The sequence below is a fragment of the Chitinophaga sp. W2I13 genome, from assembly GCF_050434005.1.
Classification (GTDB): domain Bacteria; phylum Bacteroidota; class Bacteroidia; order Chitinophagales; family Chitinophagaceae; genus Chitinophaga.
In genome coordinates, this window is the sequence record NZ_JBNPWD010000001.1 from 4,941,962 (window position 1) to 4,999,632 (window position 57,671).

Genomic DNA, 57,671 nt, shown 5'->3' on the forward strand with positions numbered 1-57,671 from the left:
CGATCAGGATCGCTATTTCTTTGGGCAGGAAACCAACCGGGTCGATAAAATAGGAATGATTGAACCGGAGAAGCGCGCCATTTTCGGAAGAAGTTATGCGGCGGAGCCGGATCAACTCATAAAGGAGTTAGCGGAGGATGAGGCAATTCAGGAGGCAGATACGATTCTGTTGACAATACCCAATACATTAGGAGTTGATTACAATGTACATGTACTGTCCTCTATTTTAAAGCATGTGGCTCCCGGATTGGGGTGGCGTTAAATTTTAATCGACGGAGAATACCGGGAGTGTCTGTCAGATACTCCCGGTATATATCACCCTTCGGCATCCAGTAACTCGCTTTGCCTGTCTTTTACAAGCTGTGAGTGCTTCAGTCCCCATTCATCCATCACTACTAAAACAGGAAGAATACTTTCGCCGAAAGCCGTCAATTTATATTCCGATTTTTTAGGATAAACTTTTTCCGAACACTTTTCAACAACACCATAAAAAAGCAATTCGGCTATTTGCATTTCGATAACCCGTAGTGATGCTTCCCCTATATACCTGTTGATGTCAGCGGGCCGGTTGATGCCCTTACTGATCGCATCTAAAATGCAACACTTCCATTTACCACCAAACACCTTACCCGCAATCCGTAATCCGCAGTCCAAATCTTCTTCTATCTTTTTTGTATACATAAGTATTGTGTTTCGAGTTACAAATTTACGCCCTTAATTACTTAAAAAGGAGATCATGTATACCGAATCTTTTTTCGGTTATTGTTTAGAAAACGTTTGTCAGGGAAATTTGCCATGAAGATAAAACGTTTAAAATGAATAAGAATAAAAATACATCCACAGCAGACAGGACTTTTCAACTTAATAAAACAGATTTTTTACCGGTACTGATTTTCGCTGCTATATTTTTTATGACCTGGTTGTTTATGCATGGAGTTAACCATTTTTTAGCATTAACCCCCGAAGCATTAGGAAAATATTATGATTTCAAATGGATAATCATTGCGCATATTACCGCAGGTGGAGGTACATTGATTTTTGGGATAATACAATTTTGGAAAAAACTCAGAACATTCAGTTGGCAACTGCACCGTATTGTCGGTTTCATATACCTGTTGGCAGTATTAGTGAGCAGTACCTGTGCCTTAATATTAGCATTTACTACAACGTACGAGGTAAGTTGGGCAGTTGCATTTACCTTACAAATTTGGGCAGGTGTCTGGTTATCCGCTACCATCATAGCTTATTACATGGTTGTAAAAAAACGGTTTAAGCTACATCACGAGTGGATGGTAAGAAGCTATATCATTACCTTGGGGTTTCTGATATCAGGATTTGCCTTGAAAATCCATTTCATACAAGAGCTCGGAAAAATAGAAGACATACAAAGTCCCCTATTTTGGATGGGCTGGTCGGTACCTTTATTCATTTATGAAATTATAAAAAGCAGCAAAACAAGCCATTAATAATCCATTTTTTAAGACCCGATTTTTGCCACTTCTAGCCCACGAAATTTTCTTTTAGCCCCGAGATGCCACGAAGATTTAGCATATGTCCCGATTTATTTTTTCCCGACGAGCAGGAATTATGATAAATTATTTTTAAATTTCGTGTTAACCGTAACACTTATTGATATAGATGATACATCCCAGGGTGACAGGACTTTTATGACAGATTTCGCCATCAATTGTCTTGAGACACTAAACCCTGATCCCAGCCTGCCCGTAAGTGTTCTCGAATTTATAAAGACGATGATCCTGTTTCTATCCGGGGTAGATGATTACGTAAAGGACCGTTACCTGTAGATCATGATTGATTTCTTCAAAGGATGCCAGGTGGAGCATGCGATCGACCGGTGGTTATTACCCTACGATCAATATCTCGAGAACAGAAGGAACGTGATTTTTTTGAGAATGTATACGTATGCACTATGGATAGTGGAGGACAGGTTTGGGCGTAAGGAATTCGATTTGACATTCGATATACTGCGTGATATTGATGAATGTGGCGTATTAATGAATGATCACCTTTCTGTCTGGAAAGAAATAGAAGACGAAGATCCGGGAAACTGGATTATTATAAGATGCCGGAAAACCGGGGAAGCATTCAGAGATGTTTATGCAGCGCAATTTGGGCAAACGCTGGACAAAACATATGATTTAATCAATAAGCTTCATATAATCGACCTGGTACATCGCACGGATATCGGGAAAAACCTGCTCCATTTCGTTGCCGGGATATATATTTGGAACAAGTACAGCAAACGGTATCAGGTCAGATACAGTTAAGCTTATTCAATAAAAGAACCTAAGTATGAACCACAAAGAAAGAATGCTGGCCGGCCTGCCTTACAAGGCATGGATGGACGGACTGGCAGAAGAGCAGCTGGAGAATAAAATGAAGATCTATCACTTCAATCAATGCCCGCCGCATGAAACCAAAAAAATAGAACAATACATCAGAAGTATTCTTGGAAAGGCTGGTAAAAACATATTGGTGCTGGCTCCATTTCACTGCGACTATGGTAAGCATATTGAGGTAGGGGATAACTTTGTAGCCAACTATAACTGCGTGATCCTGGATGTGGCAAAAGTGCGTATTGGCGATAACGTTATGTTTGGTCCCAATGTTTCCCTGTTCACTGCAGGGCATCCTGTACATCCCGATTCAAGAAACTCCGGTTATGAATATGGAATCGGTATCACGATTGGCAACAACGTGTGGATTGGCGGGCATACCGTCGTGAATCCCGGTGTTAATATCGGCAACAATGCGGTAATAGGATCGGGTAGTGTTGTTACCAAAGATATTCCCGATAACGTTGTTGCAGTGGGAAACCCCTGCCGGGTGGTGCGCACCATTACAGAAGAAGACAGGCACTTTTATTATAAAGACAGGAAATTTGATGTGGCGGATTATTGACTGAAACCTGCCGGCCACCTGGAAAAAACAGGTGGCCGGCAGGAATATGATCAATAGCTTACTTTGTAATGATTTCTATCTTCCCTCCTTGTTTAAACAGGTCGTGCGGCACAATGTATCCTTTGTGCTCTCTGCCATTTACTTTAATGGCAGTTAAGTTCCGGCCTTTGCCCGGTTTGGATATAGTCAGCAACTTGCCGTTGCTGGTTCTCCACTTTACTTCATCAAACAGCGGAACGGTAACAAGGTATTCCGGATCGGTAGCGGAAAAGGTGTAGAGCCCTAATGCACTGAATACATACCACGACGACATTTCACCGGCATCATCCATTCCACAAAGCGCAAGTCCCTCATCGCCGATGCCGTATAAAGTATTTAAAATAGTGTCGATGATCTTTTGTGATTTTTCAGGTTTTCCGATAAAATAGTATGCAAACGGCGCTTCATGATCGGGCTGATTGCCGTGGCAATACTGGCCTATCATCGTTTCTACATTTCTTGCAATGTAACTGGGGTTCCAGGGCACGGTAAACAGGGAATCCAGTTTGGATTCAAATCCTTTGGCGCCGCCATACAGGGCTATCAGGCCGGGCATATCATGCGGTGCAAAGAAAGACACCTGCCATGCGTTGGCCTCGCGGTACATGTATTCATAATAAGGGTACTGTGGATTGAAATTTTTAATCCATTCTCCATTTTCCAGTTTCCCCCTCATAAAGCGGGTAGACGGATCAAACATGTTTTTGTAGTTCTTTGACCTTGCCATCAGCATGTTGTAGTTAGCCGTGTCGCCGAGTTTTTTGGCAATCTGCGCTACTGAGTAGTCGTCGTAGGAGTATTCCAGCGTTTTGGATACGCCTGCTTTTCCTTTCGTTTCTACGTGCGGGTTAGTTACATCAGGATCGCTGATGAATCCCTTTTCCATATATTCTTTGATGAATGGCCGCGCTCCGCCTTCAACGGTGGCGTTTTTCAGCAGTATCTGGTAGGCGCCTTTGATATCGAAATCATCGATGCCTCTCAGGTAAGCCCCTGCAATAGAGGAGGAGCCGTGATCGCCGTGAAAAAAGGTAGGTATAAACCCGGTTTTATCTCCCACATCTTTCATAGATTTAATAACATCCAGCGTTACCTGCGGGGAGATCAATCCCAGCAGCACATCTTTATTCCGGTAAGTATCCCACAACGAAGGCTCGGTATAATAGTTGAAATCAGCTTTGGCCACCTGCTGTTTTGCATCAGTATACTGCCCGTTTACATCGCTGCGCAGGGCGGGCCACAGAAAGGAGCGGTACAGGCAGGAGTACAACATTTCCTTTTGTTTGGTGGTGCCGCCTTTTACCTGGATAGACGATAGGAGCGTTTCCCACTTTTGGGTAGCTTCTTTCCGGATATCATTATAAGATTTGTGGCCGATTTCTTTCTCCAGGTTTTCCCTGGCGTTTTCCGTACTTACAAACGATATTCCTATTTTCAGTTCCACCGGACCTGTGCTGCCGTTGGCTAAATGAACCATGGCAAAGCCATTGCTTTTGCCTTCTTCCTTCTTTTCCAGTTGCTCAATATTGGTGTTGAGGACTGCATAGAAGTAGATCCTGCCGCCTGCCTGCTGGTAGCCCTGCAACGCGGAAGCCCCTACCTGCTCAATGTTCCAGCCGTTTACTTTATTATTGGCCCTGGCAAGGTCAAAAAGGATTTGCCGGTTCGTGTTATTTTTATATTCATACCGGTGGTATCCGCATCTTAGGGTGGAAGTAAGACTTACATTCACATCATAATCATCCAGGTACACCTGGTAGAATCCGGGTGCAGCACTTTCCTTTTTATGGGAGAAGTGAGAGCCGAATTTCTCACCGGGATTTGAAACCGGCAGCACGGGTATATTACAGAGGTTCCAGTGACCTTTATTGGTATGGGCAAAACCGTAAATCACGGAGTCTTCATACTCATAGCCCGCGCCGGAGCCATATTCCGTCATAGGACTTAACTGCACCATTGCGTTGGGCAAAGAGCTGCCAGGAAAGGTGAGTCCGGCCCATGATCTCCAGCCGTCCGGCAATTTATAGCCAAGGATTTTAGGGTCCGTCATGGGTGCAGTGCCGATGAAAGTATTTACATATTTTGTATAGGTTTGACTGCTACCTGTAAAGGAAGTAAAAAGTATTAACAGTAAGCTGCTTAAATGATGGATCGTGTGTTTTCTCATTCGGATGTGTTTATTATTATTGTTCGCCGGTGTACCTGATATCAAAGAAGCTGAATGCAGCATTTTCATCCGGGGTGCCCTGGAAGTTCAGTCCCGGCCGCGGGCTGCGGTCCCACGGTGGGAGAAACCCTATAGGGTATGCTGTTTTACCCGGCGTAAGCTCTTCCCAGTTTGCCTGTTGTTTCCAATAAACCTTACAGGTAAAATCAGGTAGCATCGCCATTTTCAGGTGTACCGGCTTACCGGTATCCGTGATTTTTTGTTCGCCCAGCACATTTCTTTTTCCATCCTTCACTACCCAGAACTCCACTTTATCCTGGCGAACAGCAATGCCAACAGCGGCAGATACATCTCCATAAATAATTAATCCTTTGCTGGCCTTATTACTATTCAATACGGCGGTACTGATTTCATAAGCGGCTGCATAAGGCCTGAGGGTGAGCGCTATGCCGGCCGTATGGTGGCTGTTGTATAACCCCGACACCTGCAATTGCGCTCCTGTTTGCCGGAATACCGGCTTCATATTTCTAAAATCCCACTGCCAGAAAATTTTCCCTGTTGGTTTGGCAAAGTTATAATGAAGATGAATGTTCTCTTTGCTTTTCGGTTCTACCGGAACGGGCTTCAGCTCCGGCCATTGGTTTGGTTTCCACGACAATGCTGAAATTAATGCTTCCCTGCCGGTAAACACATTGCTCGCTTTGTTATAGGCATGGTAGATATAGAAGTCGTTGCCGGCGGTATCCTTTACAAAGGTGCCATGTCCGGGGCATTTCCAGGCGCCATTGTCAGACAGCACAGGATTGTTGGTATCTTCTTCATATGGTCCGGTGATAGCGGTTGCGCGGGCTACATTCACCAGGTAGCTGCAGGATACGCCACAACAGTTACCTGCGGAGTAAAAGAGGTAATAGTAGTTACCTTTTTTTATAATGCTTTGTCCTTCCATGCCTGAACGGGCATTATCTTTCAACAGGCTGAAGGGATTGCCCGTCAGCGAAAGCCCGTCGTCGGAGAGTTTACTTCCGAGGATCTCAATCGGTCTGTCATCCAGGCCGTAGGCTTTCCAGGTGATGTATAATTGGCCGTTGTCGTTGTACACAAATGCGTCAATTGCCTCTTTGCCGTATTCGATGATGATACCATGATCTTTGAAGCCATGATCGGGGTATGCGGAGGTGGCCACGCCTATGCAGGAAACGCCATCCGTTTTTCTTTTAGCCGTATAATAAACGTAATAGGTATTGTGGTGATAGAAGTATTCGGGCGCCCAGAAGGACGAGGAGGTCCAGGAGGGAGCTTTGTCAAATAAGAAACCTGTTTGTTCCCATTGCTGCAGGTTATTTGACCGGAAGATGGGAAAATGCGGTCCCCATTCGCTGGAGGTGCCGATAGCATAAAAGCTGTTGCCCTTCCGGATAATGGAAGGATCTGCAAAGTCGCCCGGGATGTTTGCCCGCACCTGCTGGGCCATTGAAGGACGAACACCCCCCAGAAGGATGGAAATAGCCAGTGCAAGAAGTTTAAATCTCATCTGTATGATCATTTATGGATAGCCGGATAAGGTGGATTGGAAACCCGGTGGGAACAAAAATAGAAGGTTATGTGGATGTTTTTTCGTTAAAACATCTCATTCCTTCCTTGTAAAGTCTCATTGTAGGGTTAAAACTTATCCTGGGTATGCCTGAAAACGGGCGGACAGTTAAAAAAAACGTGTGAGTATTTCAAACCAGGCGGCAGTGGTCAAAAAGCCCACCAGGATGCTGATACCGATAATTAAGTTTATCACCCTGGTGTTCAGCCTGAACTGTTCGGCTATTACGCCGGAGGTGACCAATGTAGGCATCGCCGCCTCAAAAATACTGATCCGGGCGATGTCGCTCCGTTCTTTAAACAACAGGGCTGCTACCAGGACCAACGCAGGGGCCAGCAAAAGCTTGTACAACAGCACCACCGATACCTGGGAAATCTCTTTTCTCCAGCCATTAAATTTTAACTGGAGGCCGATGGAAAATAATGCCAGCGGCGCTACGGTGGCCGCCAGTTTATCGAAGAATGGCTCCGCTATAGAAAGGTCGGTTAACCTGCTGAGTAAAAGTGCCAGCACACAACCAAGGAATGGAGGAAAGGTCAGGAGCTTTTTAAGGAGAAAGCGGGCGCTCACGGAAGTGTTATTGGCGCCGCCTTTCAGGGCAGTAATAATACCGAAGGTAGATAAGATCAGGAACGTCATCTGGTCACAGATGATAGCGATGCTTATAAATTGCTCGCCAAAATAGGCGATAATCAACGGAAAGCCAATGAAGGAGGTATTACTGTACCCACCTGCCAGTTCCAGTGTAGCACGGGTGCGTTTTGAATACTGTTTATGACGGCAGTAAATATGCATGAAGCACCAGCTCCCCGCCACCACCACCACGGCGCTTACCACCGGCAGGATCATGGCGGGCGACCAGACTACCTTGGGCAGGTATTTGAAAGATACTGCGGGTAAGGCGATGTATAATATCCAGGTGTTGATTCCTTTATGCGCATCCGGATGAATGATGCGGGCAGCCTTCATGATCATACCAGCCGTGATACAGACTGCTATCATTATAAAATTCATCATAATACCAGCAAAGCTAGTAATCAGAAAGAAGGGTTAATTGTACTTTCTGGTAGTACCATAGTACTTTTTTGCAGCCGGATTAAACGCCTTTTGCTCTGAAGGCAGCGGGGGTAACATGGGTGTTCTTTTTAAAAAAGCGGTTAAAATAGGAAGGATCTGCAAAACCAAGACTATAACTGATCTCTTTAATAGTAAGGGGGGAAGATGTCAGCAGGATTTTACTTTCCGTGAGAAGTCTTTCCTGCAGCAGGTCGTGGACGGTATAGCCTAATTTGGTTTTCACTATCCGGTTGAGATTCCTGGATTGCAGGTTCAGCGCATCTGCATAAAATGAAACCGGCTTTCCTTTTTTAAAGTGTTGCTCAATCAGCAGGGTGAGGTTACGTATCAACTGTTTGGAGCTGTTTTTATTTTTTAGTTCCAGCGTATGCTTTTGTTCGTGCAGTTTATTTCCTGCCAGCAGCAACAGGGATACAAAGTGAATAAGCATATGAAAGTTTTTCGGCGACTTTAACAGCTCTTTTTGAATCATTGCGGTGATATGTTCATAAAGTACCGCGGTGTCCTCATCCAGGTCCACAAAGGGTTCGTGGCCGCCTTGCTGCATCATGCCGTTTAATTCTTCCTGCGGATGAAAACGGGTGAACAGTTTATAGATTGGTTCATCAAAGATGAGCATCCAGCCGTCGCGCTCAAAATCATTCATTTTATGCACCTGCCCGGGATGAAAGAAAAACACCCTGTTGGTCAGCATCTGGTGTTCCTGTCCGTCGATCATTTGGGTGCCATGCCCTTTAGTGATCCACATGATCATGTAATGATCGTGCCGGTGCGCTACCGTAGATAGCTCATGTACATATTGGTTCATGCTGATCAGGTGAACCGGATTGGTTTCCAGCAATTCCTGCCGCGGAATAAAATCTTTCATAGTCCGGTTCAAATTTACAATATACCCGCATTTTTATTTGCGGTAATGATAAAAGATGCCGGTATCGAAGATAGTCCACCTGCAGGCTTTTTGCCCGCAGCTTTTCAGGCCGTTATTGGCCCAGGTATTACAGGTATAGAAGAGATGATAGCTGCCTTTGGCTTCATAAAAGGCATCGTTCCTGTCGTAGTTGGCATTGGTGGCAATGTACACCGGCATTTCGCCGGCAGGGGTGCGGAAGCTGTTGCTGATGTAGTGAACCAGCCGTGCATACTGCTCTTTGTTCACCATGATCCTGCGGCAACTTTCATCTTCGCTGATGTTGCGGTAGTAGGTGGCATGGATCGCGGCGGTGCTAAGACTAAATGCTGCCTTAAAAGCGGTGCTGGCTTTGAGGTCAGCCCACGTAGGGGTTTCCAGGTAAAAGCCTTTGTCGCCCCAGCCAAAGGCCAGCCATTGTGCGGTGGTGTCTTTGCCAGTGGTATTGCTGAAGGGGATGCGTGTGCTCCAGTCTATTTGTGCGGTGCGTACCGGTAATACCAGGTCGGTGTGTACTCCGTTGGTAAGGATATAAATAGCGATATCCGCATCGGACACTATTTCCCTGTTGGTGCTCATGCGTGAAAGCGTATAGGCGGCCAACAGGTAAATGCTGATTAGCAGCACCAGGGCTGAAAGGGAATAACCGGTAATTTTTAACATCTTCTTCAATAATATCCATTTAGTTCAGGGTTACAAATTAGCTTATTTTATTATTTTTGCCGGGAATCAGTTTTTTTAACCCTGGTTGTTGATATTGCTATGTTCCCATTTTGGAGTGACTATTATTATCTAGTTATTATTCTGCAGATTATATGTGTGGTGCATGTGCTGAAATCGGGGAGGAGCAGGGAGTGGTTATTTTTTATCCTGTTTATCCCGGTGATAGGCGTGGTGGTTTATTTTATCCGCGAAATATTGCCGGATATTACCAATGGCAGTTTCGGGGAGAACCTGTTACGTACTTTATGGCCAAACGGACGTATCCGGGAGTGGGAGAAGCGGGTACGTATATCCGATACAGTTACCAACAAAATGCAGCTGGCAGATGCTTATGCGCAGCAAAAGCAATACGATAAAGCCATTGCGCTGACGCAGGAGTGTGCCAACACTTTTACCAAAGATCCTGGTATTATCCTGCAACTGGCGCGGCTTCAATTCCTGAACGGGCAGTATGCGGCAAGTATTGTAAGCTTTGATAAAATGAATACTTTCAAGGGCGTACGGATGAGCAAGGCGGAAGATGAGCTGATGTATGCGCGGGCGCTGGAGCAAACAATGGAAACCGCCAGGGCCGAAGAGGAGTACCAGAAAATAATCCGGGTGCATCATTCACTGGAGGCGATGTATTATTATGGGTTGCTGCTGAAGAAACAGGGCCGGACAAGCGAAGCACGGGCACAATTTCAAAAAACGGGACAGGAAATAGATCTGCATCCCCGCTATGTGAGGCGAACGATCCGCAAGTGGGTATGGTTATCAAAAAAAGAATTGGCTACATTATAAAGAAAAGGCTCCGGTGGATACCGGAGCCTTTGTCTTAACGCTATAAATTACGGCCCTTTAGGAGAGGGCACCTTAAACACAAATCAGTTTTAAAGTACGTAGTAAGCGGGTGTTTCCTCCTGCTCTTCCGGTGTGTTGTCCTGTTCGTGCAACATCTGCCGGAGATCTTTTTCAATTTTCCGGGCAATGGTAGTTACCGGTGTATCTGTAGGTTTATTTTCAAACGGATCCTGCAGGTTGATCGCCATTTTTTCGATCAGCAGGAACGATGACGCAATGGCTACCACGAGTGGTATTTCCATAAAGCCGAGGACATCTATTAAGGCAAACGGCAATAACAGTATAAAGAAGATCACGGTGAAATGGGTGTAAAGACTGTAGGTAGCCGGAAACACGGTATTTTTAATACGTTCACATTTACCCATTGCGTCGCAGAGCCTGGTCAGCGTCTGGTCCAGGGCAATTTGCTGGTATTGGTTTATCCAACCCTGTTCCATTGCATGTTTCAGGTCTTTTGCATGTAAAAGCAACAAGGCAGCCGGCACATTATCATATCTCATCACATAGTTTAATTCCCTTCTTGATAATAATCTGTCTACACCTTTGAGCGGATCAGTCTTACGTAACGATTGTCCCAAACTATAGCACCATGCTGCCTGTCGCTTTATAAAGCGCTCCTGGAAAAGCGTGAGGTCGTCCGATTGATACGTAGTATCCATCAGGCTTAGTACCTGTCTTGTCAGTGAGCGTGAATCATTTACAATCGCGCCCCATATGGTTCTGGCTTCCCACCAGCGGTCGTAAGCCTGGTTGGAGCGGAATGCGAGTAATAATGACAACACCGTTCCCAGCACCATTGGTACAGCTATAGGAATAACCAGGTTGGTGAAATCATATTGGTAGTAAAGAATATTAATAGCCAGCGAATAAACGGTTACCAGCAGGATCTCTATCTTTATCTTACCAAAAACATAATTTAAGGGGATATTATTTTTCAGTAACATAACCTTGCTTTTTTATTCTGTTGCCAGCAATAGTGCTGAGATGGTAGACTTGTCTGCCACATATTTCCGTTTCTGGAGTTGAATTTTCATCTTTGGATAATTGCATTTGCTGATCAGTTTCTGCGGATCATAGCTTCTTTTGGAAGGCGCATTAAATTCATGATCGGCAGGTTGAATGATCAGGTCGATGTTTTGGGCCAGCAGGAAATTGCGTAATGCCGCACGGGTGTTGCCATGGAAGAATTCAATCTTCAACTGGTTAATGGCAGATGAATATTTGTTACGGATTATTTCACACCCATCCTGGAAGTCGGACGAGATGAGTTCCAGATGCCTGCTGTTGCGGGTGTAAGTCATCAGGTCAAACAAAGAGTCCGGCATTTCCAGTGCGTGCATTAATATGATGTTTACCTGCTCGCCTGGGTGTTGCGCTACAATGTTATGGACATAACTGAGTGAGCGGATAGAGAAATCTGTGGGTATGAGTATATTTTTCATATCTGGTAGCTTTTATAACAACAAAATTATTGTTGTGAAATAAGTAACCAGTAAGAGCAGCGTTAAAAGATAGTAAGAATGTGGTAAGAATTTGGTAAGAAAAGCAGTCGCTACAGTGGGAGTTCAACCCTGATCTCGGTTCCGTGGTTTACACGGCTGTTTACAATGATGTCTCCTTTATGCATCCGGATAATATTCATGGCTAATGGCAGGCCGATACCATATCCTTTGAAACGGCCGGTATTAGAGGCGCGGAAGAAGGGAGAGAAGATATATGGCAGATCCTCCGGGGGAATGCCGATGCCCTGGTCTTTCACGATAATAATATTTTTCTTTTCTGTGGCGGCGAGTGCAATGGACACCGGTTCGTTGTTGGAATATTTCACAGCATTCATCACAATGTTGCTGAGTGCCAGTTCCAGCAGTTGTTCGTTGCCGGGGATGATTAATTTTTCTTCTTCTTCGGGGAACAGGCTGTAATCTATTTCCACTTTATTACCGGGGTGCAGTTTATCGATCGTGTTTTTTACGGTGAACAACAGTTCATCGCTGCGGATCTGTCCCCATTCCTGTTTCTTGCCATCAAAGCCGGTTTGGGCGAGGTGCAGCAGGCTTTTGGTGATATGTTCCAGTCGCCCTGCTTCATGAAGGATATTTTTCAGGGAGTACACATATTTATCCTGGGTACGGTCCTTATTAAGCGCCAGTTCTGCCTCACCGATAATAGCGGTGAGCGGGGTGCTCAGTTCATGAGAAGCGTTGCTGACAAAGTTATTTTGTGTTTCAAAGGCAGTTTCCAGCCGGTCCAGCATATTGTTGAAGGTATTGGCCAGGTCGTTGATCTCATCGCCACTGTCGTCTACATTTAGCCGCAGGTGCAGGTTACGGGAACTGATGCTTTTTACCTGCAGCATCATGTGCCGGATGGGTTTTAGAATATACCTGGAGAAGAAAATTCCGGCGCCTACCAGGATGACGCTGGAGGCCACGGCGCAGATGATGAGGATTTTGCGCAGCCAGCCCAGGTATTCCACGCTGTATTGATTAATAGCGGATACGATCACGATATACAATCCCTGTTTGCTTTTATACAACACCCCTTCATAGAAGCGGTCGCCTTCTCGGTAGGTGGCTTTGCTTTCGCGGTGTACCTGTTCGTAGAAGGAGTTGGGGAGGGTGAGTTGTTCATCTTTATGAACGGTACCATCGCTGGCTACCTGCAGGAAATATTCTTTTTCAGCAGGCAGTTTTTCGAGGTGTTCTTCCCGGATTTCGTTGTAGATCACCGAGTCGGATTCGTAATAGGGCAGGGTAGCTTTTGCAGTAAGATAGGCGCGTATTTCCAGGCGTTTGTAGAAGTCTTCGAACGAGTGCTGGTTGGCAAAATAATACACCAGTCCGGTCATCACGAGGATGGTAGAAATCGTTAATCCGGCAAACAACAGCAATATCTTAGTGCGTATCTTCATCGGCCTTATTTTCTTTGATCATATAACCCAGTCCCACTACGGTATGTATCAGTTCTGTAGGGTTATATTTATTAATTTTTTTCCGGAGATAGTTGATATAAACATCCACCACTTTGGTGTTCATATTAAAGTCGATGCCCCATACCTGTTCCAGTATTTCCAGCCTGGACAGTACTTTCCTCGGATTTTTCAGTAAATATTCCAGCAGCCGGTATTCTGTGGCGGTGAGCTGGATATTTCTTCCGTTCCTGCTGGCGGATTTGGTGTCGGTATCCAGTTCCAGGTCGGCCATGCTGAGTACAGCGGGGGAGGTAACGGGAACGGGTGTATCTACGGGCGCTTTTCTCCGCATAAGGCTGCGGATGCGGGCTTCCAGTTCCTGTAGTTTAAATGGTTTCACCAGGTAATCGTCGGCGCCGCTGTCGAGGCCCATTACAATATTTTCTGTTGTCCCCAGGGCGGTGAGCATGAGTATGGGCACTTCCAGCTTTGCGTTGCGGAGGGAGCGGCATACTTCTATGCCGTTCATACCGGGCAGCATTACATCCAGTATAATCAGCCGGAATGATGGGTTATTGAGCGCCATTTGTAGTCCGCTGGTACCATCGGGGGCCACGCTTACTTCGTAGCCTGCTTCCGAGAGGCCGCGGGTAATAACAGATACTACAGCAGGTTCATCTTCTATCAGTAATAGTTTCATGAACAACAAATATAATTCTATTCGAGGTGGCTCACGCAATTAAACAGTTCGCAGTTCCAGTTTTCGTCGGAGAACTGGAGCCTTGTGATGGAAGTATTTTTCATGGCGGGGGTAGGATGCATTTGTGGCAGGAGGGCATCCAGCATTTGCCGGATAAAGCTGCCATGACTTACCAGCAGTATTTTTTTACCGGTATTTTCAGAGAGGAGGTCCTGCATAAAGGAGAGGCCTCTAGTTACTACAGACTCATTGCTTTCCATGCCGAGGTCCATCAGTTTCCAGCTTGGACCCCACCGGAGGATGCGTTCTTCCTCAGTAGTACCTTCAATGAGGCCGCCGCCGGCTTCCCCGATACGTTTATCTTCAATTACACTATCCAGGTTAAGCTCTTGTGCAATGATGGCCGCTGTTTGCCGGGCGCGGAGCAGGTGACTGGAATAAATGAGGTCCCAGGTTTCGCCGGCGAGCCGTTGTCCCAGTTTCAGGGCCTGCGTGATGCCTTCTTCATCCAGCGGGATGTCTGAATGGCCTTGCAGTTTGCCAGCTTTATTCCAGGAAGTGGTACCGTGACGGATAATAGCGATCTGGGTCATATTGGGTCTTTTAATCATTCCGGGGGACAAATATATATAAAAGGCCTCGGGGTTAATAGTTAAAATTCCCGGCGCAGATAGAATTCAGCGGGTTTTTGTATATTAAAAGTATAATATATTTGTTCGGAGTGTCGCCCAATACTACTTTCATCCCTGGCTGTTTATTCCTGTGATATCAACATGCCCTATAACCGGATCCAATTAATACAGTTTCCTTATTTCTTACTCAAAAATTAACATTTATGAAACACAATGTTCAGATGCTGGCTCATGCCAGTATGCAAAAAATGCAAAAAGAATATGCTGTTATGATGAGGGAGGGTGTAGCACCTTTTTCTTTATTTCAATTATTTAACCAGGAGGAATTCAGACTGGATGAATTTTGCCAGTCATTCAGGCCTCACCCATATTCCCGTCAGCTTAAACGGGGAGCCCAGGAATTTTGCGAGCGGTATGGTATCTGGCATGAAAATGCGGAGCATTATGTCACTTGCGCCATATACCTGTTCCCTACCGCCAATTTGTACCGCATGAATAATATTCTTAAGAACTGTACTGTAGATTTTTTTCTGAATGATACAATGGGGCGCGAGGTTTTCACCCACCTGAGTGTCAATGAACAGGAACACAGCAATGCGGTCAGGCAACGTATCGGAAGCATGGATTATCCTTTTGAAAACGTGCCGGAAGCCCATGGCGTGGAAATGGCGAACGCAGAAATGCTGCTGGATATTTACCATACTTCGCCGGCTCATTGGTTCAGGGAATTTAGAAAAATGTACAACTATCATATTGATGTAACGCACCTGGATTGCAACACCCATTCCCTTGGGCATATTCCTACCGTGGAAGAATATATTGACATGAGGGGGCATATTTCCGGGATGCATCATACCATCCAGCTGATAGAGTATAGCGACGGACAGTTTCTTGACTGGAAATGGATGGAAGCAGCAGGTCTTAAAACTGATATGCAGCGCCTGCAGTATGTTACGGCTGCTATTGGCTGTTTGATGAATGATCTTTTTTCTTTTGAGAAAGAGGTGATCGACAATAGTTCAGATTCGAATCTGCTGATGATCCTGGCATTAAATGACCCCGGTCTTCCACTGGAGGAAATTATTATCAAGGCTGCCACCATTGTACAACAACTGCTATTGGAATTTGGATTGCTGGTGAACAGGGTGAGGAACAGGAGTTATCAGCAATTACCTGCCAACTCAGAAATGGTAGATAAGTTGGATGCACATATTGCAGGTTTGGAACGATGTGTACAAGCCAGTTGGGTGTGGCAGATTTATACCAAACGTTATAAACGGCCAAATTCTATCTGGAAGGAAACGCAATTAGTGCCAGCTATTGCTGAGGCAGTTTAAACGCATTAAATTATTATTGTAATTCGCCACTGAGTGGATGCAGTTGCTGACTAAGTACTTTTATCAGAAATTTATAATCAATTGGTTTTTCAATAAAGGCACTGGCGCCAGCTGCCATCATTAGCTCGCGCGACTCTAAAAAGGCATCCCCGGTGGCGATAATAACAGGTATATGTTTCAATATTGGATCCTTTTTCAGGCTGACTAAGGTATCTTTCCCATCCATTATGTCCATATGGTAATCCATGATGATGATATCCGGTATACGTTTCCTGCTTTCCTCCAATACTTCAGCCCCATTGGCCGTCAGGCAAATAGAGCAGCCGGTTTGGGTAAGAAACCTGGATATCAGCAGGCACTCATTTCATTATCCTCGGCAACTACTACATGAATGTCACTCAGGTCCGTCATCTCCTCTTCATCATTGTTGTCTGGTCTGATATCATCAGATTGGCCCGGTACCAGCGGAAGCACTACTTTGAAACTGTTTATCCCGGTAGGGCTGCTTTCTGCAGTAATAATGCCGTTCATGGAATTAACCTTATTCTGTACAATATAAAGCCCCAGGCCCGCACCTTCTGTATACTTTCTTTTATCGGTAATAAATGGATCAAATATCGTTTTCAATTTATCATCCGTGATGTGGTCGCCCATATTAACAATATGGATAGACCAGGAATTTTTGCTGGCAGCAATGTAACAGTTAATGGTAGTTCCCTTGTTAGAGTATTTAATGGCATTCCCTAACAAATTTGTTATAATCTGATTGAGTTTCAAGGTGTCCGCAATAATCACAGGAGGTATTTCACCGATACTGAGTTTAATCTTGATATTCCTGGTTTTTGCTATTATCCTGTTGATGTCCACTAATTTTTCAATAAATGGTTTTATTTCAAAAGCTTCGCTGTTCAGTACATCTGAATTTCCTGATTCTATCTGTGCCATATCCAGCACATCATTTACAATGTTACGGGTATGGTTGCTTGCCAGTAATAATTGATCAACCAATGGCTCTATCCCCCTGAGCTGATCATTTAGTTTTATCTCCCGCTTTAATAACTGTCCCACACCAAAGATTGCATTCAGCGGCGTTCTCAGCTCATGTGATACCTGGTATACAAATATCTTTTTAAAGTGATTACTCCTCTTTAACTGTTTATTGACATCATTACTGTGAACATAAGGTTTGCTTACCACAATGATAAGTGTTAAAACGCCTGCCATCGCCGAGATGCGGAAAATAAATGCTACATCTTTCTGAAGGTGTATCGCTTCTGTAAAATGATAATGGTAATAGGTTTCCAGTAGCAGAAGAATGCCTACGGCCACTACCAGTGATATTCTTCTCGATGTTCTGTCAGGAAATATCAGGTATATAATGGAGATCAGGAAGATGATCATTGCCTGCAGTTCAATAATATTACTGAGTAGTATTCCAAAGTAGATGGAGGCAAAACATTGTACCAGAAAAGTGCTGGCACCTGCCATTCTGTGATATCCCCTGTGGTTCAGATAGATCGCTGAAATCGTAAGGATAAATTCTATGGAAGCAGGTATAAGAATAGATAATTCTCTTGTAAATACTATAAATATGGATCCTACAACCAGGATTAAAGAGGCAAGCACCAGGCTTAGTGTATTAACAAGTATCATCCTGGATATCAATTCATCATCTGTTTGCCCCTGTGTACCTGCTCTTGTAATTGATTTTACTACTTGTTGAATCCGTTTAATAATTTTAATAGTCATGTTAAGCATCGTAGGGTTTAAGTAAAGTTAAGCTCGGGATGACCCTAAACAACAGGGCGATAACAGTTTGTGTTGCAGGCAAAAAATCTTTTCATAGAAACCTAATGATCTTCTGAGGGTATTATCCTATTGATAATTCTTCCGGTGTCCTCTTTATGGGGTATGAACGCCGGCAACCAAAGTTATAGTATTTATTCCTAAACTTAAATTCATTTCATTTTTTTCATGCCATACTCAAATAACGATTTATAAGTAATCAGTACATTTGTTATTATGGAAATGAGTATCAATCCCAACGAAGAAAAACCAGTCAAAAAGGAAGACGAAGTAAAGCCGGAACCCGTTATTCACGATGGTTCCGGAGGCGCATTTGAAGGCACGGAGATGGTAACCGAAGAGCGGGAAGAACAACCCCGCCCGAATGGGCCAACTCCTTACTGAATAATGCCGCATGCCGGTGCGGTATTAAATCCTTAAATTAGGTGTATCAAAAAAGTCATGCTTATGTTATCCTTGGAAAAAATCAGCGAATTATTAGGCAAAGAAAGCGATACCCTGTTGCAGCACGAAAGCAAAACTATCAGTAAAGACCTGCTGCATCTACCCGGACCGGATACCGTCAATAAAATTTACCAACCTTCCAGCCGTAACCCGCAGGTATTGCGCAGTTTGGGCCAGTTATTTCAGCACGGGCGTCTCGGAGGCACGGGCTACATGTCTATACTCCCTGTAGATCAGGGCGTGGAACACAGTGCTGGTGCTTCTTTCGCCAAATACCCGGCTTATTTTGATCCTGAAAATATTGTGAAGCTGGCTATTGAAGGCGGCTGTAATGCCGTCGCTTCTACTTTTGGCGTATTGTCGTCGGTATCGCGCAGTTATGCACACCGTATTCCTTTTATTGTCAAGCTTAATCATAACGAACTGCTTACTTATCCCAACAGGGCGGACCAGGTGATGTATGGTACCGTGGAAGAAGCCTGGAACCTCGGAGCAGTGGCCGTTGGAGCCACCATCTACTTTGGCTCTGAGCAGTCCGACCGGCAAATTGTGGAAGTGTCGCGTGCCTTTGCAAGGGCGCATGAACTGGGCATGGCTACTATTCTCTGGTGCTACCTGCGGAACGATGCGTTTAAGAAAGATGTGGATTACCATCTCTCAGCGGATCTTACCGGGCAGGCTAATCACCTCGGGGTAACTATCCAGGCGGATATTATCAAGCAGAAATTACCGGTCGTGAACGGCGGTTATAAGGCTTTGAATACAGGAGCGTCTTCCTATGGTAAACTGGATGAACGTATTTATACTACACTCACGTCTGATAATCCCATTGACCTGTGCCGCTACCAGGTTGCTAATTGCTATATGGGGCGCATGGGACTGATCAATTCCGGCGGCGCCTCCGAAGGCGAGGCTGATCTGGCAGAAGCCGTACGCACGGCGGTTATTAATAAAAGGGCCGGCGGCGTAGGACTGATCTCCGGGCGCAAAGCCTTTCAGCGCCCGATGGTGGAAGGAGCGGCGTTACTGAATGCGATCCAGGATGTATACCTGAACGAACAGATAACGATAGCGTAGCAGTGGGAGCGGAGGAAAGTTCCTCTGCTCACCTCACCTGGCCATTGCCACGTACAAACCATTTTTCCGTTACCAGTTTTTCCAATGCAAAGGGGCCGCGTGCATGCAGTTTCTGCGTGGAGATCCCTATTTCCGCACCCAGGCCAAATACGCCTCCGTCTGTGAACCGCGTTGAGGCGTTCACATATACAGCTGCGGCGTCTACTTCATTGAGGAAACGCTCGCTGATGGCGGTATCGCCTGAAATAATTGCTTCTGAATGGCGCGAAGAATATTTTTGAATATGCGACAATGCAGCGTTCGTGTCGGGCACTACTTTAACGGAACACTTGAGCGAAAGGAATTCCCTGCCGAAATCTTCCGGCTGCGCCGCGAAGAGATGCGGATAATTATTCTTTTGCAGGATATCGAAGGCTAACGGGTCCGCATATATGTCGACTGCATAATGCTGCAGCTGCGGCGCCAGTAATGCCAGGAAACCGGCAGCCACGGCTTCGTCCACCAGCACGGTGTCCAATGAATTGCATACCGACGGGCGGGAGACTTTCGCATTGGTAACAATGGCGGCGGCCTGTTGCAGATCGGCAGTTTTTTCCACGTAGGTGTGACATACACCGGCGCCGGTTTCAATTACCGGTACCCTGGAGTTGGTGCGGACAAATTCGATCAGTTGTTCGGAGCCACGCGGGATGATGATATCGATATACTTTACGGCAGTAAGCATTTCCATCACGAAGCTGCGGTCAACAGGCAGTAGTTGCACTGCATGTTCATCTACCTCAAACTGCTTTAATACATCCTGGATCAGCGCTACGAGAATAGTGTTGGTATAAAAGGCATCGGTGCCGCCACGCAGCACGCATACGTTGCCCGAGCGGATACAGAGGGCGGCTACATCCACGGTTACATTTGGCCTCGATTCATAGATCACGCCCACTACGCCGAGCGGCACGGTTTTCTTTTGCACGAGCAGGCCGTTGTCGAGGGTTCTTTCGAGCACCAGTACATTGGCGGGATCAGGCAAGCCGGCAATATCTTCCAGGCTGGAGGCGAGGTCGCGGATGCGCGCATCCGTCAGCAGCAGCCGGTCTTTTTTCGGATCGTCGTCCGGCATGCGGTCGAGGTCTTTCTTATTTTCTGTGATAATGTCTTCCGACCGGATCAGGATCACGGATGCCAGTTTGAGCAGCAATGCCTGTTTCTGTGCATCAGGGAGGGTACGTATAGAAACGCCCGCCTGCTGCGCTTTTTCCAGTAATGGTTGTATCGTTTGCATGATTGTTTTTCTTTATAACAGCACGATGTCATCGGCATGGGCCACTTCTATGTTCTGTGCTTTGTGTTGGGTATCGAGTGTGTCTGAAGCAATTTTAGCCCTGCCCACGGCGATGGCGATATTGTCTTCGTTCACAATTTCAATGACTTCCCCGCATTCAAACTTCTCCAGTACGGCCTGCACGCCTACGGCGAGGAGGCTGTGACGCTTTTCCAGTGCTTGTTGTGCGCCGGCGTCAATCCGGATCCTGCCGGTAACCAGGCTGCCGCTGGCCAGCCATTTCTTGCGGGCAGGCATGCTGCAGGGCTGTGGCAGGCACAAGGTACCTGTTTTGCCGGCAATAGCATTGAGAATGCCATCTTCTGTCCGGATCCCAAAAATAACGACCCTGATGCCCATCCGGGTGGCGAGGCGGGCGAAGGTGAGCTTGGATACCATGCCACCTAAGCCGAGACTGGATTTTTCTTTATCGGCCAGCCCCAGGGCTGCCTTGTCAATAACATCTATTTGTGGTACTACCTGCCCGGACCTGTCCAATACGCCGGCTACAGAGGTGCTGAACAACAGCAACGATGCGCCAAAACCCACGGCTATCAACGTGGCCAGCTCGTCGTTATCAGAAAATTTCAGTTCCAGGCTGCTCACCACATCGTTTTCATTGGCAATGGGGATGATGTTGCTCGCCCATAGTTCCTCATAGGTACGCTTTAACTGGAGGAACTGGTTCCTGTCGGAAAAATGCTGGCGTTCACAAAGGCTCTGCGCTACCGCAATACTATAAGGGGCAAAATAACGGCTGTATTTATTCAATAATAACGGATTACCCACGGCTGCCGCGGCTTTGCGCTCACTGATGGTGCCGTTGTAATGACGTAAGAACTGTTTGCCCGCGGCCACAGCCCCGGATGAAACCAGTACAATATGATAATCTGCATGTAACTCTGCTACCTGCCGCGCTATACCGGCAATTACGGTTTCGTCGAGGTCACCATTCTGATGGGTGATCGACGCTGTTCCAAATTTTATAACTAATATCGGTTTACTCAATTTCTGCTCTATTTGGAGCCTAAAATAATATTAAGGTGGCGAAATTCTAAATGCATAATTTATTCCGGATACCGGAAAAGCCTTAATTTGACTCCTTACATTGATTTAACTCGCTATATGATAAAGTTTGTCGCCATGTTTATAACAGCCACTATGGCTGTTTCTGTTATTTATCTCCCAGCGGCCAACGGCCAGCAAACACTCCGTCAGCAAATTGCCGGTATCGCCGGAAATATCTCTGGAAAAGTTGGCGTATATGCGGAAATCCTGGAAACCGGGGACACTGTTTCCTTTAACCGTGATCAGCATTTCCCTATGCAGAGTGTGTATAAATTTCCGATCGCCATGGCGATGCTCCACCAGGTTGACCAGCACAAATTCCGCTTGGATCAGCCTATACACGTAACAAAAGACGACCTGATTGGACCGAGAGGAGTAAGCCCGGTGCGGGATCAGCATCCGGAAGGGAATTTTGATATGCCGCTGGCAGAACTGATCGATTATAATATCCGCGCCAGCGACGGCAGCGCCTGTGATGTGCTGCTGCGCTTATTGGGCGGCACCGGCAAAGCAAACGCATATGTGCACAACCTTGGCGTAAAACAGATCGCGATTGCCACCACGGAAAAAGTGCAGGTGCCCAGTGAAATGATACAGTATAAGAACTGGTCCACACCCATGGCCATGACACAGTTGCTGAAAATATTTTACCGGGATACTGTGTTGTCCGACAGCAGCAGGAACTACCTGATGCACCTGATGGTGACCTCCAGACCCGGTGCTAAAAGATTAAAAGGGCTGCTGCCTGCGGGCACGGTGGTGGCGCATAAAACCGGTACTTCGTGGACTACAAACGGGTTAACCCGCGCCACTAATGATGCAGGTATTATTACCCTGCCAAACGGGCATCATCTGGCTATTACAGTATTTGTGTCTGATGCAAAAGCCAGCGAAGAAGGGCGGGAGGGCACCATTGCTAAAATTGCAAAGGCGGCATACGATCATTGGAACAAATAAAAGGAAACAGGCAGTTTCAAAAACGAAACTGCCTGCCGGAAATTATTTCATGTATTTCTTGTATTCGTTTTCAATATCCATGACATCTATTTTGTGGAGTTGATCGCCATCAAATAACCACATTTCCCAATTGTATTTAACATCACTTAAATTGAGCGTAGCCGGATTTCCTTTGGCAGAATGAAAACTGATTTTGCCGCCGGCAGGTTCAATAATTTTTACACCTTTTCCTTCCAGGAAAGCGCGTGCATCGGTCATGTAATTCTGGTAATCTTCATTGATGGTATAAAATGCTTCTTCCCCGTTATCTTTTTTCAGATGTTCCAGTTGAATGCTATCTGGCGTATGAAGTATAGCGCAGGGGCGTGTAATCTGACTGTCACTTTCTGTTACGGTTTGCACGGGTGGCGCCGCATCTGTTGAAACTTTTTCTTCCGGTATTTTACTTTCCTGGCAGGCATAAAAAATAAAAAACGCTGCAGACAAGATAAAGTAGTTTTTCATGGTTTTCATAGCAATAGTTGTTTGGCATATTTGTTACACCTTACAGCAGTGTAATGGCATAAAGATAGTATAAAATATACCCCGTGCAACTACTGCGATATGTTCATACATGGATAATCTATCAGTCCTTCTGCTCCACCTTGATAGAAAGTGCTTTTATCGCCTGGCGCCAGTGGATGCTGATGTTTGAAACGTTCTGGCAGATCAGGATTAGAGATAAATGGCCGTCCGAATGCAATAAGATCTGCTTCATTTCGCTGCAGTGCTTTTTCTGCACTGTCTGCTGTAAAACCACCTGCCAGGATCAGCCAGTTTTTAAACTGCTGGCGTAGTAAACCGATATAATTTGAAGGTATTGGTAAACTACCGTTGGTAGATTGATCAGAGAGATGAATATAGCGTATATCCATCTGGTTTAGTTTCGGGATCAGGTACAAATGAGTAGCTGTTTCTTCATCGTATAATGGTAAGTTATTGTGTGCCGCAAAAGGAGAGAAGCGGATACCTACCCGGTGTGCTCCGGCAATATCAATGGTACCTTGAACGATCTCCAGTAAAAAGCGATTTCTGTTTTCAATGCTGCCGCCATATTTATCCGTGCGTCTGTTGGTATGTGGATGCATAAATTGCTCAATGAGATAACCATGTGCAGCATGCACTTCTATGCCGTCGAAGCCTGCAGCGATGGTATTTTCTGCTGCTTTGAGGTGCAACCTGATCATTTCTTCTACCGCTGTAGTGCTCATGGCTTCAGGAACGGGCATGGGCATGGGGCCTTGTACGGTGGTTATACTGCCATTGGCAGCTATTGCTGATGGCGCCAGCAAAGGCCCGCCACCGGGGAGATTCAGCGGATGACCAATTCTTCCGCTATGTACAAGCTGGAGGAATATGGTACCGCCTTTTTCATGAACGGCATCCGTTACTTTTTTCCATGCAGCTATTTGCTCGTTGTTGTAAATGCCAGGCAAGCGGTAGTAGCCCACCCCATTGGGGCTTATAGCGGTACTTTCTGCTATGATAAGTCCTGCGCCTGCACGCTGGCTGTAATACGTGGCCACCATATCATCGGGTACGCTGTTGGTAGCTCTTCTTCTGCTCATAGGCGCCATCACGATTCTGTTGTTTAATGTGAATGTGTTTGAGGTAACCGGTTCCAGTAATTTCATTGCTATCTTTTTATAGCACAAAATTAAGTGTGCGTGTAAACATGGAACAGGTAGAATCCGGGGTGATTATTGTAATTTTGCAGGTTATGGGAGAAAGAAATTTATATACGCCGTTTGAATTGTTCCAGGCAGATATGTCGGACTGGGATCCGCAGCCGAAGGTGTATTTCTTTTTTGAGCTCATTCATATCCGCGAAGGCAGCGGGTTTCGTACGGTGAACGACAACCGGTTCCCTTATCATAAAGGCAGCCTGTTTTTATTTACCCCGCGTGATTGCCGCGGATTCGAGGAAGAAACGCCTACCAAATTTGTATCGGTCCGCTTTTCCGAGATGTTTGTAGGCATGTCTCATTCCGCGCCTGAAAAAGCACGGCTGGGAGAATGGCTCCGGCAACTGGAGTACCTGTTTTTTTATCACAACCGGCAGGAGCAGTTATTGATCAGCCAGGAGGATGATTGCAAAATGATTATGGCGCTCATCTGTAATATGATGGATGAATATGAGAAGAAGCCGCCTTATTACCAGCAAAACCTGCAGCATTATGTAAGTTTGTTGTTGAACATAGTAGCACGGAATGTGGCGGAAGATATAAATATAGATGGTACTGACAACGCTACTCCTTTGATCAGCCGGATGATAGGGTATATCCGGCAGCATATTTATTACCCTGATATGCTGAAGCAGGAGTACCTGGCGAAACAATTCAATCTTTCCCCACACTATATCGGGGAGTTTTTCCGGAAGCAAACGGGGGAGAGCCTGCAACAATTCATTATTCATCACAAACTCAACCTGGTGCAGCTGCGGGTGAGCTATAGCGACCTCACCATTGCGGAAATCGCCGATGAGCTGGGCTTTACAGACGAAAGCCATATGAGCCGGCTGTTTAAAAAGTATTACGGGGTTACCCCCGCAGCCTACCGGAAAGAGCAAATCCAGGCCAAAAATGAAGGAGCGGAAAAAAATATTCATCGAAATATTTCGATATTTCAAAAATAGTCTTACTTTTGTGTCATGGATTTAGCAGTTATAGAAAAAGCAGCAAATGCCATCGCCGACAAACATCGATTATCTATTATAATGGAGGTTGTTAAGAAGGGAAAGCTGGTTTGTGGTGATGTGTGTGGGTTTACGTGTTTGTCGCAGCCTACGGTGTCGCATCACGTTAAGATCCTGGTTGATAGTGGCGTACTGCATTCTGTGAAAAATGGAAGATCACTGGAGCTAACGCTCAATAAAGAGATGATGAAACAGTTGTCTATGTTCTTTTTACAATTAAGTTAGGTACAAAACGGGCTGAGGTGCTACCGGGCGGGTAACCAACAGCTTTTTTTATACTTATATATATTGATACTTTTAAATTAATGGATTGATAGAGAAAGATTTTCTCTTTTTTTTGGAGATTAAACATTGATAAACTTAAATAAATCGATAGAATGGATCAGTTACGAAATAAAACAGCTGTCATCACGGGCGGTAACAGCGGTATAGGATATGCTACAGCAGCAGATTTTTTGGCGAAAGGAGCAAAGGTATTAATAACAGGACGCAAACCGGAGGCCGTACAGCAGGCCGCCACAGCGTTAGGAGGAGAGATAGATAGTTTTATCGCGGACCAGGGCATCACCGCCGATTCACAAAAATTAGCGGAGTATGTGCGTGACCGTTATGGCAAAATAGACATCTTATTTGTAAATGCGGGCGTAGCGGCATTCGAGTCAGTTGCCGATGTATCGGAAGCTTCTTTCGACACGATCATGAACATTAACCTGAAGGGCGCCTTCTTCACCGTGCAGCATTTGCTGCCGCTGATCAACGACGGTGGCACCATCATTTTATTGTCTTCCGTAAATGCTTACTCCGGTATGCCGGGAGCATCCGTGTACAGCGCCAGCAAGGCAGGTTTAAACTCATTGGGACGCACCTTATCAAGAGAACTGGCTTCCAGGAAGATCCGGGTAAATATTGTAAACCCCGGCCCCGTGGCTACGCCTATCTTTGAAAAATCAGGTATTCCAAAAGAAGCGGTCAATGAAGAACAAATGGCCAAATCATTACCGATAGGCAGAATAGGACAACCGGAAGAAATTGCAAAACTGGTTTCCTTCCTCGCATCAGACGACGCATCATTTATCACAGGTGCAGAGTACAATATCGACGGAGGTATCAGTGTTCATCCATTAATCGGTTAACCTCAAACAAACATCATTCATGTCATCTCTGAAGGATAAAATAGTTGTTATCACTGGCGGTAACAGCGGCATAGGATACGCAACAGCAAAGGCATTTTTAGCAAAAGGAGCAAAGGTTTTGATAACAGGTCGTCAGCCTGGCGCGGTACAAAAGGCCGTACACGCATTGGGCCACCCTGCAGAAGGTTTTAAAGCGGATCAGTCAGACATGAATGATATACGGCGCCTGTATGATTACCTGCAGGGCCGTTTCGGGAAAATAGATTCCTTATTTGTAAATGCTGGCGTGGCGAAATTAGCACCGTTTGAAACGGTAACAGAGGCACTATACGATGAATTAATGAACATTAACTTCAAAGGTGCTTATTTCACCATCCAGCAATTACTTCCCCTCATCAGCGATGGTGGCTCTATCACGCTACTGTCGGCCCTGAATGCATATTCAGGAACACCCAATGCTACCGTACTATCTGCCAGTAAAGCAGCACTGAACTCATTGGGCAGAACATTATCGAGGGAGTTGGCGGCAAGGAAAATACGGGTTAACACGGTGAACCCCGGTATTATCAGCACGCCGCTATTGGAAAAAGCAGGATTACCGGATGAAGCCAGAACACACCTGAGCAGTATCACGCCGCTGGGCAGACTGGGGCAACCGGAAGATATTGCGAGCCTGGTTACTTTCCTGGCATCCGACAATGCTTCGTTTATTACAGGTGCAGAATACAATGTAGACGGCGGCCTTATGGTGCACCCGTTGATCGCTTAATAAATGATCCTGGCGTTGCAGTGTGCAGCATTGTGTAAATGCTGCACCGGCAGCAAGGACTGGCGGAATTTGTCTTGGAACACTGATTACACTGATTATACTGATTTATCATTTCTGATTTTATTTTTTAGAAAATGGAAGATAAAGAGAGGTACCAGCATATAATTTAAATCAGTATCAAAATTGAAAAAATAACATCCCGAAAATCAGCATAATCAGTGTAATCAGCGTCCCAAGACAAAATCCTCTTTTAAGACAAAATTCTTGTTGATTTACAGTTAACGGTTGTTTAGGATGTTTGCGAACCCCATTGGTTGCCTGCCGGATGCCGCTTGCTATACGGGTATCTGGCAGCAACTTTAAAAACTTTAAGTTGTAGGTTTAACAGCGGCCGGAATAATCTTATTCCGGTCTTCGCTTTTTTAGCTCATCTTCCGGATCAGTTTCCCCAGCGTTTTCAATCCGTCATCCACCTGCTTGCTCCATACCGGACCAAAACTGATACGTAAACAGTTGTTGTATTTATTCTGTAAAGAAAAGATCCTGCCGGGGCAGAAGCTGATCTTATATTTCAGCGCCTGTTGAAATAATTCAAATGTATTAATGGATTCGTCCAGTTCTACCCATAGCACACAGCCACCCTGTGGCCGGGATATACGGGTACTTTCCGGGAAGTATTCGCTGATTGCCTGGGAATACCGTAAACACTGGGTGTGCAGCACCTTCCGCAAATTGCGGAGGTGGAATTCGTACCGGCCTATCTCCAGGAAATGCCCCACCGCGGCTTGTGGCAGCGATGCGCAGGCGATAGAGTGGTTCTGTTTCATTAGCAGCACCTTTTCCTTGTATTTTCCGGGCAACGTCCAGCCAACGCGGTAGCCTGGCGCCAGCGATTTGGAAAAGGAATTGCACAGCAATACATGACCGTATTTATCAAACGTTTTGCAATTTGCAGGACGCTGTTTCGTAAAATACAGGTCGCCGTAAATATCATCTTCTATCAACGCTATATCATACTTCACCATCATGTCTACCAGCGCCTTTTTATTTTTGTCCGGCATACAGGAACCAAGGGGGTTGTTGTAGTTGGTTACAAACAGGCAGGCTTTGATTTTATGACGCGGAATGGCTTTGTCGAGATAATCCAGATCAATGCCGGAAACCGGGTGGGTAGGTACTTCCAGCACTTTTAACCCAAGGCTTTCCGCCAGCTGCATAGACCCATAGTACGCAGGGCTTTCAATGGCAATGGTGTCGCCGGGGCGTGTTACAGCCGACAGGCACAAAGTCAGCGCATCCATACAGCCACTCGTAGTGATAATATCATCTTCCGTATAGGCGCCGCCCCAGGCAAGCGACATCCGGGCTATTTGTCCGCGCAGCAGCTTATTGCCCTGTAACTCCTCGTACCCGATCCCGTTGTTAGGCAGGTTCCGCAGCGCATGCACCACTGCCTTCGCCATTTTGGCGGCCGGCATCAATCCCGGCGGAGGCGTAGCCACCGAAAAGTTCAGGATGTTCGGGTTCCGCATATGACTGAACACTTCCATCACCATATCACTCACAGTGGCTTCGCTGGCTTTTTTTACCGGCGAACAGGTGCCCGGCATAGCAGGCATGCGCCTCGAATTAAAGCGGATATAGTAACCGGATTTTGGCCTGGACTCAATCAGCCCCTTCGCCTCCAGGTGATAGTACGCCTGGAAAGCCGTGGTTAAACTGATTCCCTGCTGCTTGCTGAGCATCCGCACAGACGGGAGTTTTTCCCCGATTTTCATCACATCTTTTTCTATCAGCTGTTCAATATTATCAGCTACCTGCAGGTACAGGTGATCGGCAGTTTTTATCATGGCAATGTTGATCTGATCTGGTCAAAAGTACAAAAATTAAGTCTGTGCGGATTTTGTCTTGGCTCAGGATTACGCTGATTTTACTGATTAGCTGGATTTTTACTTTTGGATTTTATAAAGGATTAAGGGAGATAGCAGCGGATATATTCGCTTTTATCTCCCTTAATTAATATTATAAGAAAATCAAAAAATCTAAAAAAATCCAAAAAGTAAAAATCCAGCTAATCAGTAAAATCAGCGTAATCCTGAGCCAAGACAAAATCCGCGGCGATCGTGCCTTCCCATTAGCCGGCCCAATGTTTGAATAGCCCACTCCTGGTCGTCGCTCCAGGGGTTGGAGTTGGTAAGACGGAGGCAGTTCTGGTAGCGGTCCTGGCTTGAAAAGAGGGCGCCGGGCGTAAATGTGATCCCTTGCTCCACGGCCTCTTCGTGTAGCTTCCATGTGTTGATTTTGGGGGAAAGTACCACCCATAAACTGATGCCGCCGTTGGGGCGCGTCAGTTGTGTATCTTCCGGGAAATATTCCTGTATTGCTTTCGTGATCTGCATGGTTTGCATGTTCAGCGATTGCCGCAGGGATTTCAGGTGAAGGTCCAGTCGCTGCTGGTCCAGGAATTTGCTCAGTACTAATTGCGGCAACATGCTGGTGCCGCCGGAAGTAATGAACTTCAGCTGTGCTATTTTTTCCTGGTAACGGCCGCCAATCACCCAGCCTATGCGGAGGCCTGCAGCAATGGATTTTGAAAAGGATGAACAGTAAAGCACCAGCCCTTCTTCATCATAGGATTTTACGGTTCTTGGCCGCTCCGGTGCAAAATGCAGATCGCCGTACACATCATCTTCTATCAGTGGCACCTGGTATTTTTTCAGGAGTTTCGCCAGTTGTTCCTTGCTGTTGTCGGGGATACAACAGCCCATGGGGTTGTTGTAGTTGCTTACAAAAAGACAGGCCCGTACCTTCTTTTGTTTGAAAGCGTCTTCCAGTTTACTGAGGCTTACACCGGTTACCGGGTCGGTGGGTATTTCCAACGCTTTCATGCCCAGGCTTTCAATGGCCATCAGCAACCCGAAGAATGTAGGCGATTCAATGGCAATAGTGTCGCCGGCTTTGGCTACAGCGCGCAGGCAAAGACTGGCGGCTTCCATAGCGCCGTTGGTAACAATAATATCCTGCGGTGATACGGCCCGGCCCCAGTTGAGGCAATGCCTGGCAATGTGTTTCCGGAAAGGTTCATGACCATAAACATCACCGTACGGAATGTAGGAAGGATCCAATTCCCGCGCTACCAGCTGCAGCGCTTTCTTTAGCTTTACATCCGGCAGCAGCGATACATCCGGCAGGGCGCCTATCAGCGAAATGGTTTTATGCGATTCACTGGTTTTCCGGAACATGGCCAGCTTTTCATTGATCTCCACTTTCAGCGCAGTAGGTACTGGATCTGTTACCGGCGGCAGTTCAGGACGCAGCTTTTTTGAATAGTGTACAAAGTATCCTGATTTTTCCCGGGAGGCCACCCAGCCCTTTTTCTCCAGGTGGTTGTATACCTGCAGGGCAGTACTGATGCTGATGCCATGCTCCTGGTGCAGGGATCTTACAGAAGGGAGTTTGTCGCCCACCGCATATACGCCTTCACTGATCATATGCTGGATCTTTTCAGCCAGCTGAAGATATATAAACCCGTTGTTCTTTTTCATCTTTCCAAAGTTAATCTGTTATGGTTTAATATCGATAATTCTGTATCTGTTTTGGTGGTGTTTTTTGCCGTTAATTTGTAACCTTAAACTGATACGCATGACTGTTGTTAAACAAATTGCACAAACGCTGGTACAACTCTGCAGGGCATGGCAGTTTCCGGAAGCGCAGGCCACCCTGTTTCATGAAAACGCGGTGAACCTGGAGCCGGATGGCCGCACCACTACGGGGTTACCGGCTATCATGGCAAAGGAACAGGCGTTCCTCGACAGCATCACGGAAAGGCACCTGCTGGAAATCTCCGATCCGGTTGTGGCAGATGATTATTTCGCCATACAGTTACTGATGGATGTAACAGTCAATGGCGTTGGCCGCCGCATGAGAAATGAACTTTGTATCTATAAAGTACGTGACGGTAAAATTATCAGCGAGCAGTTCTTCTACTAAATCATCTTAAAAAAATATAATTATGGAAGCAAGAATGGACGTGTACAAACTCCTGCCCGGCGCATTTAACGCTATGATGGGATTACAGACATTTGTTAATGAAAGCGGTCTTGATAAAACCCTCACAGAACTGATTAAAATCCGCGCCTCACAGATCAATGGCTGCGCTTTCTGCCTGAATATGCATACCAAGGAAGCCCGGCAGATGGGAGAAACGGAGCAACGCATTTACGCGCTTCCCGCCTGGGAGGAATCGCCTTACTATACGGAGAAGGAGCGTGCAGCCCTCGCACTTACCGAAGCGGTTACGCTGATAAGTACTTCCCGTGTACCGGACGAAGTATACAAAGCTGCGCAGGCGGTTTTTACACAACAGGAAATTGCCACGATCACGATGGCTATTGTGGCCATTAATTCCTGGAACCGCATTGCGATCACTTCCAGGACATTGCCACAGGACTGACTGTACCCGTCATTACCAGGGCGCCTCCGGCTGAAGCATTAGTTGGAGGCGCCTTCGTGAATATATATTATCTTCCTGGCGGGTAATTTTATATTGGATATGTTTAATAAGATAGCGCCTGATAAGTGGAAGCATTTTTTCGTTGGTATCCCCATGGGGGCTGTGCTTGAAGTGGCTTCGGCAATGATGTTCCCGGGCAGCCCGCTACTGGCAGCCCTTGTGGCCCTGGCAGTGGTCATCGTTATCAGCTACGGCTTTGAGTTGTTTTCATTAATTACCGGCAAAGGGCACTACGACGTAATGGACGCGGTGGCCAGCATTATTGGCGGTATGATAGGTATGTTGCCGGGGGCGCTGGTGTATCTGGCTTAGTCCCACCAAATCCGCAAGAATCCGTAAATCAAAGATGCCCGCTTTCCGTATTTTCGCGACATGGCTTTGCAGAAAATAATGATCCCCATCAATGACCCGGCGCATTTCTCCTTTGAAGAATGCCTGCGTTTCCTGGGAAGATCGGATAAAGAATGTTTGCATTATATACACCAGGGAAAGGTGCGGCGTATGCTGTTGTCGGAAGGGGAGCCTGTAGTAGTGGAAATTGCGCCTGGTTCAAAGAAAGACTTCCTGGAAGCCACCATACTGGCGCCTGCCGGCGAAGCAGTGGCAGAAGCGCCCATTATCAGGTATATCACGCATTGGTGGCACCTGGATGCCAATCTGCAACCGTTTTACCAGTATACACAAACAGACCCGCTCTTAAAAGGGCTCGCAGAAAAATACAATGGCCTGCGCCTCATAGGTATGCCCGACCTTTTTGAAGCCATCACCTGGCCGGTAATAGGTCAGCAGATAAACCTCGCCTTCGCCTATACGCTGCGGCAGCGGTTTATCCGGCAGTTTGGCTATCATGTGGTAGTAGACAACACCGATTTTTATTTATACCCGCATCCAAAGGTGATAGCTGCATTAACTCCTGACCAGCTTACACCCATGCAGTTTTCGCGTAGCAAAGCATTATACCTTGTGGAAACCGCCAGGCAAATGGCCAGCGGCGCGCTCAGCGAGGCCAGGCTGGATACCATGAGCTATGAAGCCGCGCGTGAAAGCCTGGTAGCGATGAAGGGAATCGGTAACTGGTCGGCCAACTATGCGTTGATGAAGTACCGCCGTTTTCCGCAATCTGTTTTATTGGAAGATGTTGGATTGCAGAATGCAATAAAAAATAGATTAAATTTGGAAGCCAAGCCTTCTATGCCAGCGTTACAGGAGTATACAAAACCGTGGAAGGAGCATGCAGCGTATGCCACTTTTTATTTGTGGAGATCATTATTACCCCAATAGATTAATTTCATGGAAGACGGATTGTATCATCTACGTATAGACTCCCCCGTTGGACCGCTGCTGATCAGTGGTACCGCACACGTTATAACTGCTGTTTCTTTTACAGATCAACCCGCGGTGGATTTTCCCCAGGCGCCCGCACTACTGCTGGATTGCGCGCAACAGCTGTATGAGTATTTCGCGGGCGACCGTAAAGTTTTTGACCTGCCTATTGCCCAGGAAGGAACCGCGTTTCAACAAACGGTGTGGCAACAACTAATTGCTATTCCATTCGGACAAACCATTTCTTACCAGCAACTCGCCCGCAGGATACATAATCCCAAAAGCATCCGCGCAGTGGGCACTACCAACGGTAAAAACAAACTGGCCATCATTGTGCCCTGTCACCGTGTAATTGGCAGCAATGGCACACTCACGGGTTATGCCGGTGGCCTCTGGCGCAAACGCTGGCTCCTGGAGCATGAGCGCACTGATTTATTTACCGGTTTGTTCTGATAAATCTGATATGGTCGATATTTCTAAAACTGGATCTGTTTTCAGATAATAATTTATCGCAATTTTGTTCCTGCATTACCACCCGAAAATTCTCATCAACAACGAGTAATCATGGAATTGAAATTGCAGGAAGACCTTAAACATACAGATCAGTTATTGCAGTTAACCAAAGATTTCAGCAGCAGGTTTTTATCCGCAATAGATAAACTGGCAGCCGATAAAAAGGTGGACATCAACAGCCGTGTATCCGTTCCCGGTACAGGGTTAGGTGGGGCGGCTGCGTTGGAAGCTTTCCGGCAACAATATGGCAACAGCATTACCGCAGCCGCAGGGCCGCGCTACTGGGGCTTTGTAACCGGCGGCGTTACGCCTGCCGCACTGATGGGCGATTGGCTGGCCGCTGCGATGGATCTTAATTCTTCTGACAAAAGTTCAGTTGCCTATTATATTGAAACGGAAACCATTGCTTTACTGAAAGAATTATTCGGATTGCCGGAAGCATTTTTGGGATGCTTTGTTTCCGGCGCTACCATGTCCAACTTCACCGGCCTGGCTACCGGCCGGCAATGGGTGGGATTGCAGCATGGGATAGACATTGCCGCGGATGGCGTAGCCGCGCTCCCCGGATTAAAAGTAGTATCTGCCGTACCACATTCCAGTATCGGTAAAGCCATCTCCATGATCGGCATAGGACGCAATCACCTGGTGCGTGTTCCCGCATTGCCTGGTCGTGAAAGTGCAGACATTGCGGCGCTGAAAGAATATCTCGAAGCACATAAAGGAACTCCTATTATTTACGTGGCCAACGCAGGCACCGTGAATACCGTTGATTTTGATGATATCGCCGCACTGGTGCAACTGAAAAAGGAATATGGCTTCTGGCTGCATGTGGATGCCGCTTTCGGCGGATTCGCTGCCTGCAGCGATCAGTGGAAACACCTGCTGAATGGATGGGAAGAGGCAGACAGTATCACCATCGACGCGCATAAATGGCTGAATGTACCATATGATGCCGCGATGATATTTTGCAGGCACCCGCAGTTGCAATCGGCTGTGTTTCAGAACGCGGGCGCCGCTTACTTAGGCGATCCGGCAACCCAATTTAATTTCATTAATCATATTCCTGAAAACTCGCGCCGTCAGCGCGCTTTACCGGCCTGGTTTTCTTTGATGGCCTACGGAAAGGAAGGCTACCGCTGGATCGTTGAAAATAATATTTCACTGGCCAAACAATTGGGCAGCCTGCTGGAGACAGACCCCAATTTTGTGTTGTTGTCGCCGGTAAGGCTTTGCGTGGTTTGCTTCACGCTGGAAGTTGCGCCGGAAGTAGAAGCAGAAGCGGTACAGGAATTCCTGGATGCGCTGAACGACAGCGGGGTGGTATGTATGACGGCCACGTCGTATGCCGGCCGGCAGGCCATCCGCGCGGCATTGGTGAACTGGCGTACCAGCGGAAAAGATGTATTGATGGCCTATGACACCATGAAAGTACTGGCGGAGAAAATAGTGAATAAATATACTTATGCGTAAATCAAATACAAATGCTTACATCGCGCTTGCCATTGTAAGTATTTTCTGGGGAACCACTTACCTGGCATCCAGCGTGGGCGTAAGACACATGCACGGGGTGATGCTGGCAGGCATAAGACAGGCGGCAGCCGGATTCCTGATCACCGGATTTTTTTTACTGAAGGGATATAAGTTACCGGGAAAAATAGTGTTGTCGAAATTATTTGTCATTGGTACACTCATGTTATGCGGTGGTAACGGTTTACTTACCTGGGCGCTGAGGTATATTCCCAGCGGACTGGGAGCGATCATTGCGGCCACCATTCCTATCTGGATCACCATTGCCAGTTATTTCCTGGTACAACGTACCCGGCTTAGTTTGCAGCTCATCATTGGTATGATCCTGGGCTTTGGCGGTGTAGCGGGCATCTTCTATAATTATTTATCAAGTCTTATGAACCCGGATTTCCAGTTCGGAATCATCATTGGTTTCATTTCCTGTATATTCTGGGCATTGGGATCTGTACTCACTGCCAAGTGGTCGCTGGGCGTGAATTACCTGTATGGCGCAGGATTCCAGATGTTTTTCAGCGGAATCATTATGTTGCTGGTAGCAACTTTTTTCCTGGGACAGCACGTGGAAGTAGAAAGTTTTACGACTGAATTGTGGGAAAGCCTGTTGTACCTGGTACTGGTAGGTTCGGTGTTTTCGTATTCTGCTTATGTGTTTGCGTTGAATAATCTTCCGCCTGCACAGGTATCTATTTATGCTTACATCAATCCCGTGGTAGCGGTGTTGCTGGGATGGCTCATCCTGCATGAAAGCCTTACCTGGTTAACGGGTGTATGTTCCCTGATCACTATTGGCGGCGTGTACCTGGTAAACAGTGCGGTGAATAAAAGTAAGAAAAGTCTTGCAGCGACTGCAAAATAATAATAGCTATAATTTTTTAAGGTAGAAGTTAATAGACAGATGCTCACCCCGGTGTTTACCGGACGGAGCATCTTTTCTTTTGTTATGGGAAATGAATTAAATTGAGATGGATTTTTAAATCTGTTATTTTATGGATGTTATTCAGGCAACGGAGTTACATACGAATGAAGTGGCGGTACTGTTTGACGCCTACCGCAGTTATTATGATCAGGCGCCCGATTTTAAAGGGGCACTTGGTTTTATTACTGAAAGGATTGCGCAAAAAGACAGTGTAATATTTGTGGTGATGCTGGATGCCGAAATAATTGGTTTCACACAGCTGTATCCCATCTTCACTTCCCTGGGCATGAAAAGAGGCTGGCTGCTCAACGACCTATACGTATTGGAAGAACACCGGGGCATGGGCGCCGGCAAAGCCTTGCTGGATAAAGCAGCGGAATACGGTAAGTCCACCAACGCGGCGTGGCTGATGCTGCAAACTTACATTGCCAACACCGGGGCGCAGAAACTCTACGAAAAAGAAGGGTTCAGGAAAGACACGAACTCCTACTACTATTATAAAGCACTTTAAAAAACGCGCGGAGATCGCCTTCGGCGATGCGGATTTTGTCTTGAGCGCTGATTACGCTGATTATACTGATTTTTTTGATTTTGTTTTTTTTGATTTTTCTTCTGATTTTCTTGTTGACATATTTCTTAGTAAAAAAGTAAAATGTACGTTAACATACTTGCTTCCCTAATTAAGTATAAAAATCAAAAGAGAAATCAGAAGAAAAATCAAAAAAAACAAAATCAAAAAAATCAGTATAATCAGCGCTCAAGACAAAATCCGCATCGCCGAAGGCGATCTCCCCGCAGCACCACAAAGCGATGGATACAACCAAGAACCCCTGGACCATTCACTCCAGGGAAATGAGATATGACAATAACTGGATCAGCATTTGGCATCACGAGGGGTTGAACCCCGCCGGCGGCGCCGGCATTTATGGCGTGGTTCATTTTAAGAACCTCGCTGTAGGGGTGGTGGCGCTGGATGATGAGATGAATATTTACCTCGTCGGACAATACCGTTTCCCGTTAAAGCGGTTTTGCTGGGAAATCCCCGAAGGAGGTGCTCCGCTGGGAAAGGAAACGGCGCTGGACACCGCCAAAAGGGAATTGCTGGAAGAAACCGGCCTGGTGGCATCTCATTGGGAAGTGATTACGCGTATGGCGCTCTCCAATTCTGTTTCTGATGAAGAAGGGGTGGTGTTCCTGGCCCGGGGGCTGGAGCAGCGGGTGGCTGAGCCGGAAGAAACGGAGCAGCTGATCGTTAAAAAAGTGCCTTTTGAAGAAGCCTACCAGATGGTAAATAACTTTGAAATCACGGATTCCTTATCGGTAGCGGCTATACAAAAAGTAAAGCTAATGGGCTATGAAGGCTTATTAAACAAATAAACCCGTTACCTTTGCAGCAAATGGAAAGGAAATTTAACGCTTTCAAAGGTGAAAGAAAAGACGGGCAACGTGGCCCGAAAAAATATGCAACGCAGCGGCCAAAGCAATCTACTATGATTATTGGCCGTCAGCCGTTATTGGAAGCCCTGAGCACGGGGAAGTCGATTGAGCGCATCTTTATGCTGCGCACCGCTACCGGCGATATAATACCTCAAATAAGGGAGCTGGCCCAAACCAACAATATTCCCATTAATTATGTTCCGGTGGAGAAGCTCAACGGGCTTACCCAGGCCAATCACCAGGGAGTGGTAGCCATTGCCGGCAACGTTACCTACCTGGATCTGCAGGATGTGATTTCGCATGTTACGGAAAAGGGAGAAACCCCGTTGTTCCTCATACTGGATGGTATTACAGATGTGCGTAATATAGGCGCTATTGCCCGCAGTGCGGTGTGTTGCGGTGCACAGGCCATCATTATTCCTGATAAAGGCATTGCCGCATTGAACGAAGAAGCTGTGAAATCTTCTGCCGGTGCATTGGAAAGTATCGCGGTTTGCCGGGTCAACAGCCTGAACAAAGCCATTGATACCCTGCATCTCAATGGTATCAAGGTGATGGCCAGTGAAATGGAAACAGAAATAAAATTGTACGATTGCAATCTCAGGGAGCCGGTGGCAGTGATCATGGGTTCGGAAGATAAAGGCGTGTATCCTGCGCTGATAAAGGCTTCCGATGTATTGTTCCGTATTCCGATGGCTGGCAACTTCGAATCTTTTAATGTATCTGTGGCGGCCGGCATCATTTTGTATGAAGCACTGAAACAAAGAACGGTAAATATTTAAGCGGACCCGCGGGAACCCGCAAAGAAAATGGTTTACTATGCTAAAACTAGTTGAATGCCCTCGTGATGCCATGCAGGGCTGGCACAGAATGATCAGTACGGATGAAAAAGTGCAGTACCTGAATTCCCTGTTAAAAGTAGGTTTTGATACCATCGATTTTGGCAGCTTTGTATCTCCCAAAGCCATCCCACAGATGGCTGACACGAAAGATGTAATTCCCCGGCTGCAGCTGTCTGGTTCCAAAAGTAAGCTGCTGGCCATTGTGGCTAACCTGCGGGGAGCAGAAGAAGCGGTGGTATTTGATGAAATCAATTACCTGGGCTTTCCCTTCTCTATATCAGAAACTTTCCAGCTAAGAAATACCAATAAAACCATTGCGGAATCCCTGGAGCAGGTACATTCCATGCAGGAGCTGTGCATTAAGAACAGGAAAGAGCTGGTGATCTATATTTCTATGGGCTTTGGTAATCCTTATGGAGACCCTTACAGCCCGGAAATTGTATTACAGTGGGTAGAAGAAATGGTGAAGATGGAAATCGGCATTATATCCCTCGCAGATACGGTAGGTGTTGCAGATCCTGCTACTATTACCGGTCTGTTCAAACACCTCATACCGGCCTACTCCGACGTGGAATTCGGCGCACATTTTCACGCGGCGCCGCACAACTGGGAAGATAAGGTGCTGGCCGCCTATGAGCAGGGTTGCAAACGGTTCGACAGCTCCATTAAAGGAATCGGCGGTTGCCCTATGGCCAAAGATGAGCTGGTAGGCAACCTGGCAACGGAGAACCTCATCGCTTTCTGTCATCAGCGGAAAGAGCCGCTCACACTGGATATGACGGCATTGAGGGGCACACAGCGACTGGCAGATGCTGTTTTTAAAGATTAACTGTATTACATGCAATTTCATTTAAGCTTTCCGGTAGCGCCATTGTCTTCAGCCATTCAGTACGATCATGAGCTATTGCTGATGGGGTCCTGTTTTGCGGAAGAAATAGGCGAAAAGCTGCAGGAACACCGCTTTAATACCGTGGTAAACCCTCACGGCATTTTATATAATCCACTTAGCATTACAAAAGCCCTGACTTCCTATCTCGACGGGAAAGTATATACTGCCGGAGATCTTTTCCAGCACAATGATCTGTGGAACAGCTGGGATCATCACAGCCGTTTCTCCGGCCTTACGGCGGAAGCCACGCTGGAAAACATTCACCGGACGCAGGCGGCCGCCACGCATGCTATTGACAACGCCGATTGGCTCATCATTACGCTGGGGTCTGCGCATGCTTACATCTTGAAAGAAAATAACCGCCTGGTGGGTAACTGTCATAAGGTGCCGGCCGGAAACTTCTACAAACGCCTGCTCACGGTAGATGAAATAGTAACCGCGCTGGATAATGTAATGCATCGCCTGTTTTTCCGCAATAAGAAAATTAATATACTCTTCACCGTTAGCCCGGTGCGTTACATCCGTGATGGGGTGGTGGAAAATAATCTCAGCAAAGCCATACTACTACAGGCGGTTCATCACCTGGTGAACAAGTTTAACCGGCTGTTTTATTTCCCGGCATATGAGCTGGTAATAGATGATTTGCGCGATTATCGTTTTTATAAAGAAGATATGGTGCATCCCAATGAACTGGCGGTTAACTATGTTTGGGAGCAGGTGGTGAAGGCGGGTATCAGTCCTGGCAGCCAGGAATTGCTGCATAGCATTGCCGAAATAAACCGGGCGGCCAATCACCGGCCTTTTAACCCTGAAAGTGCCCAGCACCGCCAATTTCTGGCACATTACGCCGCAAAGGTACAGCAACTGATGGCGGCTCATCCGCAACTGAAGCTGGATGATCTGCTGCAGCGTTTTCAATAGTAAAGCGGAGGGAATGTCCCTCCGCTTTACCCCGTTTACAACGGAATGCCTCTTTTATCTTTCAGATAAATAATACCTACTACAAAACAGATGACGGCAATACCGATCGGGTAAATCAATCCTGCCAGGTGGTTGCCGGTATTGGTTACCAGGATGGTGGAAATGGTGGGTAACAGTCCGCCGAAAACACCGTTACCGATATGGTAGGGCAGCGACATAGAGGTGTACCGGATGCGCGTTGGGAACAGTTCCACCAGGAAAGCCGCAATAGGCGCATATACCATGGTTACAAACAGTACCTGGATGAATATGAGGATCACCAGCCACATGATATTCATACGGCTTACGGTCAGTTCCTTTTTGTCAGCTGTTTCCTTCAGGATGCTGCCATCGGTATAGCTATGCACGCGGGTGGTTTTAAGTACCAGTTCCCCGGATTCACTTTTGGAAGAATTACTTTCTATCCTGAACAGCTCTGTTTGTTCCTGTTTCAGCTGCACATTGCCGATATTATCCATCGCTTTATAGATGGGATAGTAGGCAAGAGCGGCCAGCAGCATGCCTGTGAGCATGATCTTTTTACGGCCGATGCGGTCGGACAGGGAGCCGAAGTAAATAAAGAACGGTGTAGCCAGGAGCAGTGCAATGGCAATGATGATATTGGATTGCACAAATTCTATGTTCATGGTTTTCTGGAGAAAGGAAAGCGCATAGAACTGTCCGGTGTACCAAACCACGCCCTGACCCATTGCGGCGCCAAAGAGCGCTATCATGACCAGTTTCAGGTTTTCCTTATTGGCAAAGCTTTCCTTGATGGGGTTGGAAGAGGTTTTCCCTTCTTTCTTCATCTGGGCGAACAGGGGGGATTCGTGCAGGCGTATCCGTATGTAATAGGACATAATGACCAGCAGCACCGACAGGAGGAAAGGTATCCGCCAGCCGTAGTTGTTGAAATCATCGGGTGTCATGAGCATACGGGTAACCAGGATCACGCCCAGCGATACAAACAGGCCCAGTGTGGCAGTGGTTTGTATGAAGCTGGTGTAGTAGCCGCGGCGGTTGTCGGGCGAATGCTCTGCCACGTAAGTAGCGGCGCCGCCATATTCGCCACCCAGGGCCAGGCCCTGCGCGAGGCGGAGTATCAGTACCAGTATGGGCGCCAGTATACCAATGGTATGGTAGCTGGGAATGAGGCCGATAGCGAAGGTAGAGCCGCCCATGATGAGCAGCGTGAGCAGGAACGTGTATTTACGTCCTACCATATCGCCGAGACGGCCAAATACAATGGCACCAAAGGGACGCACAATAAAGCCCACCGCGAAGGTAGCCAGCGTGGCGATGTAGGCCAGCTGCGGATTACTGGGCGGGAAAAACTTTTCAGCAATGATGGCGGATAAGCTGCCAAAGATGTAAAAGTCGTACCATTCAATGAGCGTACCAGCCGACGAGGCCATGATAACCTGCCAGATGTTTTGCGAGGGGAGCGAGTTCTTCATACGTGTTAATTGTAAACGCCAGCTTTTTGTACTGAGCTTTTTGCGGGGAATAAGATAATGAATATTTACAATGAGAGCAAATGTCCAACTAAAAATCTCTTGTGCTTAACATCCGGGAATGTTTATAAAGCCTTATCTTTAATAAGGGCCAATTATTTACAATGAAGCAGGGATCAAAAGCTCACATCACCCGGGTTCTCAGTTTATTGTTGTTAGCTTTTATTACGTGTCACTATACCGTGAAGGCTCAGCAAACGATCAGTAACAGACCTAAAATAGGATTAACGCTCAGCGGCGGCGGCGCCCGTGGCCTGGCGCATATTGGTATCCTGGAGGCAATAGACAGCGCAGGGCTGAAGGTTGATATTGTAACGGGTACCAGTATGGGAAGTATCGTAGGATCGTTGTATGCGATGGGTTATTCCGGGAACAAAATAGAAGAGGCCGCCCGTAAGCTGAACTGGAACAGCCTGTTCTCCAATCAACCCGTTCTTACTGATATTTCCTATGAAGAAAAACGGGAGTACAACAAATACATCATTGAAATTCCTTTCGAATATGGTAAGCCTAAGCTGGCTTCCGGCGTAATTTCCGGTGAAGCGCTGTGGCTGGAACTCGCAAAGCTCTGCTGGCCGGTGAAGGACATCAAGAACTTTGAAGACTTTAATATCCCTTTTAAATGTATTGCTACTGATGTATCTACTGGTGATATTGTAACACTCGACAGCGGGGAAATAGTGACCTGTTTGCGTGCCAGTATGGCCATTCCTTCTATTTTCACGGCTGTAAAAATCGGCGACCGTAAGCTGGTGGATGGAGGGGTAGTCCGTAACTTCCCCGTTATCACCGCCAAGGAAATGGGCGCAGATATTGTGATTGGCGCCAATGTAAGCGGTGGTTTGCGTAGAGCGGATCAACTGGTGACTCCTTTTGATATCCTTTACCAGCTGGGATTTTATAAAGATGCAGACGATTTCACCAAAGCCATTAAACAATGTGATATTTATGTGCCGATGAACAAGGAGCTGGAGAACTATTCCGCCGCGAGCTTCGGCAGCGTGGACTCTATTATTGAAGCAGGCCGCAGGAAAGGAAGGGAGATGTATCCTGTTTTCAAACACCTCGCAGATTCACTGAATGCTTTATACCCCCAGCCTCCTTTTGTAGCCGACCGGCTCCCGTTTGCCACGGATATAGAACTGAGCGGCGTTCAGGTGAACGGCCTCGTTCACTCTGATCAGAAATTTTTTTTACAACGGCTGCATCTCAAGCCCGGTGGCTGTTATACGCCGGCACAGCTGCGAAATGCCATCCTGAATGTTTACGGCACCCGCTTTTATAAACTGATTACGTATAACCTCGTGCCGGAAGGATATGGCAAAAGCCGGATGGATATACAGGTAGAGGAAAATCCGCTTACCTACGTGAAATTTGCGCTGAACTATAACACTTTTACCGGCGCCAATGCTATTATTAATTTAACCCAGCGGAATTTCATTGTGCCTAACTCCCGGTCGTTTGTGACAGCGGTGATCAGTGAAAATCCCCGGCTGGAGGCGGAATATTTCAAATACCTGGGCCGCAGCCGGAATTTCGGTTTTGGGCTCAGCACCTATTACGAGAACAACGGTCTTACCTTTTACGATATTGATTTTAATAAACTACAACCTTATCGCAGCAAGTATGCGAACGTGAACGTGGATATGCAGTATACCTTCAACCGGAATATGTCGGTGGGTGCAGGAACACGCTGGGAGTACATTAAATACAAGCCGCAGCTGTCCAATTTTATGGAGGTGCGGGGCAGTACCAACCAGCTGAATACCTATATTAATTTCGGTATCAATTCCCTCAACCAGAAAATATATCCTACCAGGGGATTGTTGCTGGACCTGGAAGCGGGACATATCTATAACCAGCATCCGGGCATTAAAGTGAGCTCGCAAGGGGTGGAACAGGACTATGATACGCTTGGTGTAAGCTTCCAAGATTATCAGCGCCTGGCGCTGAACCTGAAATACTATATCCCGTTGGGCCGTAAATCGGCCATAGAGCTGGATGGTAATATCGGGTATAATCTTAATTATAAAGAATCGGTGGTTAATGCATTTGTCGTTGGCGGTATGACCAATATCACCCGGAACCAGGTGCCTTTCGTGGGGATATACGAGGGAGAGGTAATTACGTCAAAAGTCAGTGCGGTGCAGGTAGCCTGGCAATACGAAGTGCTGCGCAATATCTTTGCTATTCCAAGGGTTGGCGCAGCCGTATATGACGGGGAAATTTCCGGTGGTGGAAAATACCAATATCTCGCCGGTTATGGCCTGGGCGGAGGCTACAGCAGCCGTTTGGGACCTGTAGAGGCTACGGTGATGTACAATGACCAGTCGGGCCGGCTGAAGTTTTATGTGAACCTCGGGTTTAATTTTTAATGCGGATTTTGTCTTTCTCGCTGATTACGCTGATTATACTGATTTCTTTGATTTTTACTTTTGGATTTTATAAGGATTAAGGGAGATAAAAGTGAATATATTCGCTTTTATCTCCCTTAATTATATCAATTTTTAAGAAAGTCAGAAAAAAATCCAAAAGTAAAAATCAAAGAAATCAGTATAATCAGCGTAATCAGCGAGAAAGACAAAATCCGCGCTAGTGCATCCGGTCGCCGCGGACATCGATGTTTTGCAGTATTTCCGCTTCCATTTTCAGCCACTCCTGCCAGCGGTTGCGCACTTTTTCTTCCGGGAAATATTCGTTGGCCAGGTCAATAAAGAGGCGGTAGTGTCCTGCTTCGGAGATCATGAATTTGCGGTAGAATTCGCGCATATATTCGTCTTCCAGACCCTCGCTCAGCAGGCGGAAACGCTCACAGCTGCGGGCTTCGATCAGTGCAAAGATCAATAGGGCATCGAGGAAGCTGTCGTCTGCATGACCACCTTTCACCCGGTTATCCATCAGGGCATTTACATAATCATCTTTCCGTTGCCGTCCTAAAGAGAGGCCGCGTTTTTTCATTTCAGCAAGCACCTGCCGGAAGTGTCCCCATTCTTCTGTAACAATGGGCGCCAGTTCCTCCACCATCTTTGTTCTTTCGGGATTACGCTGGATCAGCGAAATAGCGGAAGATGCCGCTTTTTGTTCGCAATAGGCGTGATCCGTAAGAATGTCCTGTAATGAAATGGCGGCCAGATTCACCCATCGTGGATCGGTAGGCAGTTTTAGTCCGAGTATTGATACTTTGCTCATATGAAAATAGCGGTTAGCCTGCGGCTTTTTTGCGAAGATAACGGCAAAGTTTAAATTGTGCATCGATAAACACAGATCATGAGTAAAGACAGTACTTCTTTTTTAGCGCAGTTGCTGGAGGAGCGCAGGGAACAGCAGTCGTTCCGCGAATTGAGCCTGCCGGGGGATAACGTGGATTTTTGTTCCAATGATTACCTCGGGCTGGCCAGGAATGCAACAGTAAGGGAGTATATACATACGTTGATGGAGGAAAGGCACCCGGCGCATGGCAGCACCGGATCAAGGCTGCTGGCGGGTAATTATGAGTGGATTGTTTCTGTGGAACGCGACCTGGCAGATTTTCATGGGGCAGCAGCAGGTCTGATCTATAACTCGGGATATGATGCCAACCTGGGCGTGTTTTCCTGTCTTGGCCGCAAGGGAGATACCATCATTTACGATCAGCTGATACATGCGTCTATCCGTGATGGTGTGCGTTTATCGGCGGCACAGTCGTTTTCATTTGTACACAACGATGTTGCTGACCTGGAAAAGAAACTGAAACATGCCACGGGAAATATTTTTGTTGCGATAGAATCGGTGTATTCCATGGATGGTGATTTGGCTCCCCTGGCTGCTATTGCAGCCATTTGCGGGCAATACAACGCCCACCTGATAGTGGATGAAGCGCATGCTACCGGCATTATCGGCAACAGAGGAGAAGGGCTGGTGCAGCATCTCGGATTAACGGCCGCCTGCTTTGCGCGTATTCATACTTTTGGAAAAGCAGTTGGCTGTCATGGCGCCGTGGTGCTGGGTTCGGAGATATTACGCGATTACCTGATCAACTTCTCCCGGTCCTTTATCTATACTACATCCCTACCACCCGCTGCACTGGCTGCCATAGAGGCGGGTTATGCCGCATTTCCGTACATGCAGGCAGAAAGAGAAAAGCTGTCGCAGTTGATTGCGCAATTCCGCGCCGGTATTGTCAATGCGGAATTGCTGCCGGGCACCACACCCATACAGGCGGTGCTGACACGCGGTAATGAGCATACCCGCGGCATTGCAGAGCGATTACAGTCGGCCGGACTGGATGTGCGGCCCATCCTGCATCCTACGGTTCCCAGGGGAGCGGAGCGCCTTCGCATTGTATTGCATAGTTTTAATACGCCGGAAGAGGTGGACCATCTTACAAAAGTATTACAGGCATAAGCGGTTATGAATCAAATTTGGTGTATTTTACATATTACATCCGATATGTAATATGAGAATCATCCCCGCAGTTATCACCGCAGCCATTACCTTATCGCTTACATACGCTTTCAGTCATAAACTGGGACAGATACCCCCACTGGGAAAGCTGTTAAGTCCGCAAACGGGCTTCTGGCAGAATGCTGAACCTATTGGTGAATTTCCCCGTGAACAGCTGGTATTACCGGGCTTGTCCGGTAAAACGGAGGTTTGGTATGACGACCGCATGGTGCCGCATATTTTTGCCGAAAATGAAGAGGATGCTTATTATGTGCAGGGATATGTAACAGCACGGGACCGTCTCTGGCAGATGGAATTGCAGACCTACGCCGCTGCCGGCCGCTTATCGGAAATACTGGGTCCTAAACTGGTGCAGTACGACCGGAAGCAACGCCGCCTTGGGATGGTATACGCTGCGGAAGGAACGGTAAAGGAAATGCTGGCAGATCCGGCTACCAAAGTGGCCGTAACCTCTTATGCTGCCGGTGTGAATGCTTTTATTGCCACCCTTACGCCTGCCACTTACCCCTTAGAATATAAAATACTGGATTATAAGCCTGAGAGATGGGATATCATCAAATCGGCCCTGTTACTGAAGTATATGGCGCATGACCTCGCGGGATTCGCCAATGACCTTGAATTCACCAATGCACGCCGTTTATTTTCTTTGCAGGACTTTGACCTGATGTATCCTGATTTCCACGAAGCTACGGACCCCATCATCCCGAAAGGTACCGCCTATCCGGCCGCCACCATAAAACCCGCCGCCCCGCCAGACAGTGTGCTGGCCGCCGCAGCAGCGTACATGAAGTTTAAAACGGACAAACCAGATCCGGATAATGGCAGCAACAACTGGGCAGTAGGCGGCAGCAAAACCCGCTCCGGCGCGCCAATCCTTTGCAGTGACCCGCATCTTGGCCTGTCGCTGCCTTCACTCTGGTACGAAGTACAGATCCATACACCTGGCATGAATGTGTATGGCGCTTCCCTTCCCGGCGCACCCGGCGTGATCATCGGTTTCAACGACCACATCGCCTGGGGCGTTACCAACGGAGAAGAAGATGTGAAAGATTATTACAGCATGCAGTTCCGTAACGGCCGCAGCGAATACCTGTACAATGGCAGCTATCGTAAAGCAGACCTGCGCATAGAAGAAATTAAGGTGAGAGGCGGCGCCACCGTTCGCGATACCGTTGCCTACACGGTATTTGGCCCGGTTATCTTTGATAATACTTTCCCGGATAAAACAGCAGGGCAAACCTTCCTGGCCATGCGCTGGAAAGCGCTGGACCCGTCTAATGAACTGGCTACTTTCAACAAGCTCAATAAAGCCCGTAATTACGACGAATACCTGGATGCACTGAACAAGTATACCTGTCCCGCGCAAAACTTTGTATTTGCCGATAAAGCCGGCGATATCGCCATCTGGCATAATGGTCAGTATCCACTCCGGTGGAAGGATCAGGGCAAATGGATCATGCCCGGCAGCGACAGCACCTATGCCTGGCAGGGATTTATTCCTCATGAGGAATTGCCGCATATAAAAAATCCGGAAAGAGGATTTGTGAGTTCTGCCAATCAACGTCCAACCGACAGCACCTATCCATATGCCCTGTATGGAGAATATGACCTTTTCCGTGGCAAGCGTATCAATGAAAGGTTATCAGCCATGAGCGCCATTACCACACAGGATATGATGCAGTTGCAAAATGATGATAAGAACCTGTTCGCCGCTGCAGCCATGCCTATGATCCGGAAACATATCGATACCAGTTCACTTACTGCGCAACAGCAGCCCTACTGGCAGCTCTTAACTTCCTGGGATTTTATGGCCACGCCCGACAGCAAAGCGGCCAACATCTTCAATACGCTATGGGCACATCTTGAAGATACCATCTGGCAGGATGAACTGCATCCTAAAGATACTACCATCCTGACCTATCCGCAGTCTATCACCACATTGCAATTGCTGCTGCGTGACACTGCTTTCCATTTTATCGACAACATCAATACACCACAAAAAGAAACGTTATCCCAGCTGTTGCAAGGTGCATTTGCACAAACCGTCACTGAACTTTCTGAGTTGAATAAGGCGGGCAGGCTCGAGCTGGGAAAAGCGCGTGGTACAGATATCAATCACCTTTCCCGCGGCATTCCTGCTTTCAGCGCCTTACACCTGAATACAGGCGGTGGGCAGCATATTGTGAATGCCACGAAGCAAACACATGGTCCTTCCTGGCGCATGGTAGTGCAGCTATCAGACAAAACAGAAGCATATGGTATTTACCCCGGCGGACAAAGCGGAAATCCGGGTAGTCCGTTTTATGATAATAGTGTAAATGACTGGGTATCGGGCAAATATTATATGTTGCATATTTTCAGTGCCGAGGAAAAAGATGATCCTGTAATCCGCTACAAGCTTGTGTTTACAGGGAAGTGATAAAAATAATTTCAGGAAAATTTGGCTGGAAATAAATAATTCCTATCTTTGCACTCCGTTAAACAAAAAGACGGGGTAAAAGATTCCCTAGCTCAGTTGGTAGAGCAATACACTTTTAATGTATGGGTCTTGGGTTCGAGTCCCAAGGGGATCACCATAAGAACATCAAAGGAAATTAAAGCCGCTTGAATCGTAGGATTTAAGCGGCTTTTCTGCTTTTGGTATGAAAAGATAAATCATATCAAACGATTTTGAGAGTCTACAAAATCGTCTACAGTAAATTTTTTTAATTTACTGTAGACGATTTTTTCTGAGATGCTTACCGGCAAAGGATTTGGCGACTTGCAAACCAATCCAAAAAACACCAAACAACACCAAAAATCGGTAACCAAAACTTAGTAGACTATGAAAGTAAGTCAAGATTTATCAATCCTCTTTTATCTCCGGTACGACACCATGAACCCCAGCGGCAAAGCAACCATCTGCGTCCGTATGACCGTTACCGGATTACCTAAAGATGGCTTTTCTATCGGCTATCAGGTTGACCCTTCCAAATTTGATAAGAGAGCCAGCGCTGTAATTGGTAGATCAGCGGAGGTCATTGAAATCAACAACCAGATCCAGTATGTTAAAGGTGAGCTGCTCCGGCATTACAACCTGTTGAAGAAGCAGGGATCAACTGTTACCCCCACTATGATCAAAAACGCTTACCTGGGTGTTCATCAGGAAAAACAAACACTGTTGCAGGTCGTAGACTTTCACAATGGGAAGTTCAAAGAAAAAGTAGATAAGGGGAAACGCGAATACAGTACCTACAAAAAATGGCTCACCACAAAGGATAAAATCACTGCCTTTCTTTCCGGCGTTCTCAAAATGAAAGATATCTCCCTCGAAAGAATTGAGTTTTCCTTCGCGGAGGATTTCTTCGACTATCTCACCCTTACAGAAGGCATCCAGGATAACACCGCTATGAAATACCTGAAGAACACTAAGCAGCTGTTAAAACTGGCGGTCCAGCGGAAATGGTTACAGTGCAACCCCTTGCAAGATTATGTATGTTCCTATATCAACCCGGAGCGGGATATACTCACCGTGGCGGAACTCAGCGCACTGTATCATAAAGAATTTTCCATTCCCCGCCTGCAGGAAGCCAAAGACGCTTACGTATTCATGACGCTCACCGGCTACGCCTATAAAGATGCGCTGCTGCTCACCCCCGACAGCATCTCCAAATATTTCGACGGAGAAGACTGGATCGTGAAGAACAGAGAAAAGACCTGGTGCCGTGAAAACGTTCCCCTGTTACCGTTAGCCAAAGAGATTCTGCGGAAGTACCGCGAACACCCGCACTGCGTTGCCAACAACGTTTTACTCCCCATCAAAAGCAATCAACGCTTTAACGGATACCTCAAAGAAATAGCAGACCTCTGCGGCATTGATAAGAACCTCACCACGCATACCGCGCGGCACACATTTGCCACCACCGTTACGCTGGCCAACGGTGTACCACTGGAAACCGTGAGCGCCATGCTGGGGCACAAATCCATCCGCACCACGCAGATCTATGCTAAGATAGTCGCCAGTAAAGTGAGTGAAGATATGCAGGTATTGAAGCAACGGTTTAACCTTAAATTGCCGGAATCCATGCTGAGCAAGGCTGTAGCGTGAAATTTACCTTTCTCATATTAAGAGAAAAAACTAATTATTAGTAGATGAACGTAATTCATTGATAATCAATTAATAGCTTTTTTATACAAATGTGCTTTGTCATGATAAGTTAAATAAATGTGAAAATATGGCAGTGTTTTGAGCTTTAAAATGCCAAAATAGTATAGTGGTTGGCGAAAAAAGCATCAGAGGGGTTAGGTGCGACATTCTCGCTGAAATTGTGTCATTTTTTCCCCACTTGGCAGAAGGTTTGAAATACGAGAAGAAGTTCTTTTAATGAAAGGAGCCCAGGCTTCAGCCCGGGCTCGCAAAAACTTCAAGGAAAGGCGTTGGAACCCTGCATCAAATTGATGCAGCCCTTGTTGTTTTGTTTTTTGTTGCGCAAAAGTATGCGTAAAAATGATACAACCAAATCTACCTTAACAGAGGGGTACATTTTACCTGCTTTCTACAGCTTCTTTTAAAATCAGAACTACCACGTGAATACGGTGGTTTAGCTCCCGGATGGTAATATACCGGAAGGGGGGCGTATTAATTTTATTATTAAACAAAATTTTAAAAGAGAATGGGAAGCAAAATTAAATACTACCCAGTTGACAACGGCGATCAGTCGTTGATTTCCATCGATGAGAATGGATACATTACAAATTTGATGGTGGATTGTCGTATGCGCGATGCCGCGGAAGGGAATTCCGAACCTGAGTTATTTGATGTAAAAGCAGACCTCTTAAAAAGCCTGAACACCAGAGTTGTTAATGCTATTAGAGGGGTCTCCTATGTGGATGCTTTTATACTTACACATGGGGATGATGATCACCTACACGGCTTTGAAAAGCATTTCTATCAAGGTGATCCGAAAAAATATGAACAAAAGCACAAAGATGCTGGTGAAATTTTTATCGATGTACTTTGGTTTTCACCCATGGTAATGGGAGTGGCCACCAATGAAGATGAGAAAGTCTTTAATAAGGAGGCAAAGCGCAGGATAAAATTGCATCGTGAAAAGAGTGCAGATGCGAATCTACCGGGAAATAGAATTGTTATTATTGGCTATGATGGAAATGAAGATTTAAATGGTCTCGACCTGGTGCGTTATGTGCCCGGTAATATTGTTACGCGTTTTAATGACCGTGATTTAAATACGTTTTCGATTTTTGTCCACTCTCCTTATCAAAAACATCTTTCAGATGAAGAGGTGGAAAAAAATCGTGTAAGTGTAGTGTTTCAGGCTAGATTCAAAGCATACTCTTATTCAACGGATTTTTGCACACTGGCAATGTTTGGCGGTGATGCAGACCACATCGCCTGGGCGGAAATTCTTGACAAGACAAAGCGTTATGGGAATGATGTTCGACATAAAGCGCTGAATTGGGATTTGCTGATGGCCTCCCATCACTGTTCCTGGACCTTTTTTAACGACTGTCCTCAAAAGGAAAATCCAACGCCAAAAAATACGTCGCTTGATGTGCTCCGAAATAGGAGACAGAATGCCCGCGTGATTGCATCCAGTAAGGAGATAATAAATAACGATGATAATCCACCACACTACAAGGCAAAGGAGCAATACGTTAATAGCGTCGGTAGTACGAACTTTCTGAATACTGCTACCTACAAGAAGATTGGTAAAACTCCGCAGCCGATTGTCTTTGAAGTAACGCAGTATGGCCCAATGAAGCCTAAGATTGATGAGGGAGCGGCAATAGCAGTAGGTGGAGCTGGTTTATCATCGGTATCAACAACATCTTCGTATGGCTCTGGAAAAGTACAGTAATAGTTTAAAACAATATGCGGGTACAATTCAGAACCGTGAACTAGCTCAAACAATAGAAGTACTAAAGGGAATCACTCCTAATACGACAGTCCGCAAATATTCTTGGGACGGTAATCGTATTGCAGTAAGCGTAAATATTGAAGTTGATCTTCCACCCCTCGGCACCGCCGGGGGAGTGGATATCCAGAGAATGGAACCAATCCTTTTAATATTTGACCCTAAGCTTTATCCACATAAAGCTCCATTGGTTTTCCCTGATAGGATTGATTTTCCAAGTAGCCAGTTGCCACATTTGTATGTTGCGCGTCCTGGTAAACCGCCCGCTTTTTGTCTGACGAGAGGCGGTGTGGAGGGGCTTGATGAGTGGTATGCTAATCGACGGATCGAGGACGTACTAATACGTACACAAAATTGGCTACGCGATGCAGGTACCGGTGATTTGGTGACTGACGCAGCCCAGTTTGATCCTATTCGATTAGAAGGATACATAGGCTCTTTTACTTACAACTACCCGACGTTATTCGGCATCGTTAACAAACGAGAATCTTTTGACGTGGGAGGCAATTTTGCTCGAGTAAGCTGGATAAATCGTGTGGAAGATGCCGGTGTTGACGTTGATTTGTGGTTCGGTGGAGTGCAGATAGCTAAAAATTCTACAGGCAGCCCAACTGAAGAGAATGGAAATACTGACGGAGATATAAAGGATAACCGTCTACTTGGATTTCTGGTATGGTCGGATGATCCGACGCCTGTTGATATCTACCAGACCATTTTGCCAACAAACTGGTTAGAGTTTCAACATTTCTGTAAAGAACATAGGATTGAGCTATCTGGTCTTATCAAGGAGGTGGCTTCAAGTCGGCACTTTGCCTTTGAAAAAATTCCGATAACGGTTGCTATTCTCCGCCCTAAGCCAATTATTGGTTTTCCTGGAGCCCTAGAGTTTATCAACTTCGTTGTGATCGTCGGAAAAGATGAATTGGTAAGTGACGAAACTCCAGTCTACTTTAGCAGGCATGTCCAAATACTTGTGCCATCGAAGGCCAAAGAAATTTCAGGATATAATGCTGATATTACTTCTATGACGTTAGTCGTTGGATTAGGCGCGCTGGGAAGCCGAGTAGCACTTCATTTATTGAAGTCAGGAACGATCAATATGGTAGTATGTGACCATGATAAATTTTTATCGCACAATTTTGTTCGACATCCGCTCAGCGCCCGACACGTGCATGTAAATAAAGCAAAGGCATTCGAGAAGGAAGCCACCGCTTTATATCCTGGACAATCAGTGTTAGGTCTTTCACGTAAAGTCAACGAGGGGTTACTGCAGTTCGGAAAAAACAAAAAAGGTGGTTGGGAATGGATAATGGATTTTACTGCTTCATTGACATTCTTTAATGAATTAACGACTACTAACCTTAAGCATAGTGTGCGGGTCTGTAGAGGGTTAATATCTGACAAGGGCAACCTTGGCCTACTATACATTGAAGGCCCATCACGTAATCCTCGAATCGATGATCTGCAAGCGTTGCTTTATGATGCGGCAATGACCAATTCGGTAATTTCTTCGTGGTTGCAACGCGAGTCGCAAGCAAACGAGAAAACGGAAACGGTAGTTACTGGTATTGGATGCAATTCAGAAACGGTAATTATGCCTGATGATGTAGTAGCATTACATGGTGCTGTGATTTCTGGTCTATTTAAAGGCCAAACGAAGGAGAAATCCACTAAGGGAGGAAAGGTTTATTTCAATAAACTCGATTTTGATCCCTATTTCCATAATGAAGTATCGTTACTCACTTTCGGCCCAGTGGAAGTATTTTCCACAAGGAATAAATCTGATTGGCAGGTACGTTTTGCGGCAGGGATATTAGCAGAGTTACGGAAGAAAATGATTGATGCCTCACCGCTTGAAACTGGAGGAGTGCTGGTAGGATGTGCCAACTATAAGACAAAGACAATTTATGTAACAAGAAGCATTCCTCCTCCTCCCGATAGTCGGGCTGATGCCAACTGCTTCTTCCGAGGTACAAAAGGGTTACCAGATGCCATTGCTGAGATTAATTCGTACACAGGAGGGCAGCTTGGGTATATAGGTGAATGGCACTCGCATCCGCGTGGACCGAATAATATGAGTACGACGGATGCTGCTACGATGAAGGCATTTCTACAGCAGTACCGAGTGTTGAACCCTCCATTACCAGTTTTCTTGCTGATCATGACACCGACAGCGGTATTACCATTCGTTTACACTTAAATCAATAATATGTTTGACACGTACACATTACGAGCACGGGTGTATCCAACTATAATTCTTCTTTTCCCAATATTATTACTTGGAGTGCAGTACTCTATTGAGTTTGCCACATTAATCCCGTTTTTCACTTCCTCGATAATCGTGGGAGCACTATGGTATTTTCTTGCCCATTTAGGTCGAACTTTTGGTAAGAAAAAAGAGAAAGAGTTATGGGCAGAGTGGGGTGGTGCTCCATCGATACAACTATTGCGCTGGAGAAATAACGAGATCGATGATCATACCAAAGAACGCTACCATAATCATTTACAACGTTTAGCACCGGTGCCGGTACTGCCTGACCATGCCTCTGAAATGGCGAATCCAGCTGTTGCAGACGGTGTGTATCAGTCCTGGAACCGTTTCCTATTAAGGAATACCCGTGATACGAAGAAATTTCCACTGATTTACAAAGAAAATGCTGGATATGGATATCGCCGTAATCTCTGGGGCCTTAGGCCAATAGGCATTTTTGTTCTGGTTGCAATTATTCTTGGGAATTATATACATGCCGCATATTTACATCAGAACTGGCAGCTTTTGGGTATGTCCGCTAATTTTTATTTCATTCAAGGAGCCCAAATAGCGCTTTTACTATTATGGATTGTAGTTATACGAAAAGATTGGGTGAAAGCTGCAGCTTTTGCCTATGCAGATAGGTTGATTGAAGCTATACCTACCTTATAATTCCAGAAAAACACTTTACGTTGAGCTGAGCAAGGCTGTGGCCTGAATCTAACTTATCAAGGCAGACAGGCTGAAAGGCCCGTCTGCTTTGATAAGTATCTGATTAACAACTCATTAACATCTTCTTTTTGCCCGATATATTTTATTGCAACCCCTGTTGATACTTAGCGTATCACAACCCCAGACCCCGATCATGTGACTATGAATGACCATTACGCAACCAAAACTATACTGCGCACATTTTAAAACCACCAATATGCAACAGTATTACCCATTATCCTTTTTTGAAAAATTTATTCACGTTGACCTGCAACAAGCATCAACCGAACAAAAACACCCCGACGAACAATTCTACACGCAAGCCGTTAAAGACATCATCAACGAAAAAAACAAGATACAGGAATGCACCGGCAAATACCTGTCCGACCTCCTAAAGGAAAAGCAGATTGGAAGGTTCATACAACAAAGCCAGCGACAGCTGGTCGCGTTGATGAGTTGCGTAGCCAAAAGCCTGCCGGCAGAGAGCCTTGTAGTTGATGCCAATAATCACCTTTAAAATTAAATGTTATGGAGAATCTATTAACCATCTTAGATCGAATCACGGTCTGCGGCACTTCAGGTGGCTTTATTGAGGTCTGCGAGTACGAGTTATCAAATGTCATTAGCAGTAATACTGCTGATAACTGGACAGGGGACCAACGGGCTGATTTCATGATGTTCTATGCGTTGTTTAGAACTAACACTATTGCGGCTTTTAGTATTCGTAATGCCTTACGAAGGGATGGTGTTGAGGATTTAACGCCTTCGCTCATAAAGGAGCTTGAAAGTGACCTTTGTGAGTTATCAAGTTTTCAGTCAGGTATTGAATTGCCGGAGCTGGAAACCGCATTGGATCAATATATTTCCATTCTGATTGATGGCGACAACGGGATAGATGGAACAATAGCGGCTATCACAGGCAATTATTTTAAGACTTTTTTCGTAAAGCTCCACGGATTAAGCATTGAGAAACGGATCCAGAATGTAAAAGCGAATAGTACTAACCTTTCAAACTTCACTTATGAGTATTAAATCCCACCCAGTAAACATTTTGCTTGACCTGCATACTAAGTTTTCTAAGTTGCCTGTTCTTTTTAGGGAGCGCGTTTGTGAGGAATGTAATTATAGTACCCCCACGTTCTACAGAAAGATGCGGGGGATGGATAAACGGGTTGAAGGGAGGCTGATACAGGCTTTAAGTAAGGCCGAAAAGGAAAAGATAAGGGAAATTGCAGAGGAGGTTACCAATGATCTTGTTGCCTCCATTTTCAGCAGCGGAGAAGAGTAGTGGGTTTGTTTTTTTGTGTAATATAGAATTGGATGACAATGGTGCTTGATTCTTCTTGCACCATTTCTGTTATAGAGTATTGAATGCGAAGCATGAAAATTTTAAGGGTTTTGGTATTACCAAAACATAGCTGGCTGTACGTAGTTTCTAGGACGAATTATGAATTATTACTATTTTTTGCATAAATTGGCAACACAAAAAAATACCACAAAAACAGTTCATTTGCAGCTATGAGCGTTTGGAGAAAAAAGGCAATGGAATGTCTCCCTGAGTTTAAAAAGGAGTTTCAAAAGCCAGATATTTCGATTTACGATGTTTTTATTGAATTGTTGCCCGCGACAGTAGCAGCACATAGAAATAATGACATAGAGCAGCTCAAAAGGAGTTATGATTTTGCTGAATGGTGTTTTAAGCAAAAGACAAAGGATTTATGGAATGCCGCCAGTGTAGCTTTTTATGAACATTTAGGAGACAAAGAGGAAACCAGTGAAAAAATACAGAAATGGGTGAAAAGGGATATTTATAACCAAATAAGGCCACTTCTGGAATTAAGGCTTGATGAGTACAAGTTAAGAATCATCGATACGCGCTACGGTTGACAATAGGAAATTATAGCGGATTCTTTTGAGAGTAACAGAATTCTTTTATATTTTTGTATCACATACCTGACGATAACGGTCAGACGTTATTAGGTTAGCATAACGGTTAGCAATAAACGCTCACCACTATCAAACACCCATTCTACAAGGCATTACGAAGATACGTGCTACTCCCAAGGGGATCACTGGAAAGTTTCAAAGCTCGCGCTGGTCGCGGGCTTTGTTGTTTTGGTCTATTTGTTAGTCTATCAAAGTGCGGATTCGTGTTTCGTAGTTACTCAGTTTTATTGGATCAAGTTGAAAACTTGGGGGATGGTCATAAATTTTAAGCATAGAGTTTAGTTAATCTATAAAGAAAGAACTCTACATCCCGTACCCCTCTTAGCGCATTTCTAAAGGACTTTATTTTTGCATTGAATGATTCTGCAGCCGCATTGGTAGCTCTTTTGTTGAAGAAGTTGAGAATACCCAGATAATGAGTTCTTATCGTTCTGGCAACGGTCCTGAAGGATAATAGGAACTGAATTAGCGTTTCCTCCTTTGGGACATGTATTAACAATTGATTTTGATGGGCAATTACCCTACCATCAAGAGATAACATCTTTCAAGGATTACAAATTTGATGAAACTACTTCATTTGATTTCAGAGTATATCGTCTACCAACATATCTTCCATTTTTATTGGACTATCGCGACAAGGAAACAATTAAGAAGTCAATTGATAAATCATTATAATTCGCAGTTACTGAATTAGGTGGATCAAGTCTTTATCATTTAAATGACTTGGCGACTCCTACTGATTTGCTGCTAGAGGGCTTAATCACCAGGCTAATATATAGCCAGAAATAATAACGTCATTAAAGGAAACCGTAAAT

58 protein-coding genes and 1 tRNA gene (1 of these 59 cut by a window edge) are annotated in these 57,671 nt (G+C 46.0%); 37 read left to right on the top strand and 22 right to left on the bottom strand.

Annotation, left to right across the window (positions count from 1 at the left end):
- Positions 1-262: the 3' portion of an LLM class flavin-dependent oxidoreductase gene (locus QFZ48_RS20450; RefSeq protein WP_370907813.1), read on the top strand. It extends 761 nt beyond the left edge of the window; the window shows 262 of its 1,023 coding nt (coding positions 762-1,023); the start codon falls outside the window, past its left edge; the stop codon is at positions 260-262.
- A 53-nt stretch (positions 263-315) separates the two neighbouring features.
- On the opposite strand, the gene QFZ48_RS20455 is transcribed toward QFZ48_RS20450, so the two are convergent.
- The gene (locus QFZ48_RS20455; RefSeq protein ID WP_370907812.1) at positions 316-681 is read right to left on the bottom strand and encodes a winged helix-turn-helix transcriptional regulator; all 366 of its coding nucleotides are present in this window, start codon (positions 679-681) and stop codon (positions 316-318) included.
- Between the two features lie 134 nt (positions 682-815).
- On the opposite strand from QFZ48_RS20455, the gene QFZ48_RS20460 reads away from it, so the two are divergent.
- The 3 genes from QFZ48_RS20460 (at position 816) to QFZ48_RS20470 (ending at position 2,922) form a co-directional block, all read left to right on the top strand.
- The gene (locus QFZ48_RS20460; RefSeq protein ID WP_429063386.1) at positions 816-1,466 is read left to right on the top strand and encodes a DUF2306 domain-containing protein; all 651 of its coding nucleotides are present in this window, start codon (positions 816-818) and stop codon (positions 1,464-1,466) included.
- A gap of 342 nt (positions 1,467-1,808) precedes the next feature.
- Positions 1,809-2,288 carry a hypothetical protein gene (locus tag QFZ48_RS20465; protein WP_429063387.1) on the top strand — a complete coding sequence of 160 codons (480 nt, stop codon included), beginning with the start codon at positions 1,809-1,811 and terminating at the stop codon, positions 2,286-2,288.
- A gap of 25 nt (positions 2,289-2,313) precedes the next feature.
- Positions 2,314-2,922 carry a sugar O-acetyltransferase gene (locus QFZ48_RS20470; protein ID WP_429050243.1) on the top strand — a complete coding sequence of 203 codons (609 nt, stop codon included), beginning with the start codon at positions 2,314-2,316 and terminating at the stop codon, positions 2,920-2,922.
- Between the two features lie 58 nt (positions 2,923-2,980).
- On the opposite strand, the gene QFZ48_RS20475 is transcribed toward QFZ48_RS20470, so the two are convergent.
- The 5 genes from QFZ48_RS20475 to QFZ48_RS20495 form a co-directional block, all read right to left on the bottom strand.
- Entirely contained in the window at positions 2,981-5,128 is a 2,148-nt protein-coding gene (locus QFZ48_RS20475; RefSeq protein WP_429063388.1) for a GH92 family glycosyl hydrolase, read from the bottom strand.
- A gap of 16 nt (positions 5,129-5,144) precedes the next feature.
- Complete coding sequence (locus QFZ48_RS20480) at positions 5,145-6,662, bottom strand: glycoside hydrolase family 43 protein (protein ID WP_429063389.1); 1,518 nt, start codon at positions 6,660-6,662, stop codon at positions 5,145-5,147.
- Positions 6,663-6,830: 168 nt separating this feature from the next.
- Positions 6,831-7,739, bottom strand: a complete 909-nt coding sequence (locus QFZ48_RS20485) for an AEC family transporter (protein WP_429063390.1) — start codon at positions 7,737-7,739, stop codon at positions 6,831-6,833.
- 79 nt (positions 7,740-7,818) lie between these two features.
- Entirely contained in the window at positions 7,819-8,667 is an 849-nt protein-coding gene (locus QFZ48_RS20490) for an AraC family transcriptional regulator (protein WP_429063391.1), read from the bottom strand.
- Between the two features lie 33 nt (positions 8,668-8,700).
- Entirely contained in the window at positions 8,701-9,369 is a 669-nt protein-coding gene (locus tag QFZ48_RS20495; RefSeq protein WP_429065515.1) for a TIGR02117 family protein, read from the bottom strand.
- A gap of 156 nt (positions 9,370-9,525) precedes the next feature.
- Here QFZ48_RS20495 and QFZ48_RS20500 point away from each other — a divergent pair, with 156 nt between their 5' ends.
- On the top strand, positions 9,526-10,212 hold the full coding sequence (locus QFZ48_RS20500) for a tetratricopeptide repeat protein (protein WP_429063392.1): 687 nt from the start codon (positions 9,526-9,528) through the stop codon (positions 10,210-10,212).
- An 89-nt stretch (positions 10,213-10,301) separates the two neighbouring features.
- Here the strand turns inward: QFZ48_RS20500 and QFZ48_RS20505 are convergent, their stop codons facing one another.
- From QFZ48_RS20505 to QFZ48_RS20525, 5 genes are all read right to left on the bottom strand, one after another.
- Positions 10,302-11,216, bottom strand: a complete 915-nt coding sequence (locus QFZ48_RS20505; protein ID WP_429050234.1) for a bestrophin family protein — start codon at positions 11,214-11,216, stop codon at positions 10,302-10,304.
- A gap of 12 nt (positions 11,217-11,228) precedes the next feature.
- Complete coding sequence (locus tag QFZ48_RS20510) at positions 11,229-11,714, bottom strand: hypothetical protein (RefSeq protein WP_370907803.1); 486 nt, start codon at positions 11,712-11,714, stop codon at positions 11,229-11,231.
- A gap of 110 nt (positions 11,715-11,824) precedes the next feature.
- On the bottom strand, positions 11,825-13,183 hold the full coding sequence (locus QFZ48_RS20515; protein ID WP_429050233.1) for a sensor histidine kinase: 1,359 nt from the start codon (positions 13,181-13,183) through the stop codon (positions 11,825-11,827).
- On the bottom strand, positions 13,167-13,883 hold the full coding sequence (locus QFZ48_RS20520; protein WP_429050232.1) for a response regulator transcription factor: 717 nt from the start codon (positions 13,881-13,883) through the stop codon (positions 13,167-13,169). The genes QFZ48_RS20515 and QFZ48_RS20520 overlap by 17 nt, the downstream gene beginning before the upstream one ends.
- A 17-nt stretch (positions 13,884-13,900) precedes the next feature.
- On the bottom strand, positions 13,901-14,476 hold the full coding sequence (locus QFZ48_RS20525) for a histidine phosphatase family protein (protein WP_370907800.1): 576 nt from the start codon (positions 14,474-14,476) through the stop codon (positions 13,901-13,903).
- 242 nt (positions 14,477-14,718) lie between these two features.
- Between QFZ48_RS20525 and QFZ48_RS20530 the strand changes: the two genes are divergently transcribed.
- Entirely contained in the window at positions 14,719-15,852 is a 1,134-nt protein-coding gene (locus QFZ48_RS20530; protein ID WP_429063393.1) for a terpene synthase family protein, read from the top strand.
- Between the two features lie 13 nt (positions 15,853-15,865).
- On the opposite strand, the gene QFZ48_RS20535 is transcribed toward QFZ48_RS20530, so the two are convergent.
- Positions 15,866-16,207 (bottom strand): response regulator, encoded by a 342-nt coding sequence (locus QFZ48_RS20535; RefSeq protein ID WP_429065518.1) that lies wholly within the window; start codon positions 16,205-16,207, stop codon positions 15,866-15,868.
- On the bottom strand, positions 16,201-17,601 hold the full coding sequence (locus QFZ48_RS20540; protein WP_429063394.1) for a sensor histidine kinase: 1,401 nt from the start codon (positions 17,599-17,601) through the stop codon (positions 16,201-16,203). The genes QFZ48_RS20535 and QFZ48_RS20540 overlap by 7 nt, the downstream gene beginning before the upstream one ends.
- 273 nt (positions 17,602-17,874) lie before the next feature.
- Between QFZ48_RS20540 and QFZ48_RS20545 the strand changes: the two genes are divergently transcribed.
- Both QFZ48_RS20545 and QFZ48_RS20550 read left to right on the top strand, forming a co-directional pair.
- Complete coding sequence (locus tag QFZ48_RS20545; protein ID WP_429050228.1) at positions 17,875-18,042, top strand: hypothetical protein; 168 nt, start codon at positions 17,875-17,877, stop codon at positions 18,040-18,042.
- A 63-nt stretch (positions 18,043-18,105) separates the two neighbouring features.
- Positions 18,106-19,179: a class I fructose-bisphosphate aldolase gene (locus QFZ48_RS20550; RefSeq protein WP_429050227.1), complete on the top strand. Its 1,074-nt coding sequence runs from the start codon at positions 18,106-18,108 to the stop codon at positions 19,177-19,179.
- A gap of 28 nt (positions 19,180-19,207) precedes the next feature.
- Here QFZ48_RS20550 and QFZ48_RS20555 read toward each other — a convergent pair whose 3' ends face one another.
- Both QFZ48_RS20555 and proB read right to left on the bottom strand, forming a co-directional pair.
- The gene (locus tag QFZ48_RS20555) at positions 19,208-20,455 is read right to left on the bottom strand and encodes a glutamate-5-semialdehyde dehydrogenase (RefSeq protein ID WP_429050226.1); all 1,248 of its coding nucleotides are present in this window, start codon (positions 20,453-20,455) and stop codon (positions 19,208-19,210) included.
- 12 nt (positions 20,456-20,467) lie between these two features.
- Entirely contained in the window at positions 20,468-21,502 is a 1,035-nt protein-coding gene (gene proB, locus QFZ48_RS20560) for a glutamate 5-kinase (protein WP_429050225.1), read from the bottom strand.
- Between the two features lie 117 nt (positions 21,503-21,619).
- Here proB and bla point away from each other — a divergent pair, with 117 nt between their 5' ends.
- Positions 21,620-22,519: a class A beta-lactamase gene (gene bla, locus QFZ48_RS20565; RefSeq protein WP_429063395.1), complete on the top strand. Its 900-nt coding sequence runs from the start codon at positions 21,620-21,622 to the stop codon at positions 22,517-22,519.
- A gap of 42 nt (positions 22,520-22,561) precedes the next feature.
- Here the strand turns inward: bla and QFZ48_RS20570 are convergent, their stop codons facing one another.
- Both QFZ48_RS20570 and QFZ48_RS20575 read right to left on the bottom strand, forming a co-directional pair.
- Positions 22,562-23,032, bottom strand: coding sequence for a hypothetical protein (locus tag QFZ48_RS20570; RefSeq protein ID WP_429050221.1), 471 nt, complete (start codon positions 23,030-23,032; stop codon positions 22,562-22,564).
- A gap of 80 nt (positions 23,033-23,112) precedes the next feature.
- Entirely contained in the window at positions 23,113-24,192 is a 1,080-nt protein-coding gene (locus tag QFZ48_RS20575; protein WP_429063396.1) for an alkene reductase, read from the bottom strand.
- 41 nt (positions 24,193-24,233) lie between these two features.
- Here QFZ48_RS20575 and QFZ48_RS20580 point away from each other — a divergent pair, with 41 nt between their 5' ends.
- From QFZ48_RS20580 to QFZ48_RS20595, 4 genes are all read left to right on the top strand, one after another.
- Entirely contained in the window at positions 24,234-25,193 is a 960-nt protein-coding gene (locus QFZ48_RS20580) for a helix-turn-helix domain-containing protein (protein ID WP_429063397.1), read from the top strand.
- A 15-nt stretch (positions 25,194-25,208) separates the two neighbouring features.
- A complete protein-coding gene (locus QFZ48_RS20585; protein WP_079473476.1) occupies positions 25,209-25,478 on the top strand; it encodes an ArsR/SmtB family transcription factor in 270 nt (89 codons plus the stop codon).
- A 152-nt stretch (positions 25,479-25,630) separates the two neighbouring features.
- On the top strand, positions 25,631-26,386 hold the full coding sequence (locus tag QFZ48_RS20590; protein ID WP_429063398.1) for a glucose 1-dehydrogenase: 756 nt from the start codon (positions 25,631-25,633) through the stop codon (positions 26,384-26,386).
- A 19-nt stretch (positions 26,387-26,405) separates the two neighbouring features.
- On the top strand, positions 26,406-27,155 hold the full coding sequence (locus QFZ48_RS20595) for a glucose 1-dehydrogenase (protein ID WP_429063399.1): 750 nt from the start codon (positions 26,406-26,408) through the stop codon (positions 27,153-27,155).
- 422 nt (positions 27,156-27,577) lie between these two features.
- On the opposite strand, the gene QFZ48_RS20600 is transcribed toward QFZ48_RS20595, so the two are convergent.
- Complete coding sequence (locus QFZ48_RS20600; protein ID WP_429063400.1) at positions 27,578-29,005, bottom strand: PLP-dependent aminotransferase family protein; 1,428 nt, start codon at positions 29,003-29,005, stop codon at positions 27,578-27,580.
- 234 nt (positions 29,006-29,239) lie between these two features.
- Entirely contained in the window at positions 29,240-30,700 is a 1,461-nt protein-coding gene (locus QFZ48_RS20605; RefSeq protein ID WP_429050213.1) for a PLP-dependent aminotransferase family protein, read from the bottom strand.
- Between the two features lie 97 nt (positions 30,701-30,797).
- On the opposite strand from QFZ48_RS20605, the gene QFZ48_RS20610 reads away from it, so the two are divergent.
- The 12 genes from QFZ48_RS20610 to QFZ48_RS20665 all read left to right on the top strand — a co-directional run bounded on the left by QFZ48_RS20610 (position 30,798) and on the right by QFZ48_RS20665 (position 40,036).
- Positions 30,798-31,145 carry a SnoaL-like domain-containing protein gene (locus QFZ48_RS20610; RefSeq protein ID WP_429063401.1) on the top strand — a complete coding sequence of 116 codons (348 nt, stop codon included), beginning with the start codon at positions 30,798-30,800 and terminating at the stop codon, positions 31,143-31,145.
- 22 nt (positions 31,146-31,167) lie between these two features.
- Complete coding sequence (locus tag QFZ48_RS20615; protein ID WP_429050210.1) at positions 31,168-31,608, top strand: carboxymuconolactone decarboxylase family protein; 441 nt, start codon at positions 31,168-31,170, stop codon at positions 31,606-31,608.
- 99 nt (positions 31,609-31,707) lie between these two features.
- Positions 31,708-31,980, top strand: coding sequence for a hypothetical protein (locus QFZ48_RS20620; RefSeq protein ID WP_429050209.1), 273 nt, complete (start codon positions 31,708-31,710; stop codon positions 31,978-31,980).
- 60 nt (positions 31,981-32,040) lie between these two features.
- Positions 32,041-32,949, top strand: a complete 909-nt coding sequence (locus QFZ48_RS20625; RefSeq protein WP_429063402.1) for a DNA-3-methyladenine glycosylase family protein — start codon at positions 32,041-32,043, stop codon at positions 32,947-32,949.
- A gap of 9 nt (positions 32,950-32,958) precedes the next feature.
- Entirely contained in the window at positions 32,959-33,444 is a 486-nt protein-coding gene (locus QFZ48_RS20630) for a methylated-DNA--[protein]-cysteine S-methyltransferase (protein ID WP_429050206.1), read from the top strand.
- A 111-nt stretch (positions 33,445-33,555) separates the two neighbouring features.
- Positions 33,556-34,974: a pyridoxal phosphate-dependent decarboxylase family protein gene (locus tag QFZ48_RS20635; protein ID WP_429050204.1), complete on the top strand. Its 1,419-nt coding sequence runs from the start codon at positions 33,556-33,558 to the stop codon at positions 34,972-34,974.
- Complete coding sequence (locus tag QFZ48_RS20640) at positions 34,967-35,887, top strand: EamA family transporter (protein ID WP_429050202.1); 921 nt, start codon at positions 34,967-34,969, stop codon at positions 35,885-35,887. The genes QFZ48_RS20635 and QFZ48_RS20640 overlap by 8 nt, the downstream gene beginning before the upstream one ends.
- A 130-nt stretch (positions 35,888-36,017) precedes the next feature.
- On the top strand, positions 36,018-36,458 hold the full coding sequence (locus tag QFZ48_RS20645) for a GNAT family N-acetyltransferase (RefSeq protein WP_370907779.1): 441 nt from the start codon (positions 36,018-36,020) through the stop codon (positions 36,456-36,458).
- 299 nt (positions 36,459-36,757) lie between these two features.
- Positions 36,758-37,324: an NUDIX domain-containing protein gene (locus QFZ48_RS20650; RefSeq protein WP_429050200.1), complete on the top strand. Its 567-nt coding sequence runs from the start codon at positions 36,758-36,760 to the stop codon at positions 37,322-37,324.
- Positions 37,325-37,344: 20 nt separating this feature from the next.
- Positions 37,345-38,166 carry a 23S rRNA (guanosine(2251)-2'-O)-methyltransferase RlmB gene (gene rlmB, locus QFZ48_RS20655; protein WP_429063403.1) on the top strand — a complete coding sequence of 274 codons (822 nt, stop codon included), beginning with the start codon at positions 37,345-37,347 and terminating at the stop codon, positions 38,164-38,166.
- Positions 38,167-38,203: 37 nt separating this feature from the next.
- The gene (locus QFZ48_RS20660) at positions 38,204-39,055 is read left to right on the top strand and encodes a hydroxymethylglutaryl-CoA lyase (protein ID WP_429063404.1); all 852 of its coding nucleotides are present in this window, start codon (positions 38,204-38,206) and stop codon (positions 39,053-39,055) included.
- A 9-nt stretch (positions 39,056-39,064) separates the two neighbouring features.
- A complete protein-coding gene (locus tag QFZ48_RS20665; RefSeq protein ID WP_429050194.1) occupies positions 39,065-40,036 on the top strand; it encodes a GSCFA domain-containing protein in 972 nt (323 codons plus the stop codon).
- Between the two features lie 35 nt (positions 40,037-40,071).
- On the opposite strand, the gene QFZ48_RS20670 is transcribed toward QFZ48_RS20665, so the two are convergent.
- Positions 40,072-41,532, bottom strand: a complete 1,461-nt coding sequence (locus QFZ48_RS20670; RefSeq protein ID WP_429050192.1) for an MFS transporter — start codon at positions 41,530-41,532, stop codon at positions 40,072-40,074.
- 161 nt (positions 41,533-41,693) lie between these two features.
- Here QFZ48_RS20670 and QFZ48_RS20675 point away from each other — a divergent pair, with 161 nt between their 5' ends.
- Positions 41,694-43,964 carry a patatin-like phospholipase family protein gene (locus QFZ48_RS20675; RefSeq protein ID WP_429050191.1) on the top strand — a complete coding sequence of 757 codons (2,271 nt, stop codon included), beginning with the start codon at positions 41,694-41,696 and terminating at the stop codon, positions 43,962-43,964.
- A 217-nt stretch (positions 43,965-44,181) separates the two neighbouring features.
- Here QFZ48_RS20675 and QFZ48_RS20680 read toward each other — a convergent pair whose 3' ends face one another.
- Complete coding sequence (locus QFZ48_RS20680; RefSeq protein WP_429063405.1) at positions 44,182-44,778, bottom strand: tRNA-(ms[2]io[6]A)-hydroxylase; 597 nt, start codon at positions 44,776-44,778, stop codon at positions 44,182-44,184.
- A gap of 78 nt (positions 44,779-44,856) precedes the next feature.
- On the opposite strand from QFZ48_RS20680, the gene QFZ48_RS20685 reads away from it, so the two are divergent.
- From QFZ48_RS20685 to QFZ48_RS20735, 11 genes are all read left to right on the top strand, one after another.
- Entirely contained in the window at positions 44,857-45,972 is a 1,116-nt protein-coding gene (locus QFZ48_RS20685) for an aminotransferase class I/II-fold pyridoxal phosphate-dependent enzyme (protein WP_429063406.1), read from the top strand.
- A 52-nt stretch (positions 45,973-46,024) separates the two neighbouring features.
- Positions 46,025-48,451, top strand: a complete 2,427-nt coding sequence (locus QFZ48_RS20690; protein ID WP_429050188.1) for a penicillin acylase family protein — start codon at positions 46,025-46,027, stop codon at positions 48,449-48,451.
- A gap of 81 nt (positions 48,452-48,532) precedes the next feature.
- Positions 48,533-48,608 (top strand) — tRNA-Lys (locus tag QFZ48_RS20695).
- Between the two features lie 248 nt (positions 48,609-48,856).
- Entirely contained in the window at positions 48,857-50,119 is a 1,263-nt protein-coding gene (locus QFZ48_RS20700; RefSeq protein WP_429050187.1) for a site-specific integrase, read from the top strand.
- Between the two features lie 565 nt (positions 50,120-50,684).
- Entirely contained in the window at positions 50,685-51,890 is a 1,206-nt protein-coding gene (locus QFZ48_RS20705) for a hypothetical protein (RefSeq protein ID WP_429050185.1), read from the top strand.
- Entirely contained in the window at positions 51,868-54,147 is a 2,280-nt protein-coding gene (locus QFZ48_RS20710; protein ID WP_429063407.1) for a Mov34/MPN/PAD-1 family protein, read from the top strand. The genes QFZ48_RS20705 and QFZ48_RS20710 overlap by 23 nt, the downstream gene beginning before the upstream one ends.
- Positions 54,148-54,156: 9 nt before the next feature.
- Complete coding sequence (locus tag QFZ48_RS20715; protein WP_429050182.1) at positions 54,157-54,870, top strand: hypothetical protein; 714 nt, start codon at positions 54,157-54,159, stop codon at positions 54,868-54,870.
- Positions 54,871-55,126: 256 nt separating this feature from the next.
- On the top strand, positions 55,127-55,426 hold the full coding sequence (locus tag QFZ48_RS20720) for a hypothetical protein (protein WP_429050181.1): 300 nt from the start codon (positions 55,127-55,129) through the stop codon (positions 55,424-55,426).
- 11 nt (positions 55,427-55,437) lie between these two features.
- A complete protein-coding gene (locus QFZ48_RS20725) occupies positions 55,438-55,941 on the top strand; it encodes a hypothetical protein (RefSeq protein ID WP_429050179.1) in 504 nt (167 codons plus the stop codon).
- A 127-nt stretch (positions 55,942-56,068) separates the two neighbouring features.
- The gene (locus QFZ48_RS20730) at positions 56,069-56,197 is read left to right on the top strand and encodes a hypothetical protein (RefSeq protein WP_429050178.1); all 129 of its coding nucleotides are present in this window, start codon (positions 56,069-56,071) and stop codon (positions 56,195-56,197) included.
- Between the two features lie 230 nt (positions 56,198-56,427).
- Complete coding sequence (locus QFZ48_RS20735; protein WP_429050177.1) at positions 56,428-56,796, top strand: DUF7674 family protein; 369 nt, start codon at positions 56,428-56,430, stop codon at positions 56,794-56,796.
- A 325-nt stretch (positions 56,797-57,121) separates the two neighbouring features.
- Here QFZ48_RS20735 and QFZ48_RS20740 read toward each other — a convergent pair whose 3' ends face one another.
- Complete coding sequence (locus QFZ48_RS20740; protein ID WP_429050175.1) at positions 57,122-57,397, bottom strand: transposase; 276 nt, start codon at positions 57,395-57,397, stop codon at positions 57,122-57,124.
- Positions 57,398-57,671: the final 274 nt, after the last annotated feature.

Excerpts from the sequence above, each read along its gene's own strand:
- QFZ48_RS20455 (WP_370907812.1), bottom strand. The coding sequence starts at position 681 with ATGTATACAAAAAAGATAGAAGAAGATTTGGACTGCGGATTACGGATT.
- QFZ48_RS20460 (WP_429063386.1), top strand. The coding sequence starts at position 816 with ATGAATAAGAATAAAAATACATCCACAGCAGACAGGACTTTTCAACTT.
- QFZ48_RS20465 (WP_429063387.1), top strand. The coding sequence starts at position 1,809 with ATGATTGATTTCTTCAAAGGATGCCAGGTGGAGCATGCGATCGACCGG.
- QFZ48_RS20470 (WP_429050243.1), top strand. The coding sequence starts at position 2,314 with ATGAACCACAAAGAAAGAATGCTGGCCGGCCTGCCTTACAAGGCATGG.
- QFZ48_RS20475 (WP_429063388.1), bottom strand. The coding sequence starts at position 5,128 with ATGAGAAAACACACGATCCATCATTTAAGCAGCTTACTGTTAATACTT.
- QFZ48_RS20480 (WP_429063389.1), bottom strand. The coding sequence starts at position 6,662 with ATGAGATTTAAACTTCTTGCACTGGCTATTTCCATCCTTCTGGGGGGT.
- QFZ48_RS20485 (WP_429063390.1), bottom strand. The coding sequence starts at position 7,739 with ATGATGAATTTTATAATGATAGCAGTCTGTATCACGGCTGGTATGATC.
- QFZ48_RS20490 (WP_429063391.1), bottom strand. The coding sequence starts at position 8,667 with ATGAAAGATTTTATTCCGCGGCAGGAATTGCTGGAAACCAATCCGGTT.
- QFZ48_RS20495 (WP_429065515.1), bottom strand. The coding sequence starts at position 9,369 with ATGTTAAAAATTACCGGTTATTCCCTTTCAGCCCTGGTGCTGCTAATC.
- QFZ48_RS20505 (WP_429050234.1), bottom strand. The coding sequence starts at position 11,216 with ATGTTACTGAAAAATAATATCCCCTTAAATTATGTTTTTGGTAAGATA.
- QFZ48_RS20510 (WP_370907803.1), bottom strand. The coding sequence starts at position 11,714 with ATGAAAAATATACTCATACCCACAGATTTCTCTATCCGCTCACTCAGT.
- QFZ48_RS20515 (WP_429050233.1), bottom strand. The coding sequence starts at position 13,183 with ATGAAGATACGCACTAAGATATTGCTGTTGTTTGCCGGATTAACGATT.
- QFZ48_RS20520 (WP_429050232.1), bottom strand. The coding sequence starts at position 13,883 with ATGAAACTATTACTGATAGAAGATGAACCTGCTGTAGTATCTGTTATT.
- QFZ48_RS20525 (WP_370907800.1), bottom strand. The coding sequence starts at position 14,476 with ATGACCCAGATCGCTATTATCCGTCACGGTACCACTTCCTGGAATAAA.
- QFZ48_RS20530 (WP_429063393.1), top strand. The coding sequence starts at position 14,719 with ATGAAACACAATGTTCAGATGCTGGCTCATGCCAGTATGCAAAAAATG.
- QFZ48_RS20540 (WP_429063394.1), bottom strand. The coding sequence starts at position 17,601 with ATGACTATTAAAATTATTAAACGGATTCAACAAGTAGTAAAATCAATT.
- QFZ48_RS20545 (WP_429050228.1), top strand. The coding sequence starts at position 17,875 with ATGGAAATGAGTATCAATCCCAACGAAGAAAAACCAGTCAAAAAGGAA.
- QFZ48_RS20550 (WP_429050227.1), top strand. The coding sequence starts at position 18,106 with ATGTTATCCTTGGAAAAAATCAGCGAATTATTAGGCAAAGAAAGCGAT.
- QFZ48_RS20555 (WP_429050226.1), bottom strand. The coding sequence starts at position 20,455 with ATGCAAACGATACAACCATTACTGGAAAAAGCGCAGCAGGCGGGCGTT.
- bla (WP_429063395.1), top strand. The coding sequence starts at position 21,620 with ATGATAAAGTTTGTCGCCATGTTTATAACAGCCACTATGGCTGTTTCT.
- QFZ48_RS20570 (WP_429050221.1), bottom strand. The coding sequence starts at position 23,032 with ATGAAAACCATGAAAAACTACTTTATCTTGTCTGCAGCGTTTTTTATT.
- QFZ48_RS20575 (WP_429063396.1), bottom strand. The coding sequence starts at position 24,192 with ATGAAATTACTGGAACCGGTTACCTCAAACACATTCACATTAAACAAC.
- QFZ48_RS20580 (WP_429063397.1), top strand. The coding sequence starts at position 24,234 with ATGGAACAGGTAGAATCCGGGGTGATTATTGTAATTTTGCAGGTTATG.
- QFZ48_RS20585 (WP_079473476.1), top strand. The coding sequence starts at position 25,209 with ATGGATTTAGCAGTTATAGAAAAAGCAGCAAATGCCATCGCCGACAAA.
- QFZ48_RS20590 (WP_429063398.1), top strand. The coding sequence starts at position 25,631 with ATGGATCAGTTACGAAATAAAACAGCTGTCATCACGGGCGGTAACAGC.
- QFZ48_RS20595 (WP_429063399.1), top strand. The coding sequence starts at position 26,406 with ATGTCATCTCTGAAGGATAAAATAGTTGTTATCACTGGCGGTAACAGC.
- QFZ48_RS20600 (WP_429063400.1), bottom strand. The coding sequence starts at position 29,005 with ATGATAAAAACTGCCGATCACCTGTACCTGCAGGTAGCTGATAATATT.
- QFZ48_RS20605 (WP_429050213.1), bottom strand. The coding sequence starts at position 30,700 with ATGAAAAAGAACAACGGGTTTATATATCTTCAGCTGGCTGAAAAGATC.
- QFZ48_RS20610 (WP_429063401.1), top strand. The coding sequence starts at position 30,798 with ATGACTGTTGTTAAACAAATTGCACAAACGCTGGTACAACTCTGCAGG.
- QFZ48_RS20615 (WP_429050210.1), top strand. The coding sequence starts at position 31,168 with ATGGAAGCAAGAATGGACGTGTACAAACTCCTGCCCGGCGCATTTAAC.
- QFZ48_RS20620 (WP_429050209.1), top strand. The coding sequence starts at position 31,708 with ATGTTTAATAAGATAGCGCCTGATAAGTGGAAGCATTTTTTCGTTGGT.
- QFZ48_RS20625 (WP_429063402.1), top strand. The coding sequence starts at position 32,041 with ATGGCTTTGCAGAAAATAATGATCCCCATCAATGACCCGGCGCATTTC.
- QFZ48_RS20630 (WP_429050206.1), top strand. The coding sequence starts at position 32,959 with ATGGAAGACGGATTGTATCATCTACGTATAGACTCCCCCGTTGGACCG.
- QFZ48_RS20635 (WP_429050204.1), top strand. The coding sequence starts at position 33,556 with ATGGAATTGAAATTGCAGGAAGACCTTAAACATACAGATCAGTTATTG.
- QFZ48_RS20640 (WP_429050202.1), top strand. The coding sequence starts at position 34,967 with ATGCGTAAATCAAATACAAATGCTTACATCGCGCTTGCCATTGTAAGT.
- QFZ48_RS20645 (WP_370907779.1), top strand. The coding sequence starts at position 36,018 with ATGGATGTTATTCAGGCAACGGAGTTACATACGAATGAAGTGGCGGTA.
- QFZ48_RS20650 (WP_429050200.1), top strand. The coding sequence starts at position 36,758 with ATGGATACAACCAAGAACCCCTGGACCATTCACTCCAGGGAAATGAGA.
- rlmB (WP_429063403.1), top strand. The coding sequence starts at position 37,345 with ATGGAAAGGAAATTTAACGCTTTCAAAGGTGAAAGAAAAGACGGGCAA.
- QFZ48_RS20660 (WP_429063404.1), top strand. The coding sequence starts at position 38,204 with ATGCTAAAACTAGTTGAATGCCCTCGTGATGCCATGCAGGGCTGGCAC.
- QFZ48_RS20665 (WP_429050194.1), top strand. The coding sequence starts at position 39,065 with ATGCAATTTCATTTAAGCTTTCCGGTAGCGCCATTGTCTTCAGCCATT.
- QFZ48_RS20670 (WP_429050192.1), bottom strand. The coding sequence starts at position 41,532 with ATGAAGAACTCGCTCCCCTCGCAAAACATCTGGCAGGTTATCATGGCC.
- QFZ48_RS20675 (WP_429050191.1), top strand. The coding sequence starts at position 41,694 with ATGAAGCAGGGATCAAAAGCTCACATCACCCGGGTTCTCAGTTTATTG.
- QFZ48_RS20680 (WP_429063405.1), bottom strand. The coding sequence starts at position 44,778 with ATGAGCAAAGTATCAATACTCGGACTAAAACTGCCTACCGATCCACGA.
- QFZ48_RS20685 (WP_429063406.1), top strand. The coding sequence starts at position 44,857 with ATGAGTAAAGACAGTACTTCTTTTTTAGCGCAGTTGCTGGAGGAGCGC.
- QFZ48_RS20690 (WP_429050188.1), top strand. The coding sequence starts at position 46,025 with ATGAGAATCATCCCCGCAGTTATCACCGCAGCCATTACCTTATCGCTT.
- QFZ48_RS20700 (WP_429050187.1), top strand. The coding sequence starts at position 48,857 with ATGAAAGTAAGTCAAGATTTATCAATCCTCTTTTATCTCCGGTACGAC.
- QFZ48_RS20705 (WP_429050185.1), top strand. The coding sequence starts at position 50,685 with ATGGGAAGCAAAATTAAATACTACCCAGTTGACAACGGCGATCAGTCG.
- QFZ48_RS20710 (WP_429063407.1), top strand. The coding sequence starts at position 51,868 with ATGGCTCTGGAAAAGTACAGTAATAGTTTAAAACAATATGCGGGTACA.
- QFZ48_RS20715 (WP_429050182.1), top strand. The coding sequence starts at position 54,157 with ATGTTTGACACGTACACATTACGAGCACGGGTGTATCCAACTATAATT.
- QFZ48_RS20720 (WP_429050181.1), top strand. The coding sequence starts at position 55,127 with ATGCAACAGTATTACCCATTATCCTTTTTTGAAAAATTTATTCACGTT.
- QFZ48_RS20725 (WP_429050179.1), top strand. The coding sequence starts at position 55,438 with ATGGAGAATCTATTAACCATCTTAGATCGAATCACGGTCTGCGGCACT.
- QFZ48_RS20730 (WP_429050178.1), top strand. The coding sequence starts at position 56,069 with ATGGATAAACGGGTTGAAGGGAGGCTGATACAGGCTTTAAGTAAGGCC.
- QFZ48_RS20735 (WP_429050177.1), top strand. The coding sequence starts at position 56,428 with ATGAGCGTTTGGAGAAAAAAGGCAATGGAATGTCTCCCTGAGTTTAAA.
- QFZ48_RS20740 (WP_429050175.1), bottom strand. The coding sequence starts at position 57,397 with ATGTTATCTCTTGATGGTAGGGTAATTGCCCATCAAAATCAATTGTTA.